This window comes from Pseudomonas sp. EMN2, from assembly GCF_009650555.1.
GTDB lineage: Bacteria > Pseudomonadota > Gammaproteobacteria > Pseudomonadales > Pseudomonadaceae > Aquipseudomonas > Aquipseudomonas sichuanensis.
Genome location: NZ_VZZR01000119.1, coordinates 1 through 44,591, shown reverse-complemented (window position 1 = coordinate 44,591; position 44,591 = coordinate 1). Strand labels below are relative to the sequence as shown.

The window sequence follows — 44,591 nt, the reverse complement described above, 5'->3', positions numbered from 1 at the left end:
CGCCGCGGTGGATGGCACCGGCTGTGCCGGTGTTCGCGGCGGTTCGACGCCTCGATAAACCCGCTCCCACAAAGATTGCTTTTGGGCTCAATGACAGCGGATCGCAAAGCCTTGCGCCTAGTGCCGCGTGTCCACCTGTGCTCGCGCCCTCATCTGCACCTGCGCTAACGCCGACTCCAGCAGTGTGCGGGTAGCATCGAGCTCGTGCACCACGGTCAGCAGCATCATCGTGGCGGGTGACTTGGGCAGTGTGCTGAAGGCATGGAGGGCGACGGCCAGGGCGCACATCAGGTACTCGGTGGCGTTGACCAGGGTGTCTTCGAGGGAGTGAGGGGAATCGGTGGTTTGGGGTGGATCGGGGACGATCTTGAGCATAAACACCTCGTAATGCGGAAGTCAGGCTGCCTGCCCTTCACTTGCAGGTAAAGGGTGGCAGCTACGTACGGGCCTGCAAGACCGGGGCATTACGAGGCGAAAACCCGGCTGACCAAAGGTCACCCGCACGTAGCCACCATAAAACGAGACCCACGGCGAAGCGCCGAAGCTCATGGTGAGCACCATCGTAATACCGCGCAGGCTTGCAGACCCGGTCGTTGAATTTGCAACGACCGGGCGAGCCTAGTCGCCACTGCGATGGTGCAAAAGCGGGCTAAGGGTGCTTCGGAAATGGACTACCTGAAATAGGGAAATTCAGATTCATTCATGTAGGACTCAGTAGCTCGCGGATCGCTGAACGCAAGCCCTACTCCCCTCTACCCAACGCCGAAGCCGCCAGTTTCGCCACCTCAAGCTTACTGCCCGGCTCGATTCCGTCTTCAAGCATCCAGATAGCCGACAACCCTGCCCACGCAAGCCCCCATTGCAGGAGCCTGTGCCGCTCGATTCCGGCAACCTGTGCAACCATCTCGACCCGGCGCGCGAACCGTCCGGGCGCCAAGGCGCTGTCACCATCGGGGTTGCAGAACAGGTTCGCGTATTCGAAGCCACGCTCGCCATACAACAGCCAGCAACCCTTCAATCCACGATGAACAACTTGGCCCCGAACAAGGTGGATGAGCGATGCGCCTCGGCATTGTCGCCGACCTGATAGCTCATGCCGGCCTTCAGCGTGAAGCGCCGGCCATCGTCCAGTTCGGTGTCCAGCTGGCCCTCCAGGCACAGCAGGATATGGCCCTTGCTGCACCAATGATCGGCGATGTAGCCGGCGCTGTACTCCACCACTCGCACACGGATGCTGCCGAACTGGCAGGTACGCCAGTACGCAGTGCCCACCTCGCCGGGATGCGCGACAGGCTCGATCTGCGACCAGTCGGTAGTGCCGAAGGGGATGGCGGTCAGTTGCATGTTCGACTCCTTTTGATGAGGGCCTCGAACTTACCGCTGCGCAGCACACATCGATAGATACAGACCGGCTGCATTTGTTTCATACAGCGCCCCATGCGCCGGGCCTTCAGCGCGTGTCCATCTCCAGCGACTTCCACAAGTCCAGCATCGTCTGGTTGGTATTGCCGATGGCGCGAAACGACCAGATCTCCAGCTGCGCAGACCACTCAGGCCCGCCTGCGCACACCAGCCTGCCCGCGGCAAGCTCCTCTTCCACCGCCGATTCAGGGACCCAGGTGATGCCGTAGCCCTCGCGCGCCATGCGCAACAAGTGCATGGCCATGTCGGCTTCGTAAAAACGGTTGAGCCCGGGCTGGCGTTGTTCAGCCTGAATAATCACGTCGACCACACGCCCGAGGAACGACGTTGCGGTGTATGCAAGATAGGGAATGGGTTGCTCGGGATTACCTGGCAGCTCGAACAACGGCCGGCCTTGGGCGTCGGGGGCAGAGACCGGAAAGAACGCATCAAGGCCCAGGCGCAAGCCGATGAACTTGTCCGGGTCGAGCACGATCGGCGCGCGTGGGTGGCTGTAGCCGATCATCAGGTCGCAGCCCCCCTCCGCCAGGGCAATCACCGCTTCCTGCACGTTGGCCGCCAGCACCCGGGCATTGAAATAGCCATAGCGCCGCTGAAACCCGGCGAACCATTTCGGCACGAAGGTCATCGACAGCGTATGGCCGGCGATCACCTGGATCGAGCGCCCAGGCATGCGCTCGCCGCGGCGCAAGGAGGAGCGCAGGTCCATGAAGGCCGACAGGGCTTCGCGCCCTTCGCTGCAGAAGATCTGGCCGGCCTTGGTCAATTGCACCGGGTAGGTACCGCGGTCGACAAGGTCGACGCCGACCCACTCCTCGAGCGATTTGATCCGCCGTGACAACGCTGACTGGGTGATACAGCGGATCTCGGCGGCACGGGAGAAGTTCTTGGTTTCGGCGACCGCTAGCAGGTCATCTATCCACTTGGTTTGCATGGCAGGCTCGGGCAAATGTTCGACGTTGACTCGGTCGGCAACAGCATTTCCCTGAAAGCTTTGCACTGTTCAGAGCACCACTCCAGGCCAGCCTTGAATAGTGAGCCAGAACCAAATTCGGAGATAAGCAATCTTAACTGCCTGATGCAATGTTTTAGACGACTTTGAGCGCTCTTCAACAACTATGAAATTAACGCATCAAACTATCGCGCTTCCTCATCAACTCATCCAAGCACTGGGCGTAGTCTGAACGCGTTGGCTGGAACGAAGCAGCCATGAACACCCTTCGCAGCCCTTTGCATGGTCGGTTTCAGTCTCCACTGGCCGCCGTCGAAGCCTGCCCGATCGCCCATCGCTGACTGACCCGACACCTGGCCCGCCGCTGCAACTGCAGCGCCGGACGAGCTTCGACGCGCCCAAAAACAATGAGGTCGAGATGAACAACAAGAAACTACCCAAATACATCGCCGTGGCAATCCTGCTTGGCATCGTCGTCGGCTGGGGTTGCAACACCTTCGCGGCCAGCCCTGATTCGGCCAAGGAGATCGCCGGCTACTTCAGCCTGGTCACCGACATCTTCCTGCGCATGATCAAGATGATCATCGCGCCCTTGGTGTTCGCCACCTTGGTGGCCGGCATCAGCAGCCTGGGCAACTCCGGCTCGGTAGGCCGCATCGGCCTGCGTTCGATGATCTGGTTCGTCTGTGCCTCGCTGTTCTCGCTGGCCCTGGGCATGTTGCTGGTGAATGTTTTCCAGCCCGGAGCTGACCTCAACCTGAGTATCCCGCAGGCCCAGGCGGCCAGCGCGGTGACCGTCAACGCCGGTGATTTCAGCCTCAAGACATTCATCAGCCATGTCTTCCCGCGCAGCATTGCCGAAGCCATGGCCAACAACGAGATCCTGCAAATCGTGGTGTTCTCACTGTTCTTCGGCCTGGCACTGGCCTACGTGAAGAAACAGGGCAACGAGAAAATCGGCGACCTGGTCGACGACCTGGCCAAGGTGATGTTCCGCATCACCGACTACGTAATGATGTTTGCCCCTGTCGGTGTATTCGCCGCCCTCGCCGCCGCGGTCACCACCCAAGGCATCGGCCTGCTGTTCGATTACGGCAAGCTGATCGGCCAGTTCTACATCGGCATCCTGCTGCTCTGGCTTGCGCTGTTCGCGGTCGGCTACGTTTTCCTCGGCCGCCCGGTGTTCACGCTCGGCAAGCTGATCCGTGAACCGGTATTGCTGGCGTTTTCCACGGCCAGCAGCGAGTCGGCCTACCCTAAGACCATCGATGCGCTGGAGAAATTCGGTGCACCCAAGCGCGTCTCAAGCTTCGTCCTGCCGCTGGGTTATTCCTTCAACCTGGACGGTTCGATGATGTATCAGGCCTTCGCGATCATGTTCATCGCCCAGGCCTACAACGTCGACCTGTCGTTTACCCAGCAACTGCTCATCCTGCTGACCCTGATGATCACCAGCAAAGGCATGGCCGGCGTTGCCCGTGCTTCGGTGGTGGTTGTCGCGGCTACCCTGCCCATGTTCCACCTGCCGGAAGCTGGGCTGCTGTTGATCCTGGCGATCGATCAGTTCCTGGACATGGGCCGCACCGCCACCAACGTTGTGGGTAACAGCATTGCCACGGCAGTGATTGCCAACCTGGAGAGCAAGCACGGCGACACCCCTCAAGCACACACCGCCGACATCCGCCCACAGAACGCCTGATCCATCCCCGCTCCCATTCACTGCCTGGTTGAACTGAACATGAAACCTTCAAGAAAACATCAATCCGCTCGTACGCTTGGCATCATTGGCGGCCTGGGTTCGCTGGCGGGAGGGGACTTGTTTCTCAAGTTGCTCAAAAGTGCGCCTGTGCTTGCCGATCAGGGCCGCTATCACTTGCTGTTCGAACAACACCCCTTCAAGGACCTGTCGCTGCCCCTGTGCGCTGACGCCAACATGACCTCGCGCAAGCTGTACGTGTTCCAGGCCTGTCAGGGCTTTACCGACAGCGAGGCGGATGCAGTACTGGTTCCGTGCTTCGCCAGCCAGACGTTCATGGATGAGCTGAAAGCGGAACTGGACATCCCGATCGTCGACCTGATGACTGCACTGAAGCAGCACCTGGCCCAGGTGACTGAACCGGGCGCCCGCCTCGGTGTGCTGGCCTCGGACTACGTCCGCGCTGCGGGCTTGTTCGAGCAGCACTTCGGTGCTGACTTCGAGCTGGTGTATCCATCGCCGGCTAACCAGGCAGCGCTGATGGAGGCTGTATACGGCCCCGCCGGCATCAAGGCCGGTCACTTCGATGGGGTTGCGCTGGAGCGGCTTCACCAGGCCTGCCTGGACCTGAACAACCAAGGGGCACACCTGCTGCTGCCGGGCATGACTGAAATTTCCCTGGTGGTGGCTGACCTGCACCGGCGCGGCCTGCGCTGTATCGATGTAAACCAGGTGTATGCCGACTACGCGACGTCCAGCGAATCGGCACGCGCCACCCTGGCGTTCAAACTGGGCATTGTCGGCGGGGTCGGCCCGGCGGCGACCGTGGACTTCATGGCCAAGGTGGTCAAGAACACGAAGGCCAGCAGGGACCAGGAGCACATCAAGATGGTGGTCGAGCAGAACCCCCAGATACCCGACCGAACGGCCAACCTGCTGCATCAGGAAACGGACCCGACAGTGGCCATGTACGCGACCTGCAAGCGCCTGGAATGCGAAGGCGCCAAGGCCATCGCCATTCCCTGCAACACCGCGCATGCCTATGTCGAACGTATCCAGGGGCATCTGCAGATCCCGATCATCAACATGCTGACGGAAACCATCACGTTCATTCAGCAGGCGTACGGGACCTCCAGGCAAGTCGGCCTGCTGGCGACTTCCGGCACCCTGCAAAGCCGGGTGTACCACGCCGCGGCAGAACGGGCCGGCCTGGACCTGATGGTGCCTGATGAGCCTGCGCAGGCGCTGGTGATGCGCTCGATCTACGGCACGCAGGGCGTCAAAGCCGGGTACACCAGCGGCCAGTGCAAGGACGATCTGCTCACGGCCGCGGCGCACCTTGTGCAGCGAGGTGCCAGGGTATTGATCCTCGGCTGCACAGAGTTGCCGCTGATGCTTGCGCAGGCCGATGACTACCTGATCGCTACCACCCGTGTGGCCTTGGTCGACCCTACCGATGTGCTCGCACGGCGCTGTGTCGCACTGGCCCAGGTTGGCTAGGCCTTGTACGAAAAATTTTGTGGGAGCGGGCTTGCCCCGCGATGGAGTGCGAAGCACTCCTGTACTCGATATCAAACAGTGTCAAAGACGTCGTGAGTTCAGGCTCTGCTGCCGCGTTGCGACAGATCGCGGGGCAAGCCCGCTCCCACAACGATGGATGACCATACTTTTCGTACAGAGCCCAAGGCGCTCATGCAGGCAATCGGCCTCAGAAATCAGCCTTCAAGGTCACCGTGTAATTGCGCGGCTCACCATACTGGTTGCTGGCGTTCAGCCAACCGATAGAGGAATAGTATTTCTTGTCGAACAGGTTGTTGCCGTTCAGCGCGACGCTGAAGTTGCGGTTGATCTGGTAGGCCAGACGGGCGTTCCAGATGGCATAGCCTGCTTGCTCGATGTCGCCTACCCCACCGGTACCGCCGAAGTTGGTGTTGTAGTTCCTGCTCTGGATGTTGGCGCCCGCACCGAAGGTCCAGGGGGCCAGGTCACCGGGCAGGTTGTAGTCACCCCAGAAGCGCAGCAGATGGCGCGGCGTATAGCTGTTGAAGGTGGCACCGGAGGCCGTGGTGCCGTCACCCGGGTCGTTGAGGAACTTGGTCGAGGTGTAGGTATAGCCCGCGAACAGCTGCAGGCCGGTCAGCACTTCACCGCTGATCTCGGCGTCGAAGCCCTCGGCGCGGACCTTGCCACCGGCCACATAGCAGTTGCTCTCACCCTTCTGCCCGCACACCGAGTTGTAGTCGTATTGGGCACGGTTTTGCTGATCCACGCGGAACAACGCAAAGCTGGTGTTCACCCGGCCATCGAGCAACTCGCCTTTGAGGCCGACCTCGTAGTTGGTGCCTTCGATGGGCTTGAGCGTGGCGACGTCTTCGCTGAGCTCGGTCTGCGGCTTGAAGATGTCGGCATAGCTGACGTAGGCCGACCATTGCTCGTTCAGCGCGTAGATGAGGCCGCCGTACGGGGTGAATTCGCCGGTGTGCTTGGCGTGGGCCGGATCAGGTGACTTGGTGGTGAACCGGCTGAGCTCGTAGTCGTACTGGTAGTTGCTGACGCGCCCGCCCAGTACCAGGGTCAGCGGCTCGGTCAGCTTGTAGCGCACCACGCTGTAGAAGCCGTTCTGGCGAATCTTGCCGTGGGAACTACCGGCGTAGGTGGTGCCCAGCAGTTCTTCCATGCTCGGCTCACGGGGCGACACCGGGTTGTAGAGGTTGATCGGCCCAAGGTTGAGCAGGCCGCCCTGCAAGTCGTCGGTCTTCAGGTCACTGGCGTTGGCGCCCATCACCACCTCGTGCTCGAGGCCGAAGGCCCGCCACTTGCCGGTGAGGTTGATGTCGGCGCCCTGGTTGATGTTTTCGAAATCGTAAAGGTAAGCACGCGACTGCATGCCGTTGCCGGTTGCCGGGTCGACGGCGCCGCGGCCGAAGCTGTAGAGAATGTCGTTGGTTTCGCGGATGTAGCTGCCGGAGGCCTTCAGGCGCCAGTCTTGGTTGAAGTCATGGGTGATATCGGCGAAGTAGGTAGTCTGCTTGTTGTTCCACTTGTTCCAGTCGGCGCCAGTGAAAGTGGAGCGCCCCGCGTAGATCGCGCTACCGTCCTTGTTGCGCGGCAGGCCGCTGAAGAACGGCACCGAGTGCAGGTCTTCGACGCTGGCGCCGGCAGCCAGGGTAGTGGCATCGCTCAGGTCGTATTCGACAATGCCGTAGAGCACGTTCTTGCGACTTTCTGCGGTGTCGTAGAAGTAGTCGCGGTTTTCGTGGCCGGCCACCAGGCGCCCGCGCAACCTGCCGTCAGCGGTCAGCGGCGCGCTGGCGTCCAGCGTTTGCCGATAGGTGTCCCAGGAGCCAGCGCTGGCAGTGACGGAAAGCGATGGCTCGGCTTTTGGCCGCTTGCGCACCAGGTTGATGGCCGCACCGGGGTTGCCGCTGCCCTGCAGCAGGCCGTTGGCCCCACGCAGCACTTCCACGCGGTCGTACAGCAAGGTGTCGGAGGTGAAGCTGCTGCCGATGGCGTAGTAGCGGCGGTCGAGCGGCACGCCGTCGTACTGGATGGTTTCCACCTCGAAACCGCGCGAGTAGATGTACTTGCCGCCGGACGGGCTCTGGTAGGTGGTGACGCCGGTGGTTTTCTCCAGCACCTGGTCGAGGGTGTCGAGGCGCTGGTCGTCCATCGCCTTGCGCGTGACCACGCTGACAGACTGCGGGATGTCCTTGAGGCGATGGGTGGACTTACCAATGGTGACGGCGTTGCTGGTGTAGCTGCCGGTGTCCTCGGTGGTTGCCGAGTCCTGGCGGCCGGTGATGTTCAGCGGTTCCAGGTTCAACGCGGTGCCCCCGGACGTGGCGTTCAGCGGCAGCGGCTCCAGGCCGTAGACGCCATCCCCGCGTCGTACGGCCCGCAGCCCGCTACCGGCCAGCAGTTGCTGGAATCCGTCCTCGATGCCGTACTGCCCTTGCAGGCCGGGGCTGGAAAGGCCGTGGGTCAATTGCGAGGTGTACTGCAGGGTGATCCCACCTTCACTGGCAAACCGCGCCAGCACCTGGGCCAGGCTACCGGAAGCGATGCTGTAGGCGTGGGAGGCCTGGACGGGGGCAGCCAAGGCAGATACGCCGACGCCCTGCAAGGCAATGGCCAAGGCGCTCAGCGCAAGTACCCGGCGAGCGTTCAAGGGGCGTGGCCTGGCGAATGTGAATGCGGTCGTCGAGACCGGTGATGCAGCGCGGATCATTGAGAAATTGTCCTTGTATGTGTGGCAGTTCCACAGTTAAGGACTGACGAGTTGGGTAATCGGGCCAATTCTTATTCGCGTGTTGTGACGGTGACCCAATAGCGCGTGCGGAAATCGACTTGCACCGGCAAGGTTGCTGGCAGCGCGGCCAGGATCGCGTCGGTGTTCTCCAGCTGGAAAACGCCGCTGATCAGCAGGTGCGCCACATCGGCCTGGCACCTCAGCCAGCCCGGTCGATAGCGCCCCAGCTCATCCAGAAACACCCGCAGCGGCATACCCTCGACAACCAACTGGCCGCGGACCCACTGACTGTCCTGCTCGCGCGCGACGCCCAACGCACCTCGGCCTTGGCCGTCGAAGGTGATCTGCTGGCCGGCTTCGAGGGTTTGCCGCGCGCCATCAGCCGGCATCACCAGCACCTGGCCCTGGAGTACGCTCAATTGCGTGCAACCTTCGCGTTGGCGGACCACGAAGCGGGTGCCCAAGGCCTCCATCAGGCCTTGCGCGCTGACAACGCGCAATGGCCGGTGGCGCAGGCTGCTGGCGTCGGGCCCGCTGTCGACCAGGATCTCGCCCCCGCGCAGGGTGATCAGGCGCTGATCGTTGTCGAAGTCGACATCGACGCGGGTGTCGGTGTTCAGGTCCAGCAGGGTGCCATCGGCCAGCGTCAACTGTCTGTGTTGGCCAACCTGGGTGGCGTAGGCCGCTTGCGGCGTCAGCTGGCGATAGCCCAGGTAGCCAAGCGGCGCGACGATCGCCAGCGCCAGCAGTTGCCGGAGTACCTGCCGGCGCTCACGGTCCAGCGTGCCCATGGCCAGCCGGTGTGGCAGCAGGCCCAGTTGCGCCTGCACCCGCTGCGCCTTCTGCCAGGCCCGCTCATGCTCGGGGGCGGCCGCGCGCCAGCAGGCGCAGGCGTCACGTTGTGCCGGGCTAACGCCGTCGTCGAGCATCAGCATGTGCCAGTGGGCCGCTTGCCGGGCCACCTCAGGGCTGATGCGGGTGGAATTGCCGGCCATCAGTCGTCTTCATCGAACAGGATGCAGGCTTGCAGTGCGCAGGCCATGTGCCGTTTCACGGTCCGTTCTCCGATACCCAGGCGGCGCGCCACCTCGACGTAAGTCAGGCCCTCCAGCTGCACCAGCAGGAACACCGAACGCACCATCGGCTTGAAGGTGTCGAGCAGCGCATCGAGTTGCTGCAAGGTTTCGCGCATGGCCCACAGTTCTTCGGCGGACAGCGCCAGCAGCTCGGGCATTTGCGCAAGCATGTCCAGATAGGCGCGCTCCAGGGACTGGCGGCGGAAATGGTCGTACACCAGGCGGCGGCTCACCGTTGCCAGGTAGGCACGGGGCTTTTGCAGGCTGAGGCTGGCGCCGGTTTTCTGCTGGGCCTGGAGCAACCGCAGGAAGGTGTCCTGGGCCAGGTCGGCGGCCTGGGCCGAGCAGCCCAGCCGGCGGTACAGCCATTGCTTGAGCCATCCGTTGTGCTCGGCATAGACCTGGCTCAGATCGTCGTTAATCACGGGTGTCCTCCGGGGCGAGGACGGCACCATAAATGATAACGATTATCAGATCAATTCTGTTATGTTCGTGGGCTCGATAACCAAGGCTGATTGTGCATAAACACCCTTTACCAGCGGCCTCCTTTCCCACTCCTTTGAATTTGTAACAACGTCCTGACGCTATTAAGATCGCGTCCTTTCACCTCACCAGGAATCTCCCAGCAATGGACATGCGTCGCCTTCTATCCTTCTCCCGCAGCAAAGCCCTTCTGCCCCTTCTCCTCGGCATGTGTTCCGCCAATGCACTGGCCAGCGGCCTCAGCGAAAGCCTGCTCTCGTGTGAGCCGTCATTCTTCAAACAGCTGTATTCCCAGCGTGCCGACCTGGGCAAGACCGTCAAGCTGACCCGAGACGATCAGCGCGGCGTGGCCTGGCTGCCGGTGTCGGACCGCCGCGACTTCGACACCGCGTTCCAGCACTTCACCCCTGCTGTCGACGACCAGGGCCTGCGCCTGACCAGCTACTACGACCGGGTCATGGACCTGGGCGAGCAAGGCACTTACTACTTCTGGGGTTTCGAAATCGATGCCAGCCGCGAGCAAGTCATGGCCAAGTTGCCGCAGGCCAACTGGCAGGAGGCTGGTGAGTACTTCATTTCCAGACCACGGATCAAGCTGAACGCCAATTCCGCCTGGCAGGACAATACCTCCGCTGCCGAGGGCATCGCTCCGGCGGCAGGCTCTGCAGAAAAGCTCCTGATGCTCAGCGTCGAGGACGGCAAGACCCGCTTGCTCTGTTCGTTGCAGGGCAGCGTCGATGAGCGTCTGTTGCAGCAGGAACGCCCGGATGTGGCGCAAGGCACTGCACGATGAAGCGCCTGCTATGCCTGGCCGCCGTATTGCTGCTGGGCGGATGCGCCCACGGCACCGTGCCGCAGAAAGCCGTGGCCGAAGCACCGGCCACGCCCCCGAAAGGCATGTTCAAACTGCTGGCGGACGCCGAACTGGCAACCTACTTCGACGCCGATTCCATCGCCCTGTACAAGGGCAATCGGAATTTGCGCCAGTTCTACCTGATCAACAACTACCTCGCACCCGCCCCCAGCGATAAACCTCCGGTAATCCGCAGTTCGCGGGCGACCCGGGTGATCAACTGCGAGCGGGACGAAATGGCGCAGTTCGGCCGGGTGTATTTCTCCCAGCCCTTTGCCCAGGGGCATGAAGTGGCACGCAAGAACGATATTGCCCAATGGGAACCGTTGCAGCGGCAGTCGCTGATCGGGAAGTTGCGCGATGCAATGTGCAATATCGATGCGGCGCAACTTCCGGCGGGCAATCCGGTGTAGCTGGATCTTGGCAGAAGCGAGCACTCGGCTTGGCTCGCCTTCTGGAGCATCCGTGGCAAGCGGCGAAAACAGGGTTCATGATATTTGTTGGCGAACTGCCATCATCAGATGGGCATAATGCAGCTATTTTTTAGCCTCCAGGATCAGCCGCTGCCCGATGATTACCCTGTTCGTCATCCTGCTCGCCACCCTGCCCAACCTGGCGCTGCTGTGGGAGCTGCACAGCCAGCGCCAGCAGCACCGCACCCTGCTGGCGGAGTTGGACGTGGGCATGGTGCAGCTGGCCCGTGATGGCCGAGTGTGCTGGCACAATCCGGCCGCGACCGAACTGCTAGGCTGTACCAGCACGCCACTGCTGGGCCTGCGCCTGCGGCAGCACCTACCGCAGTTGGCCACGCCAGCCGGCTCGGTACAGGTCACGGGCGACGATGGCCAGCCACGCGCGCTCTACATCAGCCAGCAAGGCAAGGCCAATGCCAGGCAATGGCTGCTGATCCGCCCGATCCTGGCCGAGGCCGAACGTTTCCAGCGCAGCCAGTATTTCGCCCGTATCGGTACCTGGGACTGGGACATCGACACCAACCGCCTGTACTGGTCCGATGCCATCTACGGCATGTTCGGCTATTCGGTCGACGAAGTGAAACCGAGCTACGAACTGTTCTGCAACGCGGTTCATCCGGACGATCGCGCCCATGTGCGCGCCGGCGAATTGCGCTGCATCGAAACCGGCGAGAACCACGACGAGGAGTATCGAGTGGTCTGGCCGGACGGTACGCTGCACTGGCTGCGCGAGACCGGCAACGTGATCAAGGACGAGCTTGGCACGCCCATCAAGATGATGGGCGTGGTGCGTGATATCACCGAGGAGAAGGCCTGGGCCAACCAATTGCACCGCCTGGCACACCATGACCCGCTGACCGGCCTGCCCAACCGCCTGGTGTTCGAGGAGCGCCTGGAGGGCGCCCTGGCCTTGGCCCGGCGCAGCCAAAGCCGTGTTGCACTGGTGTTCATTGACCTCAACGGTTTCAAGGCGATCAACGACAGCCTTGGCCACGCGGCGGGCGATCAGGTGCTGCAGGCCACTGCGGCCCGCCTGCACGAGGCGCTGCGCAACTCGGACAGCGTGGCGCGCCTGAGTGGCGACGAGTTCGTCACCGTGCTGGAAGGCCTGTCGGCCGAGCGCGCCCCCGAGGACGAGGCTCGGGCGATCGCGCAGAGGTTGCTGTCGCCGCTGGACGCCCCCATCCGCCTGGGCGACAGCTTGCGGCGGGTCGGCGTCAGCCTGGGCATCGCCCTCTTCCCCGATCACGGGCAGACCCGCGACCAACTGATCCACGTTGCCGACCTGGCGATGTACGAAGCCAAGCGCAGCGGCGACAACCAGTACCGTCTGGGCCAGGCGCAGGCGCTGCATACCCGTAATGGCTGAAAAAACAATGCAGCACCCTCCCGCTGCATTTTCTATCATGGCGGCCTCCAACTCTTTACCTGAGATCGCCATGCCCCTCCCCGCCTTCCGCACCGCCACCCCTGCCGACGTCGACCGTTGCTTCGAGATCGAAATCAGCGCCTATGAAGGCGACGAAGCCGCGACGCACGAGAAGATCGCCACGCGCATCGCCCAGTACCCGCAAGGCTTCCTGATCATGGAACTGGCAGGTGAAGTGATCGGTTTCATCAACTGTGGCTGCGCCCATGAAGTGGTGATGTCCGACGAGGCGTTCAAGGAACTGGTCGGCCATGACAGCGCGGCACCCAACGCCGTGATCATGTCGGTGGTGATCGACCCGGCGCACCAGGGCAAAGGCTACGCCAGCCTGATGATGCGCACCTTCGTCGAGCGCATGCAGGGGATGGGCAAGCGCACCATTCACCTGATGTGCAAGGAGCGCCATGTCGAGCTGTATGCGCGCATGGGCTACCGCTACGTCAAGCCTTCGGCTTCCGACCATGGCGGCATGGCCTGGCATGAGATGGTGATGGCGCTCTGAGGCGTGAGCGTAGGAGCGGGCTTGCCCCGCGATGGGGTGCGCTAAACCGAGTCAGCTTTCGACGCTGGCATCTGCCACGGCACCGGCTTCGGCAGCCAGCTTCGCCCGGTCGGCCTTGCAGATGTATTTGGGCTTGCGCGGCGCCAGCTTGGCACTGGCTTTTTTCGCGTGAGCTTTGAGGAGTTGCTTGATCTTTTTCTGGCGGTTCATTGGCGGGTCCGGGTGTTTCGGGCTGATTACGCAGACGCCATCATACCTGGCCCAGAGCACCGTCGGCGACGGCAGTGCTGCTTGTTTGTCGGCAACGCGCTACCCTCGCCCGCCACACAGAAGTCTTGAAGGCTTGATGCCAGGAGTATGGGATGCAAAAGCTGTTGTTACCGATCGCCATTTTCGTCAGCGTGATTGCCGTGGGCAAAGTGTGCGAACACTACGCCATGGACCCGACGCTGAAAATTGGCCTGCTGTGTGTGGTGGCGGCAGTGATACAGATCGCCTTTAGCCGCTATCAACGTTCACGTCAGCGCAACAGCAACACTTGACCCGCGCGCCAAGCGACTTGCCCGTTATCCTGATTGCCTGCACCACGCCCTTCATTGCCCCGGGTTTCCCATCGGTCAGGCGGTCATGGCAGATCGCCTTGAGAGGGCTATCGTTGCTTTCTGGGTAACGACTACCAACCGAGGCCGGCGCCATGAACACCAGTGATCTGCTCGAACAGTTACTCCGGGCCGGGCAAAGCTCGCAAGCGCAACAACGAAGCGGCGGCACTTCATCGCAAGACAGCCTGGGTGGCTTGGGTGGCTTGCTTGGCGGCCTGCTTGGCGGCGGTGGCAGTTCGGCCGGCGGCGGCCTTGGTGGTTTGCTGGGCGGTCTGTTGGGTGGCGGCGGCAGCGCTGGCCAGGGGCGCTCCGCAGGTGGCCCCAATTACGCGGCCCTGGCGTCGTTGGGCATGATGGCGTACCAGGCTTATCAAAGCTGGCAGCGCAGCCAGGCGGCAGCCCCGCAACAGGCGCTGCGTACCGTCGATCAATTGTCCGGCCCCGAGGTCGAGGATCACAGCCATGCCATCCTGCGCGCACTGATTGCCGCCGCCAAGGCTGACGGTCGCATAGACGAACAGGAAGAACAGTTGATCTACGCCGAAATCAAACGTCAGACCAGCGACCCGCAACTTCAGCAATGGCTGGATGAAGAAGTCAGCAGGCCGCTCGATGCCGTGCAGGTGGCTCAATCCGCTCGGGACCCGGCCATGGCTGCAGAGATGTACCTGGCCAGCGTGATGCTGGTGGATGACCAGCAGGACGCAGAGCGGGCCTACCTCGACGAGCTGGCCAGCGCACTGCAACTCGATCCGACCTTGCAGTTGCACCTGGAGCAGCAGGCCAAGGGAGGCGCCTGACCGGGCGGCGATGCGTTCACCTGCCTACATCGCTTTCATTTCTGCGATGTCACGCGCCACCTGGTCGGCAGAATGATCGAACATCGCCTGCTCCTGCGCATCCAGGGGCAACTCGATTACGCGCTTGATCCCTGCTTCTGCCAGCACACAGGGCACACCCATCGCGATATCCTTTCGACCGTACTCGCCCTCGAGGATCGCCACCGTCGGCAAAATGCGGTTACGCCCATGGGCGATGGCATCGACCATCTGCGCGATGGCCACACCGGGTGCATCGCAGGCGCTGCCCAGCTTCTTCAAGCCCAGAATCTCGCCGCCGCCCTGGCGGGTGCGCTGCACGATCCGCTCGATCTGCTCGGCTGACAGGAACTGCGACAAAGGCACCGAACCGACCGCGCAGTAGCGCATCAACGGCACCATGCTATCGCCATGGCCGCCGAGCACCAGCGCCGTGATGTCGCGAGCACAAAACCCGGTTTCCTCGGCAATGAAACACTTCATGCGCGCGGTATCCAGCACTCCCGCCTGCCCGAACACCTTGTCGCGCCCCAGCCCACTGCGCGACCAGGCTCGATAGGTCAGCACATCGACTGGGTTCGACACCACCAGCAAGGTCGCCGCCGGTGCGTGGCGCCGGATATCCAGCAGGATACTGTCGAGAATGGGCAAATTGATGCTCAGCACATCCTGACGCGATTGGCCTGGCTTGCGCGGCACGCCCGCGGTAATCACCACCAGGTCGGAACCTTGCAGCATCTGGGCATCGGACCCGCCAAGCACTCGGGTATCGGACCCTGACTCGATGGCCGCCTGCCAGACATCCAGCGCCTTGCCCTGTGCCAGCTCGCCCTGCACATCGATCAACATCAACTCGCGGCACAATTCTGCCCGGGCAATGACCTGGGCCGCCGCCTCGCCCACCATGCCGGCACCTACAATCGATAACTTGTTCATCTACCACCTCCCGCAGTGCGCGGAACCCGCAGCGCGCACGTCTGTACAGAGAAGTATCGACCCCTGGCGCCAGAAGGCCACTCCAAGCTGCGTTATCGACCCAAAGCCGCCTTTCATTCCATCGCCCCATGCTGCGGTCGCATTGAGCAGCACAGCGGTCATGAGCATGACTAAAGGGCTTGTGAAATCAATTCAGTTCCACTCGCTTAGTACCGCCACATAAAATACCTATCAATTGCAGTATTTATGAATATTTGAGTGGGACCCCGACCATGGTAACCGCGGACTTTGAATTTTCCATCAAGCGCATTCGCTTCGACGAAAATTATCAGCCCTCCGAAAATACCCGTATCACGACCAATTTCGCCAACTTGGCGAGAGGTGCGAGCCGTCAGCAGAACTTGCGCAACACCCTGCGGATGATTGACAACCGCTTCAACGCCTTGGCGCACTGGGACAATCCATATGGGGATCGTTACAGCGTCGAGCTTGAAATCATTTCCGTCGAAATGACCATCGATGCTGAAAGCGCCGAGAACGGCCTGCCGCTGATCGAACTGTTGAAAACACAGATAATCGACCGAAAGACCGGCGAGCGCATGGCCGGCATGGTCGGGAACAACTTCTCGTCTTACGTGCGCGACTACGATTTTAGCGTGCTGCTCTTGGGGCACAATAAAAACCAGCCGGCGTTCAGCACGCCAGAGCACTTTGGCGAACTGCACGGGAAGTTGTTCAAGCACTTCGTCAGCTCAACAACTTATAAAGAGCACTTTGCCAAGCAGCCGGTCATCTGCCTGAGCGTTTCCAGCAGCAAGACTTACCATCGCACTGAAAACCAGCACCCGGTACTGGGTTCTGAATATCAGCAAGATGAATACTCCTTGACCGATGAGTACTTCGCCAAAATGGGCATGAAGGTGCGTTACTTCATGCCGCCGAACAGTGTGGCGCCTTTGGCTTTCTACTTCTCAGGCGACTTGCTCGGTGACTACAGCAACCTTGAGCTGATCAGCACCATCAGCACGATGGATACCTTCCAGAAGATCTACCGCCCCGAAATCTACAATGCCAATTCTGCGGCAGGGAAATCCTACCAACCCAGCCTGAAGCATGAAGACTATTCGCTGACGCGCATTGTCTACGACCGCGAGGAACGTAGCCGGCTGGCTATCGAACAGGGACGCTTTGTCGAGGAACACTTCATCAAACCCTACCACTCGATACTCGAGCAGTGGTCCGCCAACTACGCTGCCTGACGCATTGGAAATACAAGGTCATCCTTCATGAAAAAGCTGTTACCCACCTCGACGGCAGGTAGTTTGCCCAAGCCCTCCTGGCTGGCACAACCCGAGACACTCTGGTCACCCTGGAAACTGCAAGATCAGGCATTGATCGAAGGCAAACAGGATGCCTTGCGCTTGTCATTGCAAGAGCAGCAGCACGCCGACATCGATATCGTCAGTGACGGCGAACAAACCCGCCAGCACTTTGTAACCACCTTCATCGAGCACCTGAGCGGCGTCGATTTCGAGAAGCGTGAAACCGTGCGCATCCGTGATCGCTATGACGCGAGCGTACCTACGGTGGTGGGTGCCGTTGCTCGGCAAAAGCCAGTGTTTGTCGAAGATGCCAAGTTCTTGCGCCAGCAAACCGGGCAGCCGATCAAATGGGCGCTGCCAGGGCCCATGACCATGATCGATACGCTGTACGACAACCACTATAAAAGCCGCGAAAAACTGGCCTGGGAATTCGCCAAGATTCTCAACCAGGAAGCCAGGGAGCTGGAAGCTGCCGGTGTCGACATCATCCAGTTCGATGAACCGGCATTCAATGTGTTCTTCGACGAAGTGAATGACTGGGGGGTCGCCACCCTGGAAAGGGCCATTGAAGGCCTTAAATGTGAAACCGCCGTGCACATCTGCTACGGCTATGGCATCAAGGCCAACACCGACTGGAAAAAGACCCTGGGGTCGGAGTGGCGGCAATATGAAGAGGCCTTCCCCAAACTGCAAAAATCCAGCATCGATATCGTCTCGCTGGAATGCCACAACTCGCATGTCCCCATGGACCTGATCGAGCTCATCCGCGGCAAGAAAGTGATGGTAGGCGCCATCGACGTGGCGAACCACGCCATCGAAACACCCGAGGAAGTGGCCGATACCCTGCGCAAGGCACTTCAGTTCGTCGATGCCGACAAGCTCTATCCGTGCACCAACTGTGGCATGGCCCCCCTGCCTCGCCAGGTCGCCCGCGGTAAGCTGAGTGCCTTGAGCGCAGGTGCAGAAATCGTCCGCAGAGAACTCCTGGCCAACTGAGGGCAGGTGAACGTCAGGTCATACCATGTCACTTTCCACCACAGCCATCGAGCCTTCGCGCTTTCGCGAAGCGCTCGGGCACTACGCCTCCGGTATCACGGTCATCACCTCACTCAGCGATGGCGAGCCGCTCGGCTTCACCTGCCAGTCGTTCTACAGCGTGTCGATGAGCCCGCCGCTGGTGTCATTCAGCGTGATGGCCAGTTCGGCCAGTTATCCCGGTATTCGCCAGGCGGGCCGCTTCGCGGTGAACATTCTGTCGGGTGAGCAGGTCGGGATTTCCAACCAGTTCGCCCGCAAAGGCACGGACAAGTGGCATGGCGTGCAATGGCAGGCGTCGCCTTTGGGCAACCCGGTCATCGCCGGCAGCCTGCACTGGCTCGATTGCCAGATTCACGCCGAACACCCGGCCGGGGATCACCTGATCGTCATCGGTGAAGTGAAAGCGTTGAAGCTGCATGAAGCCTCGGCTACGCAACCCCTGCTGTATTTCAAAGGAAACTATTGCAACCTCGCCGCGCCTGGCGCGGCTTGAGGCTTTGCCTTCTGCTCATGATCGACTTGAGACACCTTCGTACACTGCATGCCTTGCGCGAAACGGACAGCCTGCCCGACGCCGCCGAGCGCCTGCACCTCACGCAGTCGGCGCTGTCACACCAGTTCCGCGAGCTGGAAAACCGCCTCGGCATGCCCGTGTTCGTGCGCAAGTCCAAGCCGGTGCGCTTTACCACCGCCGGCCTCAAGCTGCTGCAACTGGCCGACCAGGTACTGCCGCTGATCCGCACGACGGAACGCAACCTGGGCAAACTGGCCGGCGGCACGGCCGACCGGCTGCATATCGCGATCGAGTGCCACAGCTGCTACCAATGGCTGATGCCTTCGCTGGACGAATTCCGCAGCGCCTGGCCAGAAGTCGAACTGGACCTGGCATCGGGGTTGTCGTTCGCGCCACTGCCGGCACTGGAGCGGGGCGACCTCGACCTCGTGGTGACCTCCGACCCCCTACCCCTGCCAGGCATCACCTACGTGCCGCTGTTCGGCTACGAGGCCATGCTGGCCATCGACAAGCATCATGCCCTGCGTGAAAAGCCCTATGTGGAACCTGCCGACATCGCCAGCCAGACCTTGATCACCTACCCGATCGAGCGCAACCGCCTGGACATCTTCACCCGTTTCATCGAACCGGCCGAGGTGGAGCCGGCCCAGGTGCGCACCGCAGAAATGACCATCATGATGATGCAGTTGGTGGCCAGCGGCCGTGGGGTTTGCTGCCTGCCGAACTGGGCGGTGCACGAGTACACCTTGCGCGGTTACGTGATTGCCAAGCGCCTGGGCGAGCAAGGCCTGCACGCCACGCTGTACGCGGCGGTTCGCAGCGACATGCTCGAAGTGCCCTACATGAGTGATTTCCTGCTCACGGCAAAGGACATTTCCTTTGCCACGCTGGAGGGCGTCAATACAGCGCCGCAGCCCCCGGTCTGAGCCTCACACCCCCTGCCGGCGCATGGTCAAGATCGCCGCACCAAAACCAATGAAGGTCGTCCCCACCACCCGGCTCACCCAGCGCGACAGCGCCGGCCGGGTCAGCACGCCTTTGGCTCGGGTGGCGAGCGCGGCATACAGGCTCAGCGACGTCAGCGACAACGCCATGAAGATGCTGGTGAGGATCAGGAACTGCGGCAGCAGCGCGGCGCCCTGGTCGATGAACTGCGGGAACAGCGCCGTGAAGAACATGGTCGCCTTGGGGTTGGTCACCGCCGTGAGGAAGGCCGACTTGAACAGCTTGCGGGGCGTGGGGCTGGCCTTCTTCGCGCCCTCCTCGAGGCCGTCCACCAGCATCGGGCTTTTCTTCAGCAACTGCTTGGCGCCCAGGTAGAACAGGTAGCCGGCACCGAGGATCTTCACCGCGTTGAACAGCCATTCGGAGCTGGCCAGCAATGCGCCGAGGCCCAGCATCGCCGCCGCCGACAGGCAGAACAGTCCGCTGGCGTTGCCCAGCGACGACCACACCGCGCTGCGTTGCCCGTGGGCCAGGCTGTTGTTGATCGCCATCAGCGTGGCGGGGCCTGGGCTGGCAATGGCGATCGCGGCAACCAGGGTGAAGGCAAGAATCGAGTGAGCATCCATTTTCAAGGACTCTGCGGGAGTGAAGCCAGCAGCTTACAGAACCTTGCTGATAAACGCTCGCCCCCGTACTAGAGCGGGCCAGTGCATCGTGCGCATGGGCTTGAGCACTGGGATGGTCAGCGGCAAGTGAGCGCAATGGCAGGCAAGCACTACCCCACCCGGCGCACGAACTGCTGCTCGATGACCGTCGCCCCCCATTGATCGCCGGGTGCCTCGTGGGTGAGTTCGAAGCCGAACGACTCATACAGGCGCCGCGCCGCGTCCAGTCCCTTGAATGTCCAGAGCTCGATGGCCGAGAACCCCTGCTGGTCGCAGAACGTCATGGCCTCGTGGAGCAAGCGCCGGCCCACGCCAGCACCTCGGCAGCCGTCGTCCAGAATGAACCAGCGCAGATGGGCGGTGTTGTCACCATGGCCCTGCCCATCAATGGCCACCGAGCCGACGATGCGCTGGCCTTGGCTGGCCACCCAGATACCATTGCGCGGATCATCCAGACGCCCGATGAACTCGGCCGCGCCAGTGGCGACCTTGCGCTCGAAGTACGACCCGAAGCCTGAGTGTCGGGCGTAATACACCCCATGCATTTCGGCAATGCGGCCGATCAGGCCCGGGCGATAACCGCAACTGATCTGGATCGCGCTGGCTGGCGTTGTCTCGGTGCCCAGGCGATGAGCCTGCAGCGCCTGGGCATAGGCTTGCAGCCCTTGCGCCACGCCCTGTTGCTGCGCTGTATCAAGCGCGGCAAGCGCGCTGCTGACCTGGGCCTGGCCAAAGGCATGGATCGCCTCGACCGTGCGCTGGCCCTTGGCGGTCAGGGTGAGGCGTTTGGTACGGCCGTCTGCTTCGCCAGCGGCTTCTTCGACCTCTTCGGCATCGATCAACCTGGCGACCATGCGGCTGACGCTGGACTTCTCCAGGCCCAGCAGTTGCACCAACTGCGCTGCCGTCAACGCGCCACGGTTGCCGAGCTCCAGCAGCGCATGCACCGCCGAGGGCGAATGGGCAGTGCCCGCCAGGGTGTTGCCCATGAAGCCCAGCTCGCGAACCATGGTGCGTGAAGCGCTACGGATCTGCTCCACCAATGAAGGGTCGATATTCATCTGTCAGCCTCGCCAGTAATTAGTTGCAACATACAACCATATACCGAAAATGCTGTCCAGCTCGCCTGCGTCAGGCACAGGCCTGCTGGTTGCGCCCGGCGCCCTTGGCGCCATACAGCGCCTGGTCAGCCGCGTCGATCAAGGCCTGGCCGCTTTGCAGTTGCGCCCCCGGCACCGAGGCAATACCGATGCTCACGGTAACCTGCCCAAAGGGGCTGGTGCGGTGCACGATGTTTCGCTGGCTCAACCGCTCGAGCACATGCCGCGCCACCGCCGCCGCCCCGTCGCGCTCGGTATTGGCCAGGATGACGGCGATTTCCTCACCGCCATAGCGCGCCACCAGGTCACCGGCGCGCCGCACGCAGGCCTGCAGCACATGGCTGACCTCGCGCAGGCAGGCGTCGCCGGCAACATGCCCGTAGGTATCGTTGTACAACTTGAAGTAATCGATATCGATCATCAGCAGCGCAAGGCTGGTGCCCTGGCGCTGGGCGCGCTGCACTTCCAGCGCGAGGGTTTCATCGAAACAGCGGCGGTTGGCAAGGCCGGTCAGGGCATCGTTCATCGCCAGGCGCTCGAGCTGCTGGTTGGAGTCCAGCAACTGTTGCTGGGTGACCCGCAGTTCGCCCTCCACGGCGGTCCTGCGGCGGATATCGCGGATCAGCATCCAGCCGATGGCGCCTGTCAGGCCCAGCAGGCCGGCCACCACCAGCAGCGACACCAGTGCCTCGAGCGTCCATGCCGCCAGCACTTCGTGCTTGCCCACGGCGACTGTGGTCACCAGCCCCAGCCGGTCATTCTTGCGGAAGGCATACAACCGCTCGACGCCATCGAGGCTTGAGGTGAACGATGCAGTGCCGACGGATTGCTCCACCAGGTACTTGGCATAGATCGGCGACTTGGCGAAGTTGCGCCCCATGTCCTGCTCACGGAAGGGATAGCGCACCAGCATCGAGCCGTCGGTATAGGACAGGCCGATCGCGCCTTCCTGCCCCACATCGATCTTGCCGAACAGACGCAGGAAGTTCTCCACCCCCAGGGTCACCGCCACCACCCCGGCAAAGGCGCCATCGGCGTCATTGAAACGGCGGCTGATGGTAATCACCCATTCCTGGTTGGAGCGGCTGCGGATCGGCAGGCCGATGAAGGGCTCGCGCGAAGGGTCGTCGCGGTGATGGATGAAATAAGCCCGGTCACTGCTGTTGGCACCTGACGGGATCGGCCGGTTGGACGACATCAGCCAGCGGCCTTGTTTGTCGTAGATGGTGACACCGCTGAGCTGCGGCATCAGCGGCTGCTGACGGCTCACCAGGGTTCTCAGCCGCTCGACTTGCGCCGGGCCGCTGCCTTCGGTCTCCAGGCGTTCGACCAGGCCCAGCAGCAGCAACGAGCTCTGGCGCACGATGCCTTCGGAATAGGTCGACAGGGCCTGGGTCAGGTTCAGCCCGTGGACGTTTACTTCCTCCAGCGCACGCTCCCGGGAAGCCATGACTTTCCACAGGGTCAGCGATGCCAGCGAACAACCAATAACCAGTAGCAAGAGCACAACGAGGTGGATGTCACGCTTCACGTCAGTACCTGATGGAGATTCCGGATTCTCAAGCTGGCGGCCATTGCCTGCAGGCAACGGCACAAGGCGCATTCCTGGCCGCCGGCAAGGATACAAGGAGTCGCGTAGCGGCGCAGTAACCACAATCGATGCAAGGGGAAAACGTTTGCTGCTCGCGACGCATTTTGCCGCGGCGTCGGCGCTTGAAAACGACGACGCGCGGCGCAGCGCACTCAGGTGTTCATCGCTGCCACACCTGCCCCGCCTCGCTGACCACCCAGGGCGCCTGGTCGGCAGCGATCCGCACCCCGCCCACCCAGCGCTCGGCCGGCTGTTGGTCAAGCCAGTTGGCCTGCCTGCCCAGCACCTGCTCACCCAGCGCGGTAAGACGTAACGGACGTTGTTGCCAGTTGTCGCCCTCGCCTTCGAGCAATAACGGCCGTGGGCTGTCGATCAACGGGCGCAGCAGCACGCCGAACATCATGTCCCCCAGGTACGGCAGTGGGTCCTCGTGCGCCATCAGTTCGGCGAACACCCGCGCCGCCGGCTGCTCGCCCAGGCGCGCGAGGATGCGCAGGGTCAAGCGCTCGGTCAGGCTCAGGCCATCCTCGGCGCCGGGCAGTTCCTGCAGCTGGCGCGCCAACGCACCTTGCAGCAACGGCAGCGCCGTATGCGGGCGGCTGGCGAGCTGCGCCCAGGCGCGCGGGTCCGGTGCGGTGTAGGCGGCCCAGGCCTGCCGCGCCAGGGCCAGGGCTGGCTCGCCGAGGGCACGGCGTTGTGGCCACAGCCATGCCAGTACATCAGGGGCCAGTTGGCCGATACCGATGAAACGCTGCACGCCGGGAACCTGGCAGGTTTCGATCAGTTCCAGGCGGCGCGGCAGGCACGGCAGGCTGGCCAGTACGCGAATCAGGAACAACTGGTCGTAGGCGTCCGCTTCGCACCAGAGCACCATTTCGCTGTCGCCGTTCAACTGCGCCAATGCAGCGCGCTGCCTGGCCTGGCGCTGTTCGATGTCCTGCGCCGGGAGTTTGAACGCCTGCAGTACATACTCGGTACGTATCTGCCAGTACGCCGCTTCCGGCAACGTCGGCACCGGCCCCATGACCATGGGGTCGTCGAACATGTGGAAAGCACCAGTAAACCCGGCGATGCGCAGGCTGTGCTCGATATCGTTGCCGCAGCGCCAATGCTGCACCTGGGCCTCGCCATCGCTGGCAAAACCGGGGTGACGGGCGGCGAAATCGACTGCATCGGCATGGGCCTTGAGCTTTGGCCAGCTGGGGAAGCCGGCTTCGCGGGCGACCAGCCACTGGGTGTCGGCCAGGCGGTACTCGGGCCCGGGCAAGCCAAGGGCGCGCAGTTGGGCGCGGGTTTCGTCGTCGAGGGTTTTCAGCAGGCGCTTGGCGCGCTTGCGCAAGGCGGGCAGGTCGATCAGGCCGTGATGGCGGGATGCATGAATGGCGGGCATGCCAACTCCTTGTGGGGCTCGGTCCGCCGACAAGCCGGGAGCTGGAATGTAAAGAAAGCGTGCAGTGCCTGGGCAACCCCTTCGCGCGGACCGCGGGCGCAGCGAACGCCTGGGGCGAGACTCTAGCGGCTGGCAGCGTTTGATGCAATCGATGTGCTCCGACGCCTCTGGCCTGCGTCTATCAGGACTTCCCGCAAGCGCTGCCCTTTCGCCCCAGGTGCCCCGATGCAAGCACTTCTGCAAGAGATCCTCGACCACGTCCGCCCCCTGCTCGAACAAGGCCAGGTGGCGCAATACATCCCCGCCCTGGCCCAGGTCGAACCGCGCCAGCTGGGCATCGCCGTGCAGGGCCTCGACGGCCAGCTGCACTGCGCGGGTGACGCGCACACGCCGTTCTCGATCCAGAGCATCTCCAAGGTGTTCAGCCTGGTCCAGGCGATCAACCACAGCGGCGAAGGCATCTGGTCGCGGCTGGGTTACGAGCCCTCGGGGCAGGCGTTCAATTCGCTGGTGCAGCTGGAGGTGGAAAAGGGCCGCCCGCGCAACCCGTTCATCAACGCCGGCGCCCTGGTGATCTGCGACATCAACCAGTCACGCTACGCCACCCCGACCCTGTCGATGCGCGACTTCGTCCGCCGCCTGGCCGCCAACCCGAAGATCGTCAGCGACAGCGTGGTGGCCGAGTCGGAATACCAGCACCGCGCGCGCAACGCGGCCATGGCCTACCTGATGCAGGCCTTCGGCAACTTCCACAACGATGTCGACGCGGTGCTGCGCAGTTACTTCCACCACTGCGCGCTGTCGATGAGCTGCGTCGACGTGGCACGCGGTTTCGCCTTCCTGGCCAACAACGGCCTTTGCCCCAACAGCGGCGAGCAGGTGCTGAGCGCACGCCAGGCGCAGCAGGTGAACGCGATCATGGCCACCAGCGGGCTGTATGACGAGGCCGGCAACTTTGCCTACCGGGTGGGTTTGCCTGGCAAGAGCGGCGTGGGCGGCGGCATCGTCGCGGTGGTGCCGGGGCGCTACAGCATCTGCGTATGGTCACCGGCGCTCAATGCCGCGGGCAACTCGCTGGCGGGGCTGCGGGCGCTGGAGCTGTTGAGCGAGCGGATTACCGGGTCGGTGTTTGCGGCGCTGGCATAAGTTCCGGCGCCGAAGCAAACACGCCCTCTTCCTCCAGTTTGCCAACCAGCCATTGCGGCCATACGGTGTCGGTGGTCGCCCGCAGTTCCTCGGCCGACCACCAGCGATGGTCGGCGATCACTTCGCACTCGTTTGCAGTCCATTCGGCATTGGACAGCGCACGTTGCACCACCTGCACGATGAAATAGCGCTCCACCGACAGCACTTCTTCGCCGCTGGGCAGCACCAGCGGGAAGCGACGCTCGGCGATGGACGCATCTACCGCATCGATGACGATGCCGGTTTCTTCACGCAACTCGCGAATGGCCGCTGCCTCGAAGCTCTCGCCCGCCTCCAGCCCGCCGCCCGGTGTCGCCCAGTAATCGTCGCCGGCCAACGCGCCCTGGGTGTGCACGAACCTGAACAACAACACCCGTCGCGCTGGGTTGATGACCAGCAGTCGTGCCGATTTGCGCTCGCGCATGTACCTATCCTTGTTCGCGTGGGGTAACAGGCCTGGGATTGGCGCCCGGGCCAAAAAGTGCGCCATCATACGCGAGCGCCCCGGCGCCGCTACTCCTGGCCTGCAACAAGGCCTCACTTGATGAAAGGAATGCCCATGCTCCGCCTGGATTGGCTCGAAAACCACATGCAGCACAGCGACACCCTGGCGCTATGGCTGCACCAGCAGTTCCACTACGAATTCGCCGACCTGCCCCTGCTCGACTGGCAAAAGGCATTCAGCGAAGGCCAGCGCAATGGCCAGTGGCGCTGCCTGATCGCCCTCGACGGCGACCAGTTGCTGGGCAGCGCTGCGCTGGCCACTGACGACCTGCCCGAGCGCCCCGAACTCGGCCCTTGGCTGGCCTGCGTGTTCGTCACTGCGCAGGCGCGTGGCCAGGGCCTGGCCGAGCGGCTGATCGACGGCGTCTGTGAACAGGCGCGCAAAACCGGCATCTCGACCCTTTACCTGCATACCCACGATCAGCAGGCGTATTACCAAAAGCGCGGCTGGCGCCTGCTGGAGCGCTTCGAGGCCTGGGGCGAGGAACACTGGCTGATGTCGCGCGAGCTGGGTTGAAACACCAAGGCGCCGGCCCGCGTGCTCCCACAGGGAATTTTTTGCCGCAGCAGGAGATCGGATATCGCAGGCACCTTTTTTTGCAGGTGTATGTGTTGCGCTGAGCTCGGCAAGGCCGGGGCGCAGCGACTAATCTGAACATTCGATCACCGGGCGCGCACACCTGAGGAGCCCGCCAGACGCACTCGACTTCAGGACGTTTAAAGATGCCCAACAGCCGACCAGAACCCCCGGCAGTCCCTACCTTGGGCCGCGCGCTGTTGGACAGCGAGTTGCGCTTGCGCTTGCTGGCGACCGCCAGCAGCACGGCGATCTACCGCATGAGCCCGGACTGGCAGGCCATGTATCAACTCAACGGCGAGGGGTTTCTGCAAGACGCCACACAACCCGACCCACAGTGGATCGAAACCTATATCCCCCCGCAAGACCGGCCCAAAGTGCTGGCAGCCATCGCCAAGGCGATAGCCGAGCGGGCCATCTTCGAACTGGAACACCGCGTATGGTTGCCAGGCGGCCGCTTCGGCTGGACCCTGTCGCGGGCCGTGCCGATCTTCGACGACCACGGCGAGATCATCGAATGGTTCGGCGCTGCGGTGGACGTGACCCAACAGCACGAAACGATGGCCCGCCTGCGCGAGAGCGAAGCGGCATTCAAGACCATCGCCGACACCGTGCCGCAGTTGGTCTGGGTGACTGACCAGAACGGGCGCTTCGAATTTTTCAACCAGCGCTGGCACGACTATTTCGGCGAAACCGGCCAGCAAGAAGCCTTCCATTGGTATGCCGAAACCTGCGTGCACCCCGACGACATCGCCGCCGTCGAGCAAGCTTTTGCCCAGGCCCGCGCCAGCGGCCAGGTGCTCGAGAGCGAGCACCGCCTGCGCTACCACGATGGCAGCTACCGCTGGTTCATGGTGCGCGCCCAGCCCTACCGCGACCCTGAGAGCGGCGCCCTGCTGCGCTGGTACGGCACCGCGGTGGACGTGCACGACCGCCATGGCGCCGAGCAGCAACTGCGCAGCTTCAACGAAGCACTGGAAGTACAGGTGCAAACCGGCTCTCGCGACCTGCAGGCGGCCGAAGCGCAGATGCGCCAGATGCAGAAGCTCGAAGCCATCGGCCTGCTCACCGGCGGGGTGGCCCACGACTTCAACAACCTGCTGACGGTGATCCGCAACGCCGCTGAGCTGATGCGCCGCAAGCCACTGCCGGCAGAGCGCCAGCAGCGTTACCTGGACGCCATCCTCGACACCACCGACCGCGCCGCCAAGCTCACCAGTCAACTGCTGGCCTTCGCCCGCCGCCAGGCACTGCGCCCGGAAGTGTTCCCGGTACTGCATCAGGTCGAACAGATCGCCGAAATGCTGCGCAGCATCGTCGGCGCGCACATGCAGGTCCTGGTGCAGGGCCCCGCGCAGCCCTGCTACATCGAGGCGGACCTGAACCAGTTCGAAACCGCCCTGGTCAACCTGGTGGTCAATGCCCGCGATGCCATGCAGGGGCAAGGCACCATTACCCTCACCATCGAAACCACCGATGAGCAGGTCACCATCGCCGTGGCCGACGACGGCCATGGCATCGCCGCCGCCGACCTGGAGCGGATCTTCGACCCCTTCTACACCACCAAGGAAGTCGGCAAGGGCACTGGGCTGGGGCTGTCCCAGGTGTACGGCTTCGTCCATCAGTCCGGCGGTGCGATCAGCGTGCAGAGTACCCCCGGCCAAGGCACGACCTTCACCGTATCGTTGCCGGCGGTGGCCGCCCCCGCCCCCGATCTGGCAGCGGCGCCCGAAGCTACCCTGGCCAAGCCCAAGGGCCGCATCCTGGTGGTCGAGGACAACCTGCAGGTGCGTGAATTCACCGCCACCCTGCTGGCCGACATGGGTTACGCCACCTGCCTGGCCCACGACAGCATCAGCGCCCTGGCGCTGCTGGAAGCCGGCCAGCCGCGCATCGACCTGGTGCTGTCGGATGTGGTCATGCCCGGGGTCAGCGGCATCGAACTGGCGCGCACCATCAAGCGCCGCTGGCCCGACATCCCGCTGGTGCTGACCAGCGGCTACAGCCAGGTGCTGGCCGACGATGCGCAGCCTGGCGTGGAGCTGTTGAACAAGCCGTACTCGGCCGAGCAGTTGTTGCGCGCGTTCGAGGCCGCGATCAAGCCGTCCTGAACAGGTGCTGCATGCACCGGCCTCATCGCCCTGACGCACTAGCGCAATCCGCTGGAATGCTTGCCTGATCCTCTGAACCTGCAGGCCCATGGATGGGCAACCCGGCACCCCAGGACTAAAGTTCGCTGAGGTCCGACAACTGTTGCCAACAGAGGCGGCGCCTCGCTGCGCCACCCTGCCCATAACGATCCGCCATCAACCGATGATCAGCACGATGAGCCATGGAGCCCACCATCATGGAACTACGAATCAACCAGAAGACCTACCAGGTTGACGCCGAAGCCGACACCCCGTTGCTGTGGGTGATCCGTGACGATCTCGGCCTGACCGGCACCAAGTACGGCTGCGGCCTGGCCCAGTGCGGCGCCTGTTCGGTGCTGGTGGACGGCAACGTGGTGCGTGCCTGCGTCACCCCAGTGGCCGGGGTGGTGGGCCGCGAGGTGACCACCATCGAGGCGATCGAGGCCGACGCCATCGGCAAGCGAGTGGTCGCGGCCTGGGTCGAGCATCAGGTGGCACAGTGCGGTTATTGCCAGTCCGGCCAGGTGATGGCCGCCACCGCGCTGCTCAAGCACACCGCCAAGCCCAGCGATGCGCAGATCGACGCGGCGATGGTCAACCTGTGCCGCTGCGGCACCTACAACGCCATCCATGCTGCCGTGCATGCGCTGGCCCAAGGGGAGAACGCCTGATGAGCACACGCATCAGCACTCCCGAGGACTTGCTCAAGCTGCCCGTGGGCGAAACCGTCAACCTATCGCGCCGACGCTTCCTCACCGGCACCGCCGTGGGCGCCCTGGTGCTCGGCTTTGGCCTGCCACTGGGCGCGCCACGGGTACAGGCTGCGGCGGCAACCGCCGAGCGCGGCACCCAGGTGCCGGCGTTCCTGGAAATTCGCCCGGACGGCACCATCCGCCTGCTCAGCCCGTTCATGGAAGGCGGCCAGGGCACCTTCACGGCCATGGCGCAGATCGTCGGCGAAGAGCTGGACGCCGACCCCGCCAGCTTCGTGGTCGACAGCGCCCCGCCCGGCGAGGCCTACGTGGTGATGGAAAACGGCATGCGCATTACCGGCGGTAGCATGTCGGTACGCATGAGCTACCCGACCATGCGCCGTCTCGGGGCGCTGGCCCGGGCCATGCTGCTGCAAGCCGCCGCCGAGCAGTTGGGCGTGCCGGTGAGCGAACTGGGCACCGAGCCGGGCAAGGTGATCCACGCCGCCTCGGGCCGGTCGCTGGCCTACGGTGAACTGGCCAGCCGCGCCATGGACCTGCCGGTGCCTGACCCGGCCGGCATCACCCTGCGCGACCCCAGCCAGTTCCGCTGGATCGGCAAGCCGGTGCGGCGCCTGGATGCCTACGACAAGTCCACCGGCAAGGCCGTCTACAGCATCGACGTAAAACTCGACGGCATGCTCCACGCCGCCGTGCAGCATGCACCGCGCCTGGGGCTGACGGTGGGCAGCCTGCGCAACGAAGACCAGGTCAAGGCCATGAAGGGCGTGCACTCGGTGCATCAGCTGCCCGGTGCGGTGGCGGTGGTCGCCGAACGCTGGTGGCACGCCAAACGGGCGGTCGAAGCCCTGCAGGTGGACTGGAAGGCGCCCGGCGCCGACAGCAAGGTGCGGCCGATGCCGGCGGACTTTTCCAGCGCCGCCTGGCTTGAACACCTGGCCAGCCAGCCCGGCACGCCCCGCGACGACGAACATGAAGGCGATGTAGCCGCCGCCCTGGCCAGCGCCAAGAGCACGGTCGAGGCCAGTTACCACAACCAGTACCTCAACCACGCCCAGCTCGAGCCGCCGTCCGCCACCGCGCGGTTCAACCCCGACGGCACCCTGGAGGTGTGGCTGCCCAACCAGGCGCCGGACATGTTCCGCGACGATATCGCCAAACGTACCGGCCTGGACGCTGCGCAGATCACCCTGCACTCGCCGTTGCTGGGCGGTTTCTTCGGCCGCCACTTCCTCTACGACTCGGCCAACCCCTACCCCCAGGCCATTGCCCTGGCCAAGGCGGTCGGGCGCCCGGTGAAGCTGATCTGGACCCGTGAGGAAGAATTCCTGCGCGACGTGCTGCGCCCGGTGGCTGCGGTCAAGTTCCGCGCCGGGCTGGACGCCGAAGGCTTCCCGATTGCCATCGAGGCCGTCAGCGCCACCGAAGGCCCCACCGAAGCCCTGGCCGGCCAGCAGGGTGAGAAACTCGACCCCACCGCCCTCGAAGGGTTGTCTGGCAAGGCCTACGCCATCGCCAACAAGCGCATTGCCCAGGTGTATGTGAAAGGCCCGGCCATGCTCGGTTACTGGCGCTCGGTGGGCAATTCGCTGAACGACTTCTTCTATGAAGCCTTCCTCGACGAATTGGCCGACAAGGGCGGCCACGACCCGTTCGAGCTGCGCCTGCACCTGCTGCGCGACAACCCGCGCCTGACCCAGCTGCTGCAAGCGGTGGGCGAACTGTCCGGCGGCTGGAAACGTGGGCCGTTCACCGCCGAGGACGGCAGCAAGCGCGCCCGGGGCGTGGCCATGGCCTCGCCGTTCGGCTCGGAGGCGGCGGTGATCGCCGAGGTGTCGATCGAAGGGGGCCAGGTGAAGGTGCACGACATCTGGCAGGCCATCGACCCGGGCAGCATCGTCAACCCGGCGATCATCGAGGCCCAGGTCAATGGCGCGGTGGCCTTGGGGCTGTCCCAGGCGCTGGTGGAGGAAGCGGTATGGCTCGACGGCATGCCGAGGGCGCGCAATTACGACCTGTACCCGATCCTGCCGCCTTCGCGCATGGCCCGGGTGCATGTGCGCATTGTCGAGAGCGGCGCGAAGATGGGCGGCATAGGCGAACCCCCACTGCCGGCGGTGGCGCCTGCGGTGGCCAACGCGGTGGCGCGGTTGACCGGCCAGCGCATCCGCAGCCTGCCCCTTAGCCGCTACAGCTTCAGCTGACTCGACAGGACCGCCCATGAACAACCGTCGCTTCGCAACAACCGCGGGCTGGCTGGCCCTGCCGTGCCTGGTCGCGGCAGGCCTGCTGGCCTGGTACGTCACCCGCGAGCCTGCCTCGCCCTTCACCGCCGACACGCCAGTGAACGCCGCGCTGGTCAGCCGTGGCGAGTACGTCGCCCGTCTCAGCGACTGCGTAGCCTGCCACAGCCTGCCTGGCCAGGCGCCGTTCGCCGGCGGGTTGGAAATGGCAACGCCCTTGGGGGCGATCCATGCCACCAACATCACCCCTGATCGCGAGCACGGCATCGGCGCCTACAGCCTGGCCGACTTCGACCGCGCCGTGCGCCACGGCGTCGCCCCCGGCGGGCGCCGGCTGTACCCGGCCATGCCCTACCCGTCCTACGCCAAGCTCAGTGACGACGACCTGCGCGCGCTGTATGCCTTCTTCATGCAGGGCGTGCAGCCGGCCAACCAGGCCAACATCCCCAGCAGCATCCCCTGGCCGCTGAACCTGCGCTGGCCGATCGCCCTGTGGAATGGCCTGTTTGCGCCAAACACGCCTTACGCGCAGAAGCCCGGACAGGATGCGCTGTGGAACCGTGGCGCCTATATCGTCCAGGGCCCCGGCCACTGCGGCAGTTGCCACACCCCACGGGGCCTGGCGTTCAACGAGAAGGCGCTGGACGAGGCCGGCGTGCCCTTCCTCGCCGGCGCCCTGCTCGACGGTTGGTATGCGCCCAGCCTGCGCCAGGACCCCAACACCGGGCTGGGCCGCTGGAGCGAGGCGCAGATCGTGCAGTTCCTCAAGACCGGGCGCAACCAGCACGCCGTGGTGTACGGCTCGATGACCGAGGCATTCAATAACTCCACGCAGTTCATGGCCGACGATGACCTGGCCGCCATCGCCCGCTACCTGAAATCGTTGCCGGGCGACCCGCAGCGCGACGGCGCGCCCTGGCAGTACCAGGCCGTGTCCGCCACCGACCGCCTGGAGGCGCCCGGCGCGCATACCTACGTGACCCGCTGCGCCAGCTGCCATGGCCTGGATGGCCAGGGCCAGGCCGAGTGGATGCCGCCGCTGGCGGGCGCCACCTCGATGCTGGCCAGCGAAAACGCCTCGGCGATCAACATCACCCTCAACGGCTCGCAGCGCATCGTCGCCGCCGGGGTGCCGGATGCCTACCGCATGCCGGCGTTTCGTGAACAGCTCAATGACCGGGAGATTGCCGAGGTGCTGAGTTTTGCCCGCGCAACCTGGGGCAACCAGGGCGGCGCCGTGGACGCCAAGGCGGTCGGCAAATTGCGTGAACATACCGACCCGGCCAGCAGCAGCCCGATCATTTTGCATATGCGCTGAAACCGCCTTCGCGGGGCAAGCCCGCTCCCACGTTGTGTCATCGAGTGGGAGCGGGCTTGCCCCGCGAAGGCCCTGTCATGAGTTAGCGAGGCCACGAACACCATGGAAAGCATCGACCTGCTGGTCCTGCGCACCGCCCACGACTGGCTCAAGGCCAATCACCGCGTGCTGCTCGCCACTGTGGCCCGTACCTGGGGCTCGTCACCGCGCCCGGTGGGCTCGATGATGGCCCTGCGCGGTGATGGCCGGGTGGTTGGCAGCGTCTCCGGCGGCTGCATCGAAGACGACCTGATCCAGCGCTATACCAGCGCCCATGGTGGCCCCGGGCTGCCCGACAGCGCCCCCGAGGTGCTCCGCTACGGCATCAGCGCCGACGAGGCGCACCGCTTCGGCCTGCCATGCGGCGGCACGCTGGAACTGATCCTCGAATTCAACCCCGAACCCCAGCTGTTGCAGCATTTGCTCCATCAGCTCGACAGCGGTCAACTGGTCCGGCGCGACCTTGCCCTGAATGACGGCAGCGTCACCCTCCAGGCCAGCGCCACCCCGGCACAATTCAGCTTCGACGGCCAGCACATGCGCAACACCCTCGGCCCCGGCTACCGCATGCTGCTGATCGGCGCCGGCGCGCTGGCCGAATACCTGGCGACCATGGCCCTGTTCAACGGCTTTCGCGTGACGGTGTGCGACCCGCGCCCTGAGTACCTGGCCAGCTGGGCGGTGGCCGGTGTCGAGCACCTCGCGGGCATGCCGGACGACGTGGTGCGCGCCTTCCGGGCCGACCTGCGCACCTGCGTCATCGCCGTCAGCCACGATCCCAGGCTCGACGACCTGGCCCTGCTCGAAGCCCTGCACAGCCCGGCGTTCTACGTCGGCGCCATCGGTTCGCGGCGCAACAGCCAGTTGCGTCGCGAACGGCTGATCGAGCATTTCGGCGAGACCGAACAATCGCTTGAGCGCCTGCACGGGCCGATCGGCGTCTACATCGGCAGCAAGACCCCGGCGGAGATCGCGGTCAGCGTGATGGCCGAGGTACTGGCGGCGAAGAATGCGGTGCCGGTGCCGACTGTATCGCGGGGCAAGTCGCAGCAGCGAAGCGCCGCTCACACGCCGGCCTGAGGCCACAGCGACACCAGGTCGCTCACACACTGGCCAACCTGTGACTATGCTTGAACCTCGCATGCTACTCACCGGTATCGATCACAAGGAAGACAGGCCAATGAATCCAACCCGTTCCCTCGCCCGCGCCATTGCGCTCGCCTCGTTAGTGTCCGCCGCCAGCTTCACCGCCCACGCCGCCCAACTGCCCATCGCCAGCGAAGCGCTGGAAAGCCATGTCAGCACCCAGGTTACCGCCATCGACCAGGCCAACCGCCAGGTCACCGTCAAGGGCCCGCACGACAAGGACGTGACCTTCCAGCTCACGGAACAAGCCAAGGCCCTGCCCAACCTCAAGGTTGGCGACAATGTCGACATCTACGTGACCCGTGCCGTCGCCTACGTGCTCAACACCAACGTCGGCGGCGCACCGAAAGCCTCGGAAGAGGCCGGCACCATCCGCGCCACCAAGGACAACCCCAACCCCGGTGGCGAAGCCTTCCGCCAGGTGAAGGTCACCTCGCAGATCAAGAAGATCGACCTCAACACCCACGAAGTCAGCCTGCTGCCGCCGGAAGGCAAGCTGCAGGTGGTCAAGGTGGAAGACCCCGAGCTGCAAAAGCGCATGAAGAACCTCAAGGTCGACCAGACGGTGGACGCCATCTACACCGAAGTGCTGCGCATAGAAACTTCGCGTTGATCCGGTAAAACCTTTTGCCCGGCCTGCGCATCGAACATCAGGTGACCCTTCAGCTTGCCAGGAGGTACCCATGACGATGCGCACGGCTTTGCTGCTGTCCTGCCTGACCCTCGCAGTGGCCGGTTGCTCCAGCTCAACCGAGCAACACCTGCCGCCCCCCACCACCGAGCAAGTCGACCTGCAACGCTACCAGGGCACCTGGTACGAGCTGGCGCGACTGCCGATGTTCTTCCAGCGCAACTGCGTGCAGTCCGAAGCGCACTATGGGCTGCGCGCGGATGGCCGGATCGACGTCGACAACCGTTGCAAGGAAAAGGACGGCCAGTGGAACAGCGCCCACGGTATCGCCCAGACGCAGGTGCCCGGGCGCACCGACAAGCTGTGGGTACGCTTCGACAACTGGTTCAGCCGCCTGGCGCCCGACCTGACCAAGGGCGAGTACTGGGTGCTGTACCACGACCCGGACTACCGTGTGGCATTGGTCGGCCACCCCAACCGCGAGTACCTGTGGCTGTTGTCGCGCAGCCCGACGGTCAGCAGCCAGACCCGCGAGCAACTGCTGCAACGGGCACGCGAGCAGGGCTACCCCACCGATCAGCTGATCTGGCGCCAGGCAGACGCCCCGTAACGCCCATCGACGCCTGCCGCCGCCCCCTGTAAGGTGAGCCTCCCCGGCTCACCCAAAGGATTGCGTGCAATGATCACCTGCCACCTCAAGTACATCATCGACCCGTACCAGATCCCGGCTTTCGAGGCTTACGGCGAGCTGTGGATTGGCCTGGTCAATCGCATGGGCGGCACTCACCACGGCTACTTCCTGCCCAGCGAAGGCGCCAACAACGTCGCTTACGCCCTGTTCAGCTTCCCTAGCCTGGCCACCTACGAGCAGTACCGCATCGCTTCAGAAACCGACCCCGAGTGCATCGCCGCCTTCGCCCTGGCCACCGAGCAGCGTTTCATCCAGAGCTACGAACGCAGCTTCCTGCGGCCCGTGCACGGCTAAGCCCATGGCAAATATCCCTCGCAAAGCAAGGAACGCAACGTGAAGAATCTCGCAAGAACATTGGGTATGGCTGGCCTGGGGCTGTTACTTGGCTGCACGCCGGGCCAACGCTTGCCGTTCGATGTGCCATACGGTCACTACGAGAACTTCCTGCGTGAATACGTGGGCGACCGCGGTCAACTGACCTGCCAGGTGAGCATCGAGCAAAACCACACCGGCGACAAATGGGTGCCTTCGGTGATTCTTGCCGCCGCCCAGGACGAGCGCGAAGACTACACCCTGTTCCTGTCCAGCTCACCGCAACGCAACGGCAGCGATCAGCGCACGTTCCACCTGCGCACCTTCGTCAACGCAACGGCCGTCATCAGCGATCACTTCCTCAACGCGCCCAATCGCAACGACCAGTACGGCCTGCGCCTGGCCTGGCATGCCGACGGCTCGATCAGCTACCAGGTCGACAACGGCGATGGCTGGACGCCCAAGGCAACGGTGCAGAGCCCTGGGTTCAAGGTGCGCCATGTGAGCGCCCACGCCAGCGGCGTCAAAGGGGTCGCGCACTGCGTGGTCAGTGACAGCGATGTGTGAAAGGGGCAGCCCGGTCAGGCGCCGGGCTGCTCCTTCCATGCCTGCAGTGCCTCGATGAAGGTAGCCAGCGGCAACCGCACGGCAGGCCAGTCTTTGACATAGTGGTGTTTGATCAGCACGTCGTCATCTTCGAACGCAACCTGATAGGCATTGCCGCTGTAGGCCTCTACCAACCGGTTGCTGCGCGCGGCCAGGGCCTTCTCGAGCAGGTGCGCAAGGGCCGCGGCAGTGACCTCTTCGTCGAGAAACTGTTGCAGGCCGGCATCGGTCGCAGGGGGCGTACGTGGGGACATGGCGGGTTCCTTCTGTCTTCGAAACGGAAAAAGGGCCGCCACGGCCCTTTTCCCTGGCCTTGATTTCAATACGCAGGATAGGCCGTTCTGACCACGCTGCCACCGACGCTATCCAGGAAGCCGACAATGTCGAATGACACCGCAGGCGTACCCGCGCCGCAGCTCGCCCCCGACGGGCCGGTGAAGCGGGTGCCGTTCAACGAAGTACGGTTGTTATAGGCGTTCTGGATAGCGGCAACCACATTGGCCTGGGTGCAGGCGTCCGGGAACATTGTGGAAATGGTCTTGGTGCGCGTCTGCCCTGCCTGGGTGATGGTGAAGTTGTTCAGCGCGTAGATCCCGGCAGGCATTGTCGGCGAAACGGTGACAGTGGTAGCCGGGGTGGTCGCGGCGCTGTTGGGCATCGTGCCGCCGGGGCGGCTATGCAGGCCTTTGGCGGCGCCACCGCTGACCTCGCCGCAGAATACATGCTGCTGGTCGACCGCAGGATTACCCGCCGAATTGGCCTGCGGGCAGGCCACCGAAGTTTGCGCGAAGGCCAGGCTGCCGATGACTGCCAGGCCGGCCAGCGCGGCGCGCGCATGTGGGAACACGAAAGTCTTTTTCATCATGAAGCTCCTTTCTTGCGGTTACAGGACGTTGTCGTCCTCGGGCTGCGCCACAGGCGGCGCAAAGGGGTGAACTGAAGGTTCAGCCGAGCAGCAGCCACTTGGCCCGGGCCAGGTAGGCGGCGCGGTCGTCGAGGCCGTTGAAGCCGCCGTTGATGCGCCGGGTGATCTCGCGCAAGTTGTCCTGGTCGGCCCAATCGTTGAGCTTGCGGGTCATCCAGAACCAGCCGGCGACATCCACCGCCAGGGCCGGGTCGGTACTCACCAGGGCGGGGTCGTCCTTGGCTTCGAAATCACGCTTGCAGTACTGGCCGTACTGGCGGTAGTTGGCGCGGCCGGTCAGCTGGATCAAGCCGCGCCCCTTGAAGCGAGGGCCATCGCCGGGCTGCAGGTTGCCCAGGTCCTTGCGCCCGTCGTAGGCGCTGCCCGAGGCGAGCTCTTCGGTGTAACGCAGGCAGCCGCTTTCATGGGCGATCTGCGCGAGGAAGTGGGCGATCCGCAGCGGCGTATCGATGGCGTAACGGCCGAACACGTCGAGCATCGGTTGCGTGAAGGCGTCGATGCGCGCACCGCTGGCGTTGATCATCACCGCCCACAGCTTGGGTGCCGCCAAGCCGGCAGGCAGGCCGGTGCGCAGGGCTGCCATGGTCGCATCGTCGGGTTTGACCGGTTGCCCGGGCGGGGTGCCGATGGCTTGCTGGAAGCTTGCCAGGGCACTGCGCGAAGCCGCGCCCCACTGGCCATCGGTAGCGAGTTTGCAACTGAAGCCGCGTTGCCCGCTGTTGAGGTTGAGCAGCAGCTGCAAGCTGCGGACATCGGCGCTGGCGTTGTTGCCACCGGGGCCAACACTTTGGGTGATGCACATGGTCTGCTCCTTTTCGCAGGCAAGCCGCTCCCCGTGAGGCCGCGGGAGGGCCCTGCCTTGTCAGCGAATCAAAGGGTTGGTGGGGTTACTTGGCGGGTGGCGCCAGCGTGAGGCTGTAGGCCAGCTTGTTGGCCTGGGTATACAGCTGTACCTGCAGGCCGTCGGTGCCGCGCTGGGCCTGCAGATAGCCGAGCGTCAGCGAGACGCACCGGCCGGGGCCGCTGCCTGCGAGGCTATAGGTGCTGACCGGCCCGTCGGCACCGTTGAACTCAAGGCCAAAGCCACACTGCCATTCGCCTTTGAAGCGAACCTTGCCGGCGATGTCGCCAAGCCCTGCGCTGGAATTGATGTTCAGCAACACCGGTACAGGCCGGCCGTTGTCCTTGAGGGTTCCCTGGTACTGGTCGTCGGCCCAGGCCGAAGCCAGGGTGGCCAGGGCAACCGCGCCAGCCAGTGATGCAGCCAGATGTTTCATGATCACGCTCCTTGTCTATCAGTGATTGCCTGCTTCAGAACCCCAAAACCAGCCCGGCCCACTTGGCGACGGCGCGCGCCAGTTCAGGCGCTACCAGGCCCAGCGACACCAGCCCCGTCAGCAGCACCGCACCCAGGGCGCAGAGCAGCCGTTTGGGCACCGGCCGCGGCGCCGTCTGGTCGGGTTTGTCGCGCAGGATCGAACGCAGGGTCTGGGTCTCCTGCCGGGAAAGCAGCAGCCGCATCGAGCGGTCAGTTCGCTTGGGCATCGCCGTGGCTCCCGTAGTGTCCGACCAACTGGCCGTCGAGGTGCACGACGATCGCTTCGTTTTGGTTACCCGGCACCTCGATGCTCAGGGCGTGCAGTGCCTGCGCTTGCTGTGGTTCAGCACCGATGCGCAGTGCCAGCGTGTCGTGCGCATCGCCCGCTTCGACGGTGGCCGCAAGCTGCACCTGCATCGAGACGATCTGCACTCCCGGCCAGCGCAGGCCGGTGACCCGCTGCGCGCAGCGCATCGACTCGGCGAGGGTCTGAATGAAGTCTTGCAACTGTTTCATCACGAGGCCTCCTGGTCATCGGCCAACCAGAACGGCCGGCGACTGAAGCCCACGTGGTAGATCAGCGATTGCAGCACCACCTGGTGCTCGCCGATGTTGAGCAGGTTGAAGGTTTTCTCGATGCCGACGATGCGCCCTTTCGGCGGTTCGCTCAGGCAGCGATTGAGCAGCGCGGTCTGCGCCTGGATCACTTCGTGCGACGTCAGCTTTTCCGGATCGGTGCTGCCGACGACGATGCGTTTCACATATCCCACGTCCGTTAGATCGAACATCACGGAGCTCCCTTTCCGGAAAAGACTGACGGCCAACCCCTGTCAACGCTCAAGCAATCAGGCGGTTGGCAGTGTGCCGCCGCCCCTTACTGCTGGGTGATGGCTTTTGGCGCAACCGACTGGGCAATCATGTCGAGCACCCGCGCCAGGCCTTCGGGCATGCCGTCGTCGGCCGCGTGGACCTCGACGTGGTACTTGGCCGACTGGTCGGTCGAGCGGGTGTTCTCCTTGTGCGAGGACACCGAGCCCGAAATGTTGACCTTGGCGCTGAACGGCCCCCAGCCGACACTGGCCTCGGCCGACATCGCCGCTTGCGCGTCGGTGGCCTCGCGTGACTGCTCGGAGTTCTTCACTTCCATGTCGAAGGTGATGTCCACCTTGTTGATCGACAGGTTCGGCACCTTGACCACCGCCAGCAGCGGTACTTCAAGCTCCACCCGCTCCATCGGGATGGTGCCGTCGTCGGGCTTGCTGGTGGAGGGGCGGTCGAAACGGAAGCTGACCGTGCGCACGTCGCCCACTGCGTTGGGGTCGGTGTTGTTGGGGTCAGGTGGCGGTGGCAGGAAGCCGATCACCTTGATGAAGTCGGCGGTGGCATTGGCCAGGCGTACCTGTGCATCGCAGGCGGCGGTCAGCGGGCCGCCGATCAGGTCGCCCATGGGCAGGCCGCGGAACTGGTCACCCATCGAGAAGTTAGCCATGTTTGTTTCTCCTTCCTGGATCAGATCAATTTATCGAGGTTTTGCAACAGCCGAGCCATCCCCTCCGAAGGGGGCTGGGTTTCGACTTTGAGGGTGACGCGCGCCAGCGGCCCGCCTTCACCATTGCGGCGAACGCCCATATCGACGTTCAGAGGCGTGTGGGACTCGCTCGGCCAACCCGAGCCGTCATCGCCTGGGGCGGCAGCGACGGTTCCGTCGTCGGCGTTCAGGCCAACTTCGAACGAAATCTCCATGTCTTTAACCGACATCAGCCGAGCTCCCACGAGGGACAGCAGCGGCACGCGCACCACACGCTCTTCGCCGTCCTTCGCCTCAGGCGAATGCGAGGGCAGGCGCACATCGATGCTGATCGGCCGATTGTCTTCGTCGAAGTACTGGCGCACGGTGGACACCTGGAAGCGCTGGATCTTGTCCTGCGCCTCGGCGACCGCGCCGGCGATGCTCTGGATGAGATGGTGAAGGGATTGGTTCGCCACGTCAGACGCTCCTTGTCACGTTGGGTACCGATGCCATCCTGGCGACTTCGCTGAGCCTGCACACTGGGGCTTTCACGCACCAGGGACGGCACCGGGTGGAGGAAGGGTTGGGTTACCGGGTGAGCTCAGGTTACGAGCAGGCCCACGGGGTGTCCTGAGGCGCACGTCCCGAAAACCTGGCTGTACGTCCCAAAACAGGTAGCGCTGGCACGTTGTCTCAATGGCAGGCCAGCTCGCTGATCCACTGCGCAAGCACGGGCCCTTCACCGATCGGCGCCATAAGCCGGGCATGGGTTGGCAACTCGCCGCGCTGAAGCGCCGTGCGCGCCGAAGTCGGGGACAGGCCGAACGCTTTGCGGAACACCCGGCTGAAGTGGGCCTCATCAGCAAAACCGTTGGCGTAGGCCACGTCGCCAATGCGCCGGTCCCCATTGCCGGCTTCGCCGAAGGCCAGCAGGCAACGCCGCAAGCGGCGTTGCAGCACGTAATGGCGCACCCCGCCGAAACGCTCGAACGCCCGGTAAAGCTGGCTGCGCGAGGTGGCCAAGGCCTTGGCCAGCACGGCGGGGCTGAGGTCGTCGCGGTGCAGGTTGTGCTCGATGTACAAACGTGCCCGGCGGCCCAAGGTCGTCGGGCCGGGCTGCGCAGTGGCAGGTCGGCTGCCGGCCTCCTTGGCCAGGCATGCAGCCACCACCGCCAGTATCGGCAGGCTCAGGCGCACGCCATCATCCTGGCCAAGGCCCGGCGCCGCCACGGCCAACGCCTTGAGTACGCCGGCCAGCAAGCGGCCGTTCGCGCTGCCTCGGCGCAGGACCAGGCCGTGCAACTGGTTTGCCTCGAACGCCAACAGCGCCGTACGCGGAACCAACAGGCTTATGCCCTCGCCTGCCGCGGTGCGCAAGTCCGCCGGCTGCGTCAGGTCGAGCACTGCTACATCGCCCGGCCGTACCCGCAGCCCGTTGCCCGCCACCAGCCCGCGCTGCAGCGGTACGTGCAACAGATAATGGTCGAGGTCGCAGCACCTCAGGCGCAGGTGGTCGCGCCGATAGCGAGCGCCGTCCAAATGGCCGCTGCACAGCAGAAAGCGATTGAAGTGAAAGACCTGCAGCGACGCGTCGAAAGCGCCCTCGCCTGCTGCGCTGGTGTTGAACAGCGCATCGGCGGTCTGGCGCCAGGTGGCGAAGCGCTCGTCCGCCGGCAGGCCGTGGGTTGTGGTGTGGACAGCAGGTAGGGGCGTGTCGCGCAGAGCGTCGTTACGGGTAGTTTCTTGTGAAGCGGTGCATTCCATAGTGCCGACTCATCTTCCATAGGTGAGTCGGAAAAGTGGTTCACTTCTGAAAAGTCATGCAGCTAAAGACCAGCAAGAGAGCCAGTCAATTCGTTACATCGTGTAGGAAGAAAGCCCGAGGCGTTCGTCCCGGGCTTGGCGTTTTCAGGCAGCCTGATGAAGCCGCGTGATCACCGGTTGCTGGCGCTGCCGCGCCTGCCAGATGTCGTAGTCGACCTGAATGGTCAACCACAGCCGCGCGGTGCTGATGCCGGCCATCTCCAGGCGCACGGCGAGGTCGGGAGAGACGGCCGCCCGGCCATGCAGTACACGGGACAGCGCTTCGCGGGAGAAGCCCAGGTGCGCAGCGAAGGCCTTCACCGTCAGGCCCAGTGCGGGCAGCACGTCCTCGCGCAGGGTTTCACCGGGGTGAGGCGGGTTGAACATAGCCATGGAAAGCCTCCTGATCAGTGATAGTCGAGGTAATCGACCAATTCGACATCAAAACCCGCAAAACGAAACACCACCCGCCAGTTACCTGACACGCTGACCGACCAGAAGCCGGCCAGCCCGCCCTTGAGCGGGTGCAACTGCCAGCCCGGCACACTCATGTCGTCGGCGACGAGAGCACTGTCGAGAAACTGCAGTTGGCGCCTCAAGCGAAGGGCGTGGGCAGCCTGGATGCCGCGGGTGTTGCCCGTTTCGTGGAAAAGCCGCAGTCCTTTGTGGCGAAAGCTGATGATCATGGGGCGCGCCGTATCCGTTCAGTGCGAGAGGCGCGAGTGTGACCCCATGAGTCACAGACAGCAAAGTATCATGTGTGACTCAATGCGTCACATACATTGTTGCTACCCGGCATCAGCCTGGAACGCCACCTCCAACCCTACCTTGACCTTGTCCAGCACGATCAGCGTGCGGTAGGTCTGGATATCGTCGTTGTCGGCAAAATGCTGCCGGACCAGCTTTTCGAAATGCGCGACGTTGCGCGCCAGCATGACGATGATGAACGACACCCCGCCGCTGACGAAGTAGCACTGCTGCACCTCCGGCACTGAAGCGAAGTAGCGCTTGGCGCGGTCCATCACCAGCGAGCGGTCGTCGCACAGGCGCGACTCGACGATGGCGGTGAGCTCCTGGCCCAACGCCTCCGGGGCGATGACGGCGGTATTGGCAAGAATCACTCCACTGGCTTCGAGCTGGGTGATGCGCCGCTGCACGGCGGGGGTCGACAGGCCGATAGCCTCGGCGATCACCCGCTGCGAGGTCTTGTTGTCCTGCTGCAGCATGCGCAGGATCGCCTGGTCGAAGCTGTCGAGCGGGCGCTTGGGCAAAACATTCATGTTCAGGGTCCGAAAAAAGCAATTCACTCATCCTGCGGCGCGTTATACAGCCAATGCTTCGGGGCCGACGCAGTAGAATCCTGCCACGAATCTGCGTGGAGGTCGTTGTGCGCCAAGCCAACCCGGGGGCATTCACCCCCATCCTTGCTGCCCTGCTGGGGCTGGTGTCAGTGCAATCGGGCGCCGCCGTCGGCAAGGCCATCTTCCCACTGGTGGGGCCGGAAGGCGTGGCTGCGCTGCGCCTGGGCCTCTCGGCGCTGATTCTACTGATAGTGCTGCGCCCGTGGCGCATCTGGCGACAAGCCAACCTGCGCGACCTGGTCGGCTACGGGCTGATGATGGGTTTGATGAACCTGCTGATCTACCGGGCGTTTTTGTACATCCCGGTGGGCATCGCGGTGTCGATCGAAGTGATCGGCCCACTGGGCGTCGCATTGTTGAACTCGCGGCGGCGCATCGACTTGCTGTGGATCGCCCTGTCGGTATTCGGCCTGGTGCTGCTGCCCTGGGGTGCCGGTGCAGACGGGTTGGACCTGCGCGGCGTGGCCTATGCCCTGGCCGCCGCACTGGCCTGGGGCCTGTATGTGACCTTGGGTACTCGGGTGGCAATGCATGGCCGCCAGGCGGTGGCCAGCGGCATGCTGGTGGCGGCGTTGCTTGGGGTGCCGCTGGGCACCCTGCAAGCCGGCAGCCAGCTGCTGCAGCCCACGGTACTGGCCGTGGGGCTGGCAGTGGCATTGCTGTCCAGCACCCTGCCCTTCCTGCTGGACATGTTCGCCATGCGCCACCTGCCGCCGAGCGTGTTCGGCGTGCTGCTCAGCGCCTCGCCGGCCGCCGGGGCGATTGCCGGCTGGCTGGTGCTGGGGGAGACATTGAGCCTGCTGCAGTGTGCGGGGATCGCAGCGATTGCGGCGGCCTGCGCGGGGGCTGCTTTGGTGGGGAGGGCAAGGTAGCGGGGGCGCTTAGCAGTGACCTTCCTGTGCTGGCCTCATCGCCGGCAAGCCGGCTCCCACAAGTGAAACGCTGGCCCTGGTTACAGCAATGATTTACGCATGAACACCCGTTCAAACCCGTCCTGCGCAGCCCGATGCGTCTCGTGATAGCCCAGCCGGGCATAGATTGCGATGTTTTCGGTCATCCGCTCATGGGTATAGAGCCGGATCGCCTCGCTTCCTGCGGCGCGGGCATGTGCCTCGCAGAAGTCCATCAGCATCCGCCCGATGCCCTGCCCTTTGCACGCGGGCAAAACGGCGACGTTCACCAACAGCAGCTCGCGCCCCTCGCGGCGCATGACCAGTAGCCCGACGATGCGTGAGGCCAGCGTGGCAACGAACACATCGTCCTCGCGCACGACCTGCTGGTAATCGTCGAGCATCGGTGCCGGTTCGCGACCAATTCTGGCGATGTAAGGGCCGTAGGCTTCGCTGACCAACGTCGCGATGGCGTCGGCATCCTCGACGACGGCCTGTCGTAGGGTGATTTTGCTCATATTGGGTGAGGGCCACCAAGTGTTCGCCGATGTTTTTGCAGCGCCTATCAGATCGAGCGCCGCCCGCGCGGCGCTTCGCGGGTAAACCCGCTCCCACAGTTTATTTCGGGCCA

The 44,591-nt window shown here is 63.8% G+C and carries 52 protein-coding genes; 24 read left to right on the top strand and 28 right to left on the bottom strand.

Going from position 1 to position 44,591, the window contains the following annotated elements:
- Positions 1-117: 117 nt before the first annotated feature.
- From F6X61_RS26065 to F6X61_RS26055, 4 genes are all read right to left on the bottom strand, one after another.
- Entirely contained in the window at positions 118-375 is a 258-nt protein-coding gene (locus F6X61_RS26065; RefSeq protein ID WP_153789174.1) for a hypothetical protein, read from the bottom strand.
- A 367-nt stretch (positions 376-742) separates the two neighbouring features.
- Positions 743-1,000 carry an aminoglycoside phosphotransferase family protein gene (locus tag F6X61_RS27080; protein ID WP_256671436.1) on the bottom strand — a complete coding sequence of 86 codons (258 nt, stop codon included), beginning with the start codon at positions 998-1,000 and terminating at the stop codon, positions 743-745.
- 14 nt (positions 1,001-1,014) lie between these two features.
- Positions 1,015-1,344, bottom strand: a complete 330-nt coding sequence (locus tag F6X61_RS27075; RefSeq protein ID WP_178125892.1) for a DHCW motif cupin fold protein — start codon at positions 1,342-1,344, stop codon at positions 1,015-1,017.
- 106 nt (positions 1,345-1,450) lie between these two features.
- Positions 1,451-2,356 carry a LysR substrate-binding domain-containing protein gene (locus F6X61_RS26055; protein WP_153789173.1) on the bottom strand — a complete coding sequence of 302 codons (906 nt, stop codon included), beginning with the start codon at positions 2,354-2,356 and terminating at the stop codon, positions 1,451-1,453.
- A gap of 436 nt (positions 2,357-2,792) precedes the next feature.
- Here F6X61_RS26055 and F6X61_RS26050 point away from each other — a divergent pair, with 436 nt between their 5' ends.
- Complete coding sequence (locus tag F6X61_RS26050) at positions 2,793-4,073, top strand: dicarboxylate/amino acid:cation symporter (RefSeq protein WP_153789172.1); 1,281 nt, start codon at positions 2,793-2,795, stop codon at positions 4,071-4,073.
- A 39-nt stretch (positions 4,074-4,112) separates the two neighbouring features.
- Entirely contained in the window at positions 4,113-5,570 is a 1,458-nt protein-coding gene (locus F6X61_RS26045) for an aspartate/glutamate racemase family protein (RefSeq protein ID WP_153789171.1), read from the top strand.
- Positions 5,571-5,778: 208 nt separating this feature from the next.
- On the opposite strand, the gene F6X61_RS26040 is transcribed toward F6X61_RS26045, so the two are convergent.
- The 3 genes from F6X61_RS26040 to F6X61_RS26030 form a co-directional block, all read right to left on the bottom strand.
- Positions 5,779-8,238 (bottom strand): TonB-dependent receptor, encoded by a 2,460-nt coding sequence (locus tag F6X61_RS26040; RefSeq protein ID WP_256671435.1) that lies wholly within the window; start codon positions 8,236-8,238, stop codon positions 5,779-5,781.
- A gap of 131 nt (positions 8,239-8,369) precedes the next feature.
- Entirely contained in the window at positions 8,370-9,314 is a 945-nt protein-coding gene (locus F6X61_RS26035; protein ID WP_153789169.1) for a FecR domain-containing protein, read from the bottom strand.
- The gene (locus tag F6X61_RS26030) at positions 9,314-9,850 is read right to left on the bottom strand and encodes a sigma-70 family RNA polymerase sigma factor (protein ID WP_218575554.1); all 537 of its coding nucleotides are present in this window, start codon (positions 9,848-9,850) and stop codon (positions 9,314-9,316) included. The genes F6X61_RS26035 and F6X61_RS26030 overlap by 1 nt, the downstream gene beginning before the upstream one ends.
- 173 nt (positions 9,851-10,023) lie before the next feature.
- Between F6X61_RS26030 and F6X61_RS26025 the strand changes: the two genes are divergently transcribed.
- From F6X61_RS26025 to F6X61_RS26010, 4 genes are all read left to right on the top strand, one after another.
- Positions 10,024-10,671: a hypothetical protein gene (locus tag F6X61_RS26025; RefSeq protein ID WP_153789167.1), complete on the top strand. Its 648-nt coding sequence runs from the start codon at positions 10,024-10,026 to the stop codon at positions 10,669-10,671.
- Positions 10,668-11,144, top strand: coding sequence for a surface-adhesin E family protein (locus F6X61_RS26020; RefSeq protein WP_153789166.1), 477 nt, complete (start codon positions 10,668-10,670; stop codon positions 11,142-11,144). The genes F6X61_RS26025 and F6X61_RS26020 overlap by 4 nt, the downstream gene beginning before the upstream one ends.
- Positions 11,145-11,301: 157 nt before the next feature.
- Positions 11,302-12,573, top strand: a complete 1,272-nt coding sequence (locus F6X61_RS26015; RefSeq protein ID WP_256671434.1) for a sensor domain-containing diguanylate cyclase — start codon at positions 11,302-11,304, stop codon at positions 12,571-12,573.
- Positions 12,574-12,643: 70 nt separating this feature from the next.
- The gene (locus F6X61_RS26010; RefSeq protein WP_153789165.1) at positions 12,644-13,135 is read left to right on the top strand and encodes a GNAT family N-acetyltransferase; all 492 of its coding nucleotides are present in this window, start codon (positions 12,644-12,646) and stop codon (positions 13,133-13,135) included.
- 51 nt (positions 13,136-13,186) lie between these two features.
- Here the strand turns inward: F6X61_RS26010 and F6X61_RS26005 are convergent, their stop codons facing one another.
- Positions 13,187-13,345 carry a DUF2986 domain-containing protein gene (locus F6X61_RS26005; protein WP_153789164.1) on the bottom strand — a complete coding sequence of 53 codons (159 nt, stop codon included), beginning with the start codon at positions 13,343-13,345 and terminating at the stop codon, positions 13,187-13,189.
- Positions 13,346-13,497: 152 nt separating this feature from the next.
- Here F6X61_RS26005 and F6X61_RS26000 point away from each other — a divergent pair, with 152 nt between their 5' ends.
- Both F6X61_RS26000 and F6X61_RS25995 read left to right on the top strand, forming a co-directional pair.
- On the top strand, positions 13,498-13,677 hold the full coding sequence (locus F6X61_RS26000) for a hypothetical protein (protein WP_153789163.1): 180 nt from the start codon (positions 13,498-13,500) through the stop codon (positions 13,675-13,677).
- A 152-nt stretch (positions 13,678-13,829) separates the two neighbouring features.
- Complete coding sequence (locus F6X61_RS25995) at positions 13,830-14,537, top strand: tellurite resistance TerB family protein (protein ID WP_153789162.1); 708 nt, start codon at positions 13,830-13,832, stop codon at positions 14,535-14,537.
- A 24-nt stretch (positions 14,538-14,561) separates the two neighbouring features.
- Here F6X61_RS25995 and F6X61_RS25990 read toward each other — a convergent pair whose 3' ends face one another.
- Positions 14,562-15,491, bottom strand: coding sequence for a malate dehydrogenase (locus F6X61_RS25990; RefSeq protein WP_153789161.1), 930 nt, complete (start codon positions 15,489-15,491; stop codon positions 14,562-14,564).
- Between the two features lie 272 nt (positions 15,492-15,763).
- On the opposite strand from F6X61_RS25990, the gene F6X61_RS25985 reads away from it, so the two are divergent.
- The 4 genes from F6X61_RS25985 to F6X61_RS25970 are packed head-to-tail and all read left to right on the top strand — an operon-like array spanning position 15,764 to position 19,291.
- A complete protein-coding gene (locus tag F6X61_RS25985; RefSeq protein ID WP_153789160.1) occupies positions 15,764-16,750 on the top strand; it encodes a DUF1852 domain-containing protein in 987 nt (328 codons plus the stop codon).
- A 27-nt stretch (positions 16,751-16,777) separates the two neighbouring features.
- The gene (locus F6X61_RS25980) at positions 16,778-17,809 is read left to right on the top strand and encodes a methionine synthase (protein ID WP_153789159.1); all 1,032 of its coding nucleotides are present in this window, start codon (positions 16,778-16,780) and stop codon (positions 17,807-17,809) included.
- A 25-nt stretch (positions 17,810-17,834) separates the two neighbouring features.
- Positions 17,835-18,344, top strand: a complete 510-nt coding sequence (locus tag F6X61_RS25975; RefSeq protein WP_153789158.1) for a flavin reductase family protein — start codon at positions 17,835-17,837, stop codon at positions 18,342-18,344.
- Positions 18,345-18,361: 17 nt separating this feature from the next.
- Complete coding sequence (locus F6X61_RS25970; protein WP_153789157.1) at positions 18,362-19,291, top strand: LysR family transcriptional regulator; 930 nt, start codon at positions 18,362-18,364, stop codon at positions 19,289-19,291.
- A gap of 3 nt (positions 19,292-19,294) precedes the next feature.
- Here F6X61_RS25970 and F6X61_RS25965 read toward each other — a convergent pair whose 3' ends face one another.
- The 4 genes from F6X61_RS25965 to F6X61_RS25950 form a co-directional block, all read right to left on the bottom strand.
- Positions 19,295-19,936, bottom strand: a complete 642-nt coding sequence (locus F6X61_RS25965) for a LysE family translocator (RefSeq protein ID WP_153789156.1) — start codon at positions 19,934-19,936, stop codon at positions 19,295-19,297.
- A 149-nt stretch (positions 19,937-20,085) separates the two neighbouring features.
- Entirely contained in the window at positions 20,086-21,036 is a 951-nt protein-coding gene (locus tag F6X61_RS25960) for a bifunctional helix-turn-helix transcriptional regulator/GNAT family N-acetyltransferase (RefSeq protein ID WP_153789155.1), read from the bottom strand.
- Positions 21,037-21,106: 70 nt separating this feature from the next.
- The gene (locus F6X61_RS25955; protein ID WP_153789154.1) at positions 21,107-22,606 is read right to left on the bottom strand and encodes a sensor domain-containing diguanylate cyclase; all 1,500 of its coding nucleotides are present in this window, start codon (positions 22,604-22,606) and stop codon (positions 21,107-21,109) included.
- Positions 22,607-22,826: 220 nt separating this feature from the next.
- Positions 22,827-24,056 carry a DUF1835 domain-containing protein gene (locus F6X61_RS25950; RefSeq protein ID WP_153789153.1) on the bottom strand — a complete coding sequence of 410 codons (1,230 nt, stop codon included), beginning with the start codon at positions 24,054-24,056 and terminating at the stop codon, positions 22,827-22,829.
- Positions 24,057-24,281: 225 nt separating this feature from the next.
- On the opposite strand from F6X61_RS25950, the gene glsB reads away from it, so the two are divergent.
- Positions 24,282-25,202, top strand: a complete 921-nt coding sequence (gene glsB, locus F6X61_RS25945) for a glutaminase B (protein WP_153789152.1) — start codon at positions 24,282-24,284, stop codon at positions 25,200-25,202.
- Here the strand turns inward: glsB and F6X61_RS25940 are convergent.
- Positions 25,171-25,665, bottom strand: coding sequence for an NUDIX hydrolase (locus F6X61_RS25940; RefSeq protein WP_153789151.1), 495 nt, complete (start codon positions 25,663-25,665; stop codon positions 25,171-25,173). The genes glsB and F6X61_RS25940 overlap by 32 nt on opposite strands.
- Positions 25,666-25,800: 135 nt before the next feature.
- Between F6X61_RS25940 and F6X61_RS25935 the strand changes: the two genes are divergently transcribed.
- The 10 genes from F6X61_RS25935 to F6X61_RS25890 all read left to right on the top strand — a co-directional run bounded on the left by F6X61_RS25935 (position 25,801) and on the right by F6X61_RS25890 (position 36,114).
- Entirely contained in the window at positions 25,801-26,262 is a 462-nt protein-coding gene (locus F6X61_RS25935; protein ID WP_153789150.1) for a GNAT family N-acetyltransferase, read from the top strand.
- Between the two features lie 206 nt (positions 26,263-26,468).
- A complete protein-coding gene (locus F6X61_RS25930) occupies positions 26,469-28,433 on the top strand; it encodes a PAS domain-containing sensor histidine kinase (RefSeq protein ID WP_153789149.1) in 1,965 nt (654 codons plus the stop codon).
- Positions 28,434-28,669: 236 nt separating this feature from the next.
- Positions 28,670-29,125: a (2Fe-2S)-binding protein gene (locus tag F6X61_RS25925; protein WP_110993707.1), complete on the top strand. Its 456-nt coding sequence runs from the start codon at positions 28,670-28,672 to the stop codon at positions 29,123-29,125.
- Complete coding sequence (locus F6X61_RS25920) at positions 29,125-31,371, top strand: molybdopterin cofactor-binding domain-containing protein (RefSeq protein ID WP_153789148.1); 2,247 nt, start codon at positions 29,125-29,127, stop codon at positions 31,369-31,371. Before F6X61_RS25925 ends, F6X61_RS25920 begins: the two co-directional genes overlap by 1 nt.
- Positions 31,372-31,387: 16 nt before the next feature.
- Complete coding sequence (locus tag F6X61_RS25915) at positions 31,388-32,728, top strand: cytochrome c (protein ID WP_153789147.1); 1,341 nt, start codon at positions 31,388-31,390, stop codon at positions 32,726-32,728.
- A gap of 102 nt (positions 32,729-32,830) precedes the next feature.
- Positions 32,831-33,847, top strand: coding sequence for an XdhC family protein (locus F6X61_RS25910; protein WP_153789146.1), 1,017 nt, complete (start codon positions 32,831-32,833; stop codon positions 33,845-33,847).
- Between the two features lie 100 nt (positions 33,848-33,947).
- On the top strand, positions 33,948-34,526 hold the full coding sequence (locus F6X61_RS25905) for a hypothetical protein (RefSeq protein ID WP_153789145.1): 579 nt from the start codon (positions 33,948-33,950) through the stop codon (positions 34,524-34,526).
- A gap of 70 nt (positions 34,527-34,596) precedes the next feature.
- Complete coding sequence (locus tag F6X61_RS25900; RefSeq protein ID WP_153789144.1) at positions 34,597-35,154, top strand: lipocalin family protein; 558 nt, start codon at positions 34,597-34,599, stop codon at positions 35,152-35,154.
- 69 nt (positions 35,155-35,223) lie between these two features.
- On the top strand, positions 35,224-35,529 hold the full coding sequence (locus F6X61_RS25895) for an NIPSNAP family protein (RefSeq protein WP_153789143.1): 306 nt from the start codon (positions 35,224-35,226) through the stop codon (positions 35,527-35,529).
- 39 nt (positions 35,530-35,568) lie between these two features.
- Positions 35,569-36,114, top strand: coding sequence for a hypothetical protein (locus F6X61_RS25890; protein ID WP_256671433.1), 546 nt, complete (start codon positions 35,569-35,571; stop codon positions 36,112-36,114).
- A gap of 14 nt (positions 36,115-36,128) precedes the next feature.
- Here F6X61_RS25890 and F6X61_RS25885 read toward each other — a convergent pair whose 3' ends face one another.
- The 13 genes from F6X61_RS25885 to F6X61_RS25825 all read right to left on the bottom strand — a co-directional run bounded on the left by F6X61_RS25885 (position 36,129) and on the right by F6X61_RS25825 (position 42,989).
- Complete coding sequence (locus F6X61_RS25885) at positions 36,129-36,407, bottom strand: hypothetical protein (protein WP_153789142.1); 279 nt, start codon at positions 36,405-36,407, stop codon at positions 36,129-36,131.
- Between the two features lie 65 nt (positions 36,408-36,472).
- Positions 36,473-37,015 carry an EndoU domain-containing protein gene (locus F6X61_RS25880; protein WP_178125891.1) on the bottom strand — a complete coding sequence of 181 codons (543 nt, stop codon included), beginning with the start codon at positions 37,013-37,015 and terminating at the stop codon, positions 36,473-36,475.
- Positions 37,016-37,097: 82 nt separating this feature from the next.
- Positions 37,098-37,880 carry a glycoside hydrolase family 19 protein gene (locus F6X61_RS25875; protein WP_153789140.1) on the bottom strand — a complete coding sequence of 261 codons (783 nt, stop codon included), beginning with the start codon at positions 37,878-37,880 and terminating at the stop codon, positions 37,098-37,100.
- 85 nt (positions 37,881-37,965) lie between these two features.
- Positions 37,966-38,355 carry a hypothetical protein gene (locus F6X61_RS25870; protein WP_153789139.1) on the bottom strand — a complete coding sequence of 130 codons (390 nt, stop codon included), beginning with the start codon at positions 38,353-38,355 and terminating at the stop codon, positions 37,966-37,968.
- 34 nt (positions 38,356-38,389) lie between these two features.
- The gene (locus F6X61_RS25865) at positions 38,390-38,623 is read right to left on the bottom strand and encodes a hypothetical protein (RefSeq protein ID WP_153789138.1); all 234 of its coding nucleotides are present in this window, start codon (positions 38,621-38,623) and stop codon (positions 38,390-38,392) included.
- A complete protein-coding gene (locus F6X61_RS25860; RefSeq protein WP_153789137.1) occupies positions 38,607-38,912 on the bottom strand; it encodes a hypothetical protein in 306 nt (101 codons plus the stop codon). The genes F6X61_RS25865 and F6X61_RS25860 overlap by 17 nt, the downstream gene beginning before the upstream one ends.
- Positions 38,912-39,184, bottom strand: coding sequence for a hypothetical protein (locus F6X61_RS25855; protein WP_110993618.1), 273 nt, complete (start codon positions 39,182-39,184; stop codon positions 38,912-38,914). Before F6X61_RS25855 ends, F6X61_RS25860 begins: the two co-directional genes overlap by 1 nt.
- Before the next feature lie 86 nt (positions 39,185-39,270).
- Entirely contained in the window at positions 39,271-39,885 is a 615-nt protein-coding gene (locus F6X61_RS25850) for a DUF2589 domain-containing protein (RefSeq protein ID WP_110993617.1), read from the bottom strand.
- Positions 39,886-39,905: 20 nt separating this feature from the next.
- Positions 39,906-40,382 carry a DUF2589 domain-containing protein gene (locus F6X61_RS25845; protein WP_153789136.1) on the bottom strand — a complete coding sequence of 159 codons (477 nt, stop codon included), beginning with the start codon at positions 40,380-40,382 and terminating at the stop codon, positions 39,906-39,908.
- A gap of 217 nt (positions 40,383-40,599) precedes the next feature.
- Entirely contained in the window at positions 40,600-41,670 is a 1,071-nt protein-coding gene (locus tag F6X61_RS25840) for a helix-turn-helix domain-containing protein (protein WP_153789135.1), read from the bottom strand.
- A 144-nt stretch (positions 41,671-41,814) separates the two neighbouring features.
- Positions 41,815-42,102 (bottom strand): HigA family addiction module antitoxin, encoded by a 288-nt coding sequence (locus F6X61_RS25835; RefSeq protein WP_125463548.1) that lies wholly within the window; start codon positions 42,100-42,102, stop codon positions 41,815-41,817.
- Positions 42,103-42,116: 14 nt separating this feature from the next.
- Complete coding sequence (locus tag F6X61_RS25830) at positions 42,117-42,395, bottom strand: type II toxin-antitoxin system RelE/ParE family toxin (protein WP_153789134.1); 279 nt, start codon at positions 42,393-42,395, stop codon at positions 42,117-42,119.
- Positions 42,396-42,497: 102 nt separating this feature from the next.
- Positions 42,498-42,989 carry an Lrp/AsnC family transcriptional regulator gene (locus F6X61_RS25825; protein WP_256671432.1) on the bottom strand — a complete coding sequence of 164 codons (492 nt, stop codon included), beginning with the start codon at positions 42,987-42,989 and terminating at the stop codon, positions 42,498-42,500.
- A gap of 107 nt (positions 42,990-43,096) precedes the next feature.
- On the opposite strand from F6X61_RS25825, the gene F6X61_RS25820 reads away from it, so the two are divergent.
- Positions 43,097-43,942, top strand: coding sequence for a DMT family transporter (locus F6X61_RS25820; RefSeq protein ID WP_256671431.1), 846 nt, complete (start codon positions 43,097-43,099; stop codon positions 43,940-43,942).
- 80 nt (positions 43,943-44,022) lie between these two features.
- Here the strand turns inward: F6X61_RS25820 and F6X61_RS25815 are convergent.
- On the bottom strand, positions 44,023-44,591 hold a 569-nt coding region (locus tag F6X61_RS25815), incomplete at its 5' end, for a GNAT family N-acetyltransferase (RefSeq protein ID WP_306109415.1).

What these genes read in the sequence shown, in the direction of transcription:
- F6X61_RS25825 (WP_256671432.1), bottom strand. Translation starts at nt 42,989, where the DNA reads ATGAATGTTTTGCCCAAGCGCCCGCTCGACAGCTTCGACCAGGCGATC.
- F6X61_RS26005 (WP_153789164.1), bottom strand. Translation starts at nt 13,345, where the DNA reads ATGAACCGCCAGAAAAAGATCAAGCAACTCCTCAAAGCTCACGCGAAA.
- F6X61_RS25905 (WP_153789145.1), top strand. Translation starts at nt 33,948, where the DNA reads ATGAATCCAACCCGTTCCCTCGCCCGCGCCATTGCGCTCGCCTCGTTA.
- F6X61_RS25855 (WP_110993618.1), bottom strand. Translation starts at nt 39,184, where the DNA reads ATGTTCGATCTAACGGACGTGGGATATGTGAAACGCATCGTCGTCGGC.
- F6X61_RS25830 (WP_153789134.1), bottom strand. Translation starts at nt 42,395, where the DNA reads ATGATCATCAGCTTTCGCCACAAAGGACTGCGGCTTTTCCACGAAACG.
- F6X61_RS25930 (WP_153789149.1), top strand. Translation starts at nt 26,469, where the DNA reads ATGCCCAACAGCCGACCAGAACCCCCGGCAGTCCCTACCTTGGGCCGC.
- F6X61_RS25910 (WP_153789146.1), top strand. Translation starts at nt 32,831, where the DNA reads ATGGAAAGCATCGACCTGCTGGTCCTGCGCACCGCCCACGACTGGCTC.
- F6X61_RS25885 (WP_153789142.1), bottom strand. Translation starts at nt 36,407, where the DNA reads ATGTCCCCACGTACGCCCCCTGCGACCGATGCCGGCCTGCAACAGTTT.
- F6X61_RS25920 (WP_153789148.1), top strand. Translation starts at nt 29,125, where the DNA reads ATGAGCACACGCATCAGCACTCCCGAGGACTTGCTCAAGCTGCCCGTG.
- F6X61_RS25970 (WP_153789157.1), top strand. Translation starts at nt 18,362, where the DNA reads ATGATCGACTTGAGACACCTTCGTACACTGCATGCCTTGCGCGAAACG.
- F6X61_RS26035 (WP_153789169.1), bottom strand. Translation starts at nt 9,314, where the DNA reads ATGGCCGGCAATTCCACCCGCATCAGCCCTGAGGTGGCCCGGCAAGCG.
- F6X61_RS26015 (WP_256671434.1), top strand. Translation starts at nt 11,302, where the DNA reads ATGATTACCCTGTTCGTCATCCTGCTCGCCACCCTGCCCAACCTGGCG.
- F6X61_RS25915 (WP_153789147.1), top strand. Translation starts at nt 31,388, where the DNA reads ATGAACAACCGTCGCTTCGCAACAACCGCGGGCTGGCTGGCCCTGCCG.
- F6X61_RS25840 (WP_153789135.1), bottom strand. Translation starts at nt 41,670, where the DNA reads ATGGAATGCACCGCTTCACAAGAAACTACCCGTAACGACGCTCTGCGC.
- F6X61_RS26030 (WP_218575554.1), bottom strand. Translation starts at nt 9,850, where the DNA reads ATGGTGCCGTCCTCGCCCCGGAGGACACCCGTGATTAACGACGATCTG.
- F6X61_RS25975 (WP_153789158.1), top strand. Translation starts at nt 17,835, where the DNA reads ATGTCACTTTCCACCACAGCCATCGAGCCTTCGCGCTTTCGCGAAGCG.
- F6X61_RS25935 (WP_153789150.1), top strand. Translation starts at nt 25,801, where the DNA reads ATGCTCCGCCTGGATTGGCTCGAAAACCACATGCAGCACAGCGACACC.
- F6X61_RS25865 (WP_153789138.1), bottom strand. Translation starts at nt 38,623, where the DNA reads ATGCCCAAGCGAACTGACCGCTCGATGCGGCTGCTGCTTTCCCGGCAG.
- F6X61_RS25860 (WP_153789137.1), bottom strand. Translation starts at nt 38,912, where the DNA reads ATGAAACAGTTGCAAGACTTCATTCAGACCCTCGCCGAGTCGATGCGC.
- F6X61_RS25965 (WP_153789156.1), bottom strand. Translation starts at nt 19,936, where the DNA reads ATGGATGCTCACTCGATTCTTGCCTTCACCCTGGTTGCCGCGATCGCC.
- F6X61_RS25960 (WP_153789155.1), bottom strand. Translation starts at nt 21,036, where the DNA reads ATGAATATCGACCCTTCATTGGTGGAGCAGATCCGTAGCGCTTCACGC.
- F6X61_RS26020 (WP_153789166.1), top strand. Translation starts at nt 10,668, where the DNA reads ATGAAGCGCCTGCTATGCCTGGCCGCCGTATTGCTGCTGGGCGGATGC.
- F6X61_RS25940 (WP_153789151.1), bottom strand. Translation starts at nt 25,665, where the DNA reads ATGCGCGAGCGCAAATCGGCACGACTGCTGGTCATCAACCCAGCGCGA.
- F6X61_RS27075 (WP_178125892.1), bottom strand. Translation starts at nt 1,344, where the DNA reads ATGCAACTGACCGCCATCCCCTTCGGCACTACCGACTGGTCGCAGATC.
- F6X61_RS26000 (WP_153789163.1), top strand. Translation starts at nt 13,498, where the DNA reads ATGCAAAAGCTGTTGTTACCGATCGCCATTTTCGTCAGCGTGATTGCC.
- F6X61_RS25950 (WP_153789153.1), bottom strand. Translation starts at nt 24,056, where the DNA reads ATGCCCGCCATTCATGCATCCCGCCATCACGGCCTGATCGACCTGCCC.
- F6X61_RS26045 (WP_153789171.1), top strand. Translation starts at nt 4,113, where the DNA reads ATGAAACCTTCAAGAAAACATCAATCCGCTCGTACGCTTGGCATCATT.
- F6X61_RS26010 (WP_153789165.1), top strand. Translation starts at nt 12,644, where the DNA reads ATGCCCCTCCCCGCCTTCCGCACCGCCACCCCTGCCGACGTCGACCGT.
- F6X61_RS26055 (WP_153789173.1), bottom strand. Translation starts at nt 2,356, where the DNA reads ATGCAAACCAAGTGGATAGATGACCTGCTAGCGGTCGCCGAAACCAAG.
- F6X61_RS25925 (WP_110993707.1), top strand. Translation starts at nt 28,670, where the DNA reads ATGGAACTACGAATCAACCAGAAGACCTACCAGGTTGACGCCGAAGCC.
- F6X61_RS25985 (WP_153789160.1), top strand. Translation starts at nt 15,764, where the DNA reads ATGGTAACCGCGGACTTTGAATTTTCCATCAAGCGCATTCGCTTCGAC.
- F6X61_RS26065 (WP_153789174.1), bottom strand. Translation starts at nt 375, where the DNA reads ATGCTCAAGATCGTCCCCGATCCACCCCAAACCACCGATTCCCCTCAC.
- F6X61_RS25995 (WP_153789162.1), top strand. Translation starts at nt 13,830, where the DNA reads ATGAACACCAGTGATCTGCTCGAACAGTTACTCCGGGCCGGGCAAAGC.
- F6X61_RS25880 (WP_178125891.1), bottom strand. Translation starts at nt 37,015, where the DNA reads ATGAAAAAGACTTTCGTGTTCCCACATGCGCGCGCCGCGCTGGCCGGC.
- F6X61_RS26050 (WP_153789172.1), top strand. Translation starts at nt 2,793, where the DNA reads ATGAACAACAAGAAACTACCCAAATACATCGCCGTGGCAATCCTGCTT.
- F6X61_RS25875 (WP_153789140.1), bottom strand. Translation starts at nt 37,880, where the DNA reads ATGTGCATCACCCAAAGTGTTGGCCCCGGTGGCAACAACGCCAGCGCC.
- F6X61_RS25895 (WP_153789143.1), top strand. Translation starts at nt 35,224, where the DNA reads ATGATCACCTGCCACCTCAAGTACATCATCGACCCGTACCAGATCCCG.
- F6X61_RS25900 (WP_153789144.1), top strand. Translation starts at nt 34,597, where the DNA reads ATGACGATGCGCACGGCTTTGCTGCTGTCCTGCCTGACCCTCGCAGTG.
- F6X61_RS25870 (WP_153789139.1), bottom strand. Translation starts at nt 38,355, where the DNA reads ATGAAACATCTGGCTGCATCACTGGCTGGCGCGGTTGCCCTGGCCACC.
- F6X61_RS25990 (WP_153789161.1), bottom strand. Translation starts at nt 15,491, where the DNA reads ATGAACAAGTTATCGATTGTAGGTGCCGGCATGGTGGGCGAGGCGGCG.
- F6X61_RS25980 (WP_153789159.1), top strand. Translation starts at nt 16,778, where the DNA reads ATGAAAAAGCTGTTACCCACCTCGACGGCAGGTAGTTTGCCCAAGCCC.
- F6X61_RS25835 (WP_125463548.1), bottom strand. Translation starts at nt 42,102, where the DNA reads ATGGCTATGTTCAACCCGCCTCACCCCGGTGAAACCCTGCGCGAGGAC.
- F6X61_RS26025 (WP_153789167.1), top strand. Translation starts at nt 10,024, where the DNA reads ATGGACATGCGTCGCCTTCTATCCTTCTCCCGCAGCAAAGCCCTTCTG.
- F6X61_RS25850 (WP_110993617.1), bottom strand. Translation starts at nt 39,885, where the DNA reads ATGGCTAACTTCTCGATGGGTGACCAGTTCCGCGGCCTGCCCATGGGC.
- glsB (WP_153789152.1), top strand. Translation starts at nt 24,282, where the DNA reads ATGCAAGCACTTCTGCAAGAGATCCTCGACCACGTCCGCCCCCTGCTC.